This is a genomic window from Pseudomonas sp. WS 5532, from assembly GCF_012985445.1.
GTDB lineage: Bacteria > Pseudomonadota > Gammaproteobacteria > Pseudomonadales > Pseudomonadaceae > Aquipseudomonas > Aquipseudomonas edaphica.
The window spans coordinates 1-57,671 of record NZ_JAAQWK010000030.1 but is presented as its reverse complement, the minus strand read 5'-3'; the positions used below and the strand labels follow the sequence as shown (position 1 = coordinate 57,671).

Annotated in this window: 47 protein-coding genes and 4 tRNA genes (1 of these 51 running past the window's edge); 28 read left to right on the top strand and 23 right to left on the bottom strand. The window is 60.6% G+C overall.

The features are described 5' to 3' along the window. A protein-coding gene (locus HBO23_RS31070) for an NADPH-dependent 2,4-dienoyl-CoA reductase (protein WP_170040759.1) crosses the window boundary here: on the bottom strand, positions 1–1,768 show its 5' portion. It extends 272 nt beyond the left edge of the window; only the first 1,768 of its 2,040 coding nucleotides appear in the window; it begins with the start codon at positions 1,766–1,768; its stop codon lies off the left edge, out of view. Between the two features lie 212 nt (positions 1,769–1,980). On the opposite strand from HBO23_RS31070, the gene HBO23_RS31065 reads away from it, so the two are divergent. Beyond that, positions 1,981–3,111, top strand: coding sequence for a carbon-nitrogen hydrolase family protein (locus tag HBO23_RS31065; protein ID WP_017136477.1), 1,131 nt, complete (start codon positions 1,981–1,983; stop codon positions 3,109–3,111). Positions 3,112–3,115: 4 nt separating this feature from the next. After that, the gene (locus HBO23_RS31060) at positions 3,116–4,150 is read left to right on the top strand and encodes an AraC family transcriptional regulator (protein ID WP_170040758.1); all 1,035 of its coding nucleotides are present in this window, start codon (positions 3,116–3,118) and stop codon (positions 4,148–4,150) included. 8 nt (positions 4,151–4,158) lie between these two features. Here HBO23_RS31060 and HBO23_RS34025 read toward each other — a convergent pair whose 3' ends face one another. Further along, on the bottom strand, positions 4,159–4,293 hold the full coding sequence (locus HBO23_RS34025) for a hypothetical protein (RefSeq protein ID WP_017136475.1): 135 nt from the start codon (positions 4,291–4,293) through the stop codon (positions 4,159–4,161). Positions 4,294–4,481: 188 nt separating this feature from the next. On the opposite strand from HBO23_RS34025, the gene HBO23_RS31055 reads away from it, so the two are divergent. Continuing rightward, on the top strand, positions 4,482–5,483 hold the full coding sequence (locus HBO23_RS31055; RefSeq protein WP_170040757.1) for a pyruvate dehydrogenase: 1,002 nt from the start codon (positions 4,482–4,484) through the stop codon (positions 5,481–5,483). A 68-nt stretch (positions 5,484–5,551) separates the two neighbouring features. Here the strand turns inward: HBO23_RS31055 and HBO23_RS31050 are convergent, their stop codons facing one another. Beyond that, positions 5,552–6,022, bottom strand: a complete 471-nt coding sequence (locus HBO23_RS31050; protein WP_058420905.1) for a MarR family transcriptional regulator — start codon at positions 6,020–6,022, stop codon at positions 5,552–5,554. A gap of 145 nt (positions 6,023–6,167) precedes the next feature. Here HBO23_RS31050 and aceE point away from each other — a divergent pair, with 145 nt between their 5' ends. After that, on the top strand, positions 6,168–8,828 hold the full coding sequence (gene aceE / locus HBO23_RS31045) for a pyruvate dehydrogenase (acetyl-transferring), homodimeric type (RefSeq protein ID WP_170040756.1): 2,661 nt from the start codon (positions 6,168–6,170) through the stop codon (positions 8,826–8,828). A gap of 1 nt (position 8,829) precedes the next feature. Here the strand turns inward: aceE and HBO23_RS31040 are convergent, their stop codons facing one another. Together HBO23_RS31040 and HBO23_RS31035 are read right to left on the bottom strand one after the other, a co-directional pair. Next, positions 8,830–9,708 carry a DUF2242 domain-containing protein gene (locus tag HBO23_RS31040; protein ID WP_170040755.1) on the bottom strand — a complete coding sequence of 293 codons (879 nt, stop codon included), beginning with the start codon at positions 9,706–9,708 and terminating at the stop codon, positions 8,830–8,832. A gap of 92 nt (positions 9,709–9,800) precedes the next feature. After that, positions 9,801–10,697, bottom strand: coding sequence for a LysR family transcriptional regulator (locus tag HBO23_RS31035; protein ID WP_099550022.1), 897 nt, complete (start codon positions 10,695–10,697; stop codon positions 9,801–9,803). A gap of 117 nt (positions 10,698–10,814) precedes the next feature. On the opposite strand from HBO23_RS31035, the gene HBO23_RS31030 reads away from it, so the two are divergent. From HBO23_RS31030 to nhaA, 3 genes are all read left to right on the top strand, one after another. Further along, positions 10,815–12,002, top strand: a complete 1,188-nt coding sequence (locus tag HBO23_RS31030) for an MFS transporter (RefSeq protein ID WP_170040754.1) — start codon at positions 10,815–10,817, stop codon at positions 12,000–12,002. 49 nt (positions 12,003–12,051) lie between these two features. Further along, entirely contained in the window at positions 12,052–13,353 is a 1,302-nt protein-coding gene (locus HBO23_RS31025) for a chloride channel protein (protein ID WP_026013645.1), read from the top strand. A gap of 122 nt (positions 13,354–13,475) precedes the next feature. Next, entirely contained in the window at positions 13,476–14,804 is a 1,329-nt protein-coding gene (gene nhaA, locus HBO23_RS31020) for a Na+/H+ antiporter NhaA (protein WP_017136467.1), read from the top strand. Between the two features lie 163 nt (positions 14,805–14,967). On the opposite strand, the gene HBO23_RS31015 is transcribed toward nhaA, so the two are convergent. From HBO23_RS31015 to tig, 6 genes are all read right to left on the bottom strand, one after another. Further along, the gene (locus HBO23_RS31015) at positions 14,968–16,842 is read right to left on the bottom strand and encodes a SurA N-terminal domain-containing protein (RefSeq protein WP_017136466.1); all 1,875 of its coding nucleotides are present in this window, start codon (positions 16,840–16,842) and stop codon (positions 14,968–14,970) included. Between the two features lie 232 nt (positions 16,843–17,074). Further along, positions 17,075–17,347, bottom strand: a complete 273-nt coding sequence (locus tag HBO23_RS31010) for an HU family DNA-binding protein (protein WP_003174819.1) — start codon at positions 17,345–17,347, stop codon at positions 17,075–17,077. A gap of 148 nt (positions 17,348–17,495) precedes the next feature. After that, on the bottom strand, positions 17,496–19,892 hold the full coding sequence (gene lon, locus HBO23_RS31005; protein WP_017136465.1) for an endopeptidase La: 2,397 nt from the start codon (positions 19,890–19,892) through the stop codon (positions 17,496–17,498). A gap of 199 nt (positions 19,893–20,091) precedes the next feature. Further along, positions 20,092–21,375 (bottom strand): ATP-dependent Clp protease ATP-binding subunit ClpX, encoded by a 1,284-nt coding sequence (clpX, locus tag HBO23_RS31000; RefSeq protein ID WP_169988167.1) that lies wholly within the window; start codon positions 21,373–21,375, stop codon positions 20,092–20,094. A gap of 112 nt (positions 21,376–21,487) precedes the next feature. Continuing rightward, positions 21,488–22,123: an ATP-dependent Clp endopeptidase proteolytic subunit ClpP gene (gene clpP, locus HBO23_RS30995; RefSeq protein WP_003174822.1), complete on the bottom strand. Its 636-nt coding sequence runs from the start codon at positions 22,121–22,123 to the stop codon at positions 21,488–21,490. 91 nt (positions 22,124–22,214) lie between these two features. Then, on the bottom strand, positions 22,215–23,525 hold the full coding sequence (gene tig / locus HBO23_RS30990; RefSeq protein ID WP_017136463.1) for a trigger factor: 1,311 nt from the start codon (positions 23,523–23,525) through the stop codon (positions 22,215–22,217). Between the two features lie 226 nt (positions 23,526–23,751). On the opposite strand from tig, the gene HBO23_RS30985 reads away from it, so the two are divergent. Further along, on the top strand, positions 23,752–24,012 hold the full coding sequence (locus tag HBO23_RS30985; protein WP_032865532.1) for a hypothetical protein: 261 nt from the start codon (positions 23,752–23,754) through the stop codon (positions 24,010–24,012). 2 nt (positions 24,013–24,014) lie between these two features. On the opposite strand, the gene HBO23_RS30980 is transcribed toward HBO23_RS30985, so the two are convergent. The 5 genes from HBO23_RS30980 to HBO23_RS30960 all read right to left on the bottom strand — a co-directional run bounded on the left by HBO23_RS30980 (position 24,015) and on the right by HBO23_RS30960 (position 25,255). Further along, positions 24,015–24,608: an RNA polymerase sigma factor gene (locus HBO23_RS30980; protein ID WP_099550018.1), complete on the bottom strand. Its 594-nt coding sequence runs from the start codon at positions 24,606–24,608 to the stop codon at positions 24,015–24,017. 169 nt (positions 24,609–24,777) lie between these two features. Further along, positions 24,778–24,853, bottom strand: a tRNA-His gene (locus HBO23_RS30975). A 76-nt stretch (positions 24,854–24,929) separates the two neighbouring features. Further along, positions 24,930–25,014 (bottom strand) — tRNA-Leu (locus HBO23_RS30970). A 56-nt stretch (positions 25,015–25,070) separates the two neighbouring features. Beyond that, a tRNA-His gene (locus HBO23_RS30965) sits at positions 25,071–25,146 on the bottom strand. A 32-nt stretch (positions 25,147–25,178) separates the two neighbouring features. Next, a tRNA-Arg gene (locus HBO23_RS30960) sits at positions 25,179–25,255 on the bottom strand. 276 nt (positions 25,256–25,531) lie between these two features. Between HBO23_RS30960 and folD the strand changes: the two genes are divergently transcribed. Next, positions 25,532–26,386, top strand: coding sequence for a bifunctional methylenetetrahydrofolate dehydrogenase/methenyltetrahydrofolate cyclohydrolase FolD (gene folD / locus HBO23_RS30955; RefSeq protein WP_017136461.1), 855 nt, complete (start codon positions 25,532–25,534; stop codon positions 26,384–26,386). A 208-nt stretch (positions 26,387–26,594) separates the two neighbouring features. Next, positions 26,595–27,518, top strand: a complete 924-nt coding sequence (gene pbpG / locus HBO23_RS30950) for a D-alanyl-D-alanine endopeptidase (protein ID WP_017136460.1) — start codon at positions 26,595–26,597, stop codon at positions 27,516–27,518. A 111-nt stretch (positions 27,519–27,629) separates the two neighbouring features. On the opposite strand, the gene HBO23_RS30945 is transcribed toward pbpG, so the two are convergent. After that, positions 27,630–28,292 (bottom strand): peptidase C39 family protein, encoded by a 663-nt coding sequence (locus HBO23_RS30945; RefSeq protein WP_017136459.1) that lies wholly within the window; start codon positions 28,290–28,292, stop codon positions 27,630–27,632. Between the two features lie 197 nt (positions 28,293–28,489). On the opposite strand from HBO23_RS30945, the gene HBO23_RS30940 reads away from it, so the two are divergent. Further along, the gene (locus tag HBO23_RS30940) at positions 28,490–28,651 is read left to right on the top strand and encodes a hypothetical protein (protein ID WP_017136458.1); all 162 of its coding nucleotides are present in this window, start codon (positions 28,490–28,492) and stop codon (positions 28,649–28,651) included. Here the strand turns inward: HBO23_RS30940 and HBO23_RS30935 are convergent. Continuing rightward, positions 28,648–29,058, bottom strand: a complete 411-nt coding sequence (locus tag HBO23_RS30935; RefSeq protein ID WP_017136457.1) for a hypothetical protein — start codon at positions 29,056–29,058, stop codon at positions 28,648–28,650. The two genes, HBO23_RS30940 and HBO23_RS30935, sit on opposite strands and share 4 nt — an antisense overlap. Before the next feature lie 225 nt (positions 29,059–29,283). Here HBO23_RS30935 and HBO23_RS30930 point away from each other — a divergent pair, with 225 nt between their 5' ends. Genes HBO23_RS30930 through HBO23_RS30920 form a run of 3 tightly spaced genes read left to right on the top strand, consistent with a single transcriptional unit; the run spans position 29,284 to position 35,063 of the window. After that, complete coding sequence (locus HBO23_RS30930; protein ID WP_170040753.1) at positions 29,284–32,505, top strand: efflux RND transporter permease subunit; 3,222 nt, start codon at positions 29,284–29,286, stop codon at positions 32,503–32,505. Next, entirely contained in the window at positions 32,495–33,661 is a 1,167-nt protein-coding gene (locus HBO23_RS30925) for an efflux RND transporter periplasmic adaptor subunit (protein ID WP_170040752.1), read from the top strand. The genes HBO23_RS30930 and HBO23_RS30925 overlap by 11 nt, the downstream gene beginning before the upstream one ends. Further along, complete coding sequence (locus HBO23_RS30920; protein WP_170040751.1) at positions 33,645–35,063, top strand: efflux transporter outer membrane subunit; 1,419 nt, start codon at positions 33,645–33,647, stop codon at positions 35,061–35,063. Before HBO23_RS30925 ends, HBO23_RS30920 begins: the two co-directional genes overlap by 17 nt. 516 nt (positions 35,064–35,579) lie before the next feature. Here the strand turns inward: HBO23_RS30920 and HBO23_RS30915 are convergent. Next, entirely contained in the window at positions 35,580–36,863 is a 1,284-nt protein-coding gene (locus HBO23_RS30915) for a Zn-dependent hydrolase (RefSeq protein WP_170040750.1), read from the bottom strand. Positions 36,864–37,051: 188 nt separating this feature from the next. Continuing rightward, positions 37,052–38,539: an NCS1 family nucleobase:cation symporter-1 gene (locus tag HBO23_RS30910; protein ID WP_170040749.1), complete on the bottom strand. Its 1,488-nt coding sequence runs from the start codon at positions 38,537–38,539 to the stop codon at positions 37,052–37,054. A gap of 593 nt (positions 38,540–39,132) precedes the next feature. Here HBO23_RS30910 and hydA point away from each other — a divergent pair. The 3 genes from hydA (at position 39,133) to preA (ending at position 43,359) form a co-directional block, all read left to right on the top strand. Beyond that, on the top strand, positions 39,133–40,572 hold the full coding sequence (hydA, locus tag HBO23_RS30905; protein ID WP_170040748.1) for a dihydropyrimidinase: 1,440 nt from the start codon (positions 39,133–39,135) through the stop codon (positions 40,570–40,572). Positions 40,573–40,717: 145 nt separating this feature from the next. Then, positions 40,718–42,085, top strand: coding sequence for an NAD(P)-dependent oxidoreductase (locus tag HBO23_RS30900; RefSeq protein WP_099550009.1), 1,368 nt, complete (start codon positions 40,718–40,720; stop codon positions 42,083–42,085). Then, complete coding sequence (preA, locus tag HBO23_RS30895) at positions 42,085–43,359, top strand: NAD-dependent dihydropyrimidine dehydrogenase subunit PreA (protein WP_017136449.1); 1,275 nt, start codon at positions 42,085–42,087, stop codon at positions 43,357–43,359. Before HBO23_RS30900 ends, preA begins: the two co-directional genes overlap by 1 nt. Before the next feature lie 123 nt (positions 43,360–43,482). Here preA and HBO23_RS30890 read toward each other — a convergent pair whose 3' ends face one another. Next, a complete protein-coding gene (locus HBO23_RS30890; RefSeq protein ID WP_017136448.1) occupies positions 43,483–44,103 on the bottom strand; it encodes a TetR/AcrR family transcriptional regulator in 621 nt (206 codons plus the stop codon). A gap of 188 nt (positions 44,104–44,291) precedes the next feature. Here HBO23_RS30890 and HBO23_RS34080 point away from each other — a divergent pair, with 188 nt between their 5' ends. From HBO23_RS34080 to HBO23_RS30835, 11 genes are all read left to right on the top strand, one after another. Further along, positions 44,292–45,155, top strand: a complete 864-nt coding sequence (locus tag HBO23_RS34080) for a GGDEF domain-containing protein (protein WP_017136447.1) — start codon at positions 44,292–44,294, stop codon at positions 45,153–45,155. A 75-nt stretch (positions 45,156–45,230) separates the two neighbouring features. After that, positions 45,231–45,698 carry a GNAT family N-acetyltransferase gene (locus HBO23_RS30880; RefSeq protein ID WP_017136446.1) on the top strand — a complete coding sequence of 156 codons (468 nt, stop codon included), beginning with the start codon at positions 45,231–45,233 and terminating at the stop codon, positions 45,696–45,698. Beyond that, a complete protein-coding gene (gene copC / locus HBO23_RS30875) occupies positions 45,692–46,057 on the top strand; it encodes a copper homeostasis periplasmic binding protein CopC (protein WP_017136445.1) in 366 nt (121 codons plus the stop codon). Before HBO23_RS30880 ends, copC begins: the two co-directional genes overlap by 7 nt. A 3-nt stretch (positions 46,058–46,060) precedes the next feature. Further along, complete coding sequence (copD, locus tag HBO23_RS30870; RefSeq protein WP_017136444.1) at positions 46,061–46,918, top strand: copper homeostasis membrane protein CopD; 858 nt, start codon at positions 46,061–46,063, stop codon at positions 46,916–46,918. 243 nt (positions 46,919–47,161) lie between these two features. Next, positions 47,162–48,424, top strand: coding sequence for an OprD family porin (locus HBO23_RS30865; RefSeq protein WP_170040747.1), 1,263 nt, complete (start codon positions 47,162–47,164; stop codon positions 48,422–48,424). Positions 48,425–48,566: 142 nt separating this feature from the next. After that, positions 48,567–49,385: an NAD(P)-dependent oxidoreductase gene (locus HBO23_RS30860; protein ID WP_170040746.1), complete on the top strand. Its 819-nt coding sequence runs from the start codon at positions 48,567–48,569 to the stop codon at positions 49,383–49,385. A gap of 30 nt (positions 49,386–49,415) precedes the next feature. Then, complete coding sequence (locus HBO23_RS30855; protein WP_170040745.1) at positions 49,416–50,291, top strand: SMP-30/gluconolactonase/LRE family protein; 876 nt, start codon at positions 49,416–49,418, stop codon at positions 50,289–50,291. Between the two features lie 51 nt (positions 50,292–50,342). Continuing rightward, positions 50,343–51,305, top strand: coding sequence for a TRAP transporter substrate-binding protein (locus tag HBO23_RS30850; RefSeq protein ID WP_170040744.1), 963 nt, complete (start codon positions 50,343–50,345; stop codon positions 51,303–51,305). Between the two features lie 64 nt (positions 51,306–51,369). Continuing rightward, on the top strand, positions 51,370–51,897 hold the full coding sequence (locus HBO23_RS30845; RefSeq protein ID WP_017136439.1) for a TRAP transporter small permease: 528 nt from the start codon (positions 51,370–51,372) through the stop codon (positions 51,895–51,897). Then, positions 51,897–53,177: a TRAP transporter large permease gene (locus HBO23_RS30840; RefSeq protein ID WP_170040743.1), complete on the top strand. Its 1,281-nt coding sequence runs from the start codon at positions 51,897–51,899 to the stop codon at positions 53,175–53,177. The genes HBO23_RS30845 and HBO23_RS30840 overlap by 1 nt, the downstream gene beginning before the upstream one ends. Next, the gene (locus HBO23_RS30835; RefSeq protein WP_099550002.1) at positions 53,177–54,034 is read left to right on the top strand and encodes an aldose 1-epimerase; all 858 of its coding nucleotides are present in this window, start codon (positions 53,177–53,179) and stop codon (positions 54,032–54,034) included. The genes HBO23_RS30840 and HBO23_RS30835 overlap by 1 nt, the downstream gene beginning before the upstream one ends. Positions 54,035–54,155: 121 nt before the next feature. Here the strand turns inward: HBO23_RS30835 and HBO23_RS30830 are convergent, their stop codons facing one another. Continuing rightward, a complete protein-coding gene (locus HBO23_RS30830) occupies positions 54,156–55,304 on the bottom strand; it encodes an HlyD family secretion protein (protein WP_017136436.1) in 1,149 nt (382 codons plus the stop codon). Then, positions 55,301–56,947, bottom strand: a complete 1,647-nt coding sequence (locus HBO23_RS30825) for an MFS transporter (protein ID WP_017136435.1) — start codon at positions 56,945–56,947, stop codon at positions 55,301–55,303. The genes HBO23_RS30830 and HBO23_RS30825 overlap by 4 nt, the downstream gene beginning before the upstream one ends. Positions 56,948–57,671 lie beyond the last annotated feature (724 nt).

Sequence of the window (57,671 nt, the reverse complement as noted above, 5' to 3'; positions counted from 1 at the left end):
TCAAGCCAGTGCGGTGGATCCAGCCGGTGGTCTTGCCCAGGCCGTCGCCGACCTTGGAGGTCTTGCGTTGCAGCAGGAACACTTCACGTGCCGGTGCGTGGGGTTGCGGCTTGATGCCGGCCACACCGCCACGGGCTTGCAGTTGGGTGTCGATGCCCCACTCTTTCCAGAACGCCTCGCGGTCCAGGCTGGTGGACACGCCCTCGTGCACGAGGAACTCGCAGACGTCGAAGCCGATGCCGCCGGCGCCGATCACCGCCACGCGCTTGCCCACCCGCTTGCGCTCCAGAATCACATCCAGGTAGCTCAGCACCTTGGCGTTGTCGACGCCCGGAATCGCCGGCGTGCGCGGCGCAATGCCGGTGGCCAGGATGATCTCGTCGTAACCGCCCGCCGCCAGTTGCGCCACATCCACACGGGTGTTGAGGCACAGCTCGACGTGGGTGGTCTGCAATTTGCGCTTGAAGTAGCGCAGGGTTTCGAAGAACTCTTCTTTGCCCGGCACGCGCTTGGCGATATTGAACTGGCCGCCGATCTCGCTGGCCGAATCGAACAGGGTCACCTGGTGGCCGCGCTCAGCCGCCACGGTGGCCGCCGCCAGCCCCGCAGGCCCGGCACCGACCACCGCAATTTTCTTGATCTGCTTGACCGGCAGGTAGTTCAGCTCGGTCTCGTAGCAGGCACGCGGGTTGACCAGGCAGGTGGTCAGCTTGCCGCCAAAGGTGTGATCCAGGCAGGCCTGGTTGCAGCCGATGCAGGTGTTGATTTCATCCGCGCGGCCGGCAGCGGCCTTGTTGACGAACTCCGGGTCGGCCAGGAACGGGCGCGCCATCGAGACCATGTCCGCATCGCCTTCAGCCAGAATCTGCTCGGCTATTTCCGGGGTGTTGATGCGGTTGGTGGTGATCAACGGAATCTGCACCGCGCCACGCAGCTTGGCGGTGACCTTGCTGAACGCACCACGTGGCACCTTGGTGGCGATGGTGGGGATACGCGCTTCGTGCCAGCCGATACCGGTGTTGATAATGCTCGCACCCGCGCCTTCGATGGCCTTGGCCAGTTGCACGATCTCTTCCCAGGTGCTGCCGCCTTCCACCAGGTCGAGCATCGACAGGCGGAAGATAATGATGAAGTTCGGACCTACTGCTTCGCGTACCCGGCGCACGATGTCCACGGCCAGGCGCATGCGGTTTTCGTAGCTGCCACCCCAACGGTCGGTGCGATGGTTGGTGTGGGCGGCGAGGAACTGGTTAATGAAGTAGCCTTCGGACCCCATGATTTCCACGCCGTCGTACTCGGCCACCTGGGCCAGCAGCGAGCAGGTGACGAAATCCTGGATCTGCTTCTCGATGCCCTCCTCGTCCAGCTCCTTGGGCTTGAACGGGTTGATCGGCGCCTGGATCGCGCTCGGCGCCACCTGCTTGGGGCTGTAGGCATAACGACCGGCGTGGAGGATCTGCATGCAGATCTTGCCGCCCGCTGCGTGCACGGCCTGGGTCACAATCTTGTGCTTTTGCGCTTCTTCGTCGGTGGTCAGTTTGGCGGCACCGGCATATACGCCGCCTTCATCGTTCGGGCCGATGCCGCCGGTGACCATCAGGCCAACGCCGCCACGGGCGCGCTCGGCAAAATAGGCGGCCATGCGTTCGAAGCCGCCGGGCTTTTCTTCCAGGCCGGTGTGCATCGAGCCCATCAGGGTGCGGTTGCGCAAGGTGGTAAAACCCAGGTCCAACGGGGCCAGCAGGTGCGGGTAGGCAGCAGCGGTCATGGTACAGCTCCACAACGGATCATCACGGGACGTGGCAGGCTCGAACGGCTTGCCATCGGTTTATGTCCCACAGACTAAGAGGCGATGGACGACCGCTCAATGACCGTAACTGACAAGTTATTGATCCAAATGCACAGTGCCCCTTGGCAAGCCGGTGCATCAGCCCTACCCTAGTCGGCGAACCCTGCACACGGTCTGTTGTCTGTTGCCCCATGCGTAAACTTCTAGCGTTCACCGTCTCCATGGCCCTGGTTGCCGCCATCGCCGCGTATCTGGTCTGGACCCAGGAGCGCCCCGTGGCGCATTACCTGTCGGACCTGCGTATCACCCTGGCCGTCAATGAAGGCGAGCCCGCCGACCGTGGCAACCTGCTGGGCATCCAACCCGAGCTGTTCCCTGCTGATTACCAGAGCCTGGAACGCTTGCACCTGAAACTCTCGGCCTACCTGCAAAAGGCCCGCGACCAAGGTTTGATCAACGCCAAGACCGTCGTCGTGCTGCCGGAACATATCGGCACCTGGCTGATGCTCAGCGGCGAAAAGAATGAGCTGTACCAGGCCACTCACCTCAAGGACGCCATGAATTGGCTGTCCGCCAGCAACCCGTTGCAGTTTGCCCGCGCCTGGATCAGCGCCAAAGGCGATAACCGCATGGACGACGCCTACCTGCGTATGAAGGCACCGGCCATGGCACGCGACTATCAAGTGCTGTTCGGCGGCCTGGCCAAAGAATTCGGCGTGACCCTGGTGGCCGGCTCCATCGCGCTGCCCAACCCCAGTGTCAGCCAGGGCCAACTGCACATTGGCCATGGCGCGCTGTACAACGCCAGCGTGGTGTTTGCGGCCGATGGCCTGCCCATCGGCGAGCCACAGCGCCAGCTTTACCCGATTTACGATGAGCGCGGGTTTATCGCCCCGGGTGACGAAAATATCGTCAGCGTGGTCGACACCCCGGCCGGGCGCCTGGGCATCCTGATCGGCAGCGACAGCTGGTACCCGGACAATTACCGCAAGCTCAACGAGCAAGGTGCGCAACTGGTGGCCGTGCCGGCCTTCGTCACCGGCCGCGACACCTGGGACCGCCCATGGCGCGGCTTTAAAAGCGTGTCCACGCCGCCGGAAATCAGCCTCAAGCCCGAAGAACTCAGCGAAGGCGAAGCCTGGCGCCGCCTCACCCTGATCAGCCAGCAGCCCATCAGCCAGGCCAGCGCCGGCATGAGTGTGTTCCTGCGTGGGCAGTTCTGGGACTTGGGCACCGCCGGACACAGCTTCCTCAGCAACGACGGGCACGTCACGGCGGGCAACGACGCCCGTGGCGCGCGCCTGCTGAATATCTGGCTGTAACGCCGTGAAGCCGGTGCGCCTTGGGGACTTGTCGGTGGGCTTTGTTCAGTCCTTGGCCGACGCCGTCCACAGCCACGACCTGGACCCGCAGCCGCTGCTGCTGCAATACGGCCTGGACCCGGCGCGCCTTGCCGAAGCCGGGGCGCGCCTGTCGATCCCGCGCTATATGCGCCTGGGCCACGCCGCCATCCAACTGACCGGCGACCCCGGCCTGGGCTTGCGCATGGGTCAATTGAGCCGTCTGAGCCAGGCGGGATTGGCCGGCGTCACCGCCGCACAGGCGCCGAACGTACGCGAAGCAGCGCGCGCACTGACGCGGTTTGAAGCGCTGTACGGCTCCAACTATCGTGGCCAGTCGAGCTTTCATGAGGACGCCGAAGGCGCTTGGCTGCGCTTCTATTCCATCAGCCCATACAACGCCTACAACCGCTTTGTGGTGGACTCGATCATCGCCGGCTGGCTGCAGCAATTGTCGAGCCTGGCCCAACAACCGGTGCAGGCCCAGCGCATCGACATCGAGTTTGAAGCCCCTGAGTACAGCGACCAGTACCGCGTGCTGGGTGACAGCCCCGTGCATTTCGGTGCCGAGGCCAACCAACTGCGCCTCAACCAGCCAACCCTGAGTCTGCGTAACCCGCAGCATTGCCCCAGCACCTGGCATCTGTTGTTGAAGTTATGTGAACAGGAGTTGGAGCAGCTCACCCGCACCCGCAGCCTGCGCGAGCGCATCACAAGGTTGCTTGGGCCGATGCTCAATGGTGGCCGGGAACCCGACCTGGAAGAAGTGGCGGCACGCTTGAAGCTGCCTACCTGGACGCTGCGCCGCAAACTGGCCGACGAAGGCACGCAGTTTCGCGCAATTCTCAACGATACCCGCCGCGATCTGGCCATGACCTACATTCGCGACACGGAACTGGCGTTCGGCGAGATCGCCTACTTGCTCGGTTTTGCCTCAGCCCAAGCCTTTCAACGGGCATTCAGGCGGTGGAACAACCAGACCCCAGGGGAATTTCGCCGCAGTCAGCGGCATTCCGCCTGAAGTCGGTGTTACAGCTCGGTGGCGTCATCGGCCGGATCCAGCGGATCCAGTTCAAACGCGTGGTACTCCAGCAGTTCTTCCTGGTATTCGTCCATGGCGGACTCCTTCTTGGTTAAAAGCGCTTGCAGATAAATGACCTGCAAGCCCAGCCTAAAGTGCCGTGATGACGAAAAAATGTCGGCGCCATGACGTTCCTGCACTTCAAGATAAAACGTAGCAGGGTTGGATCGATTTAGCGCCGGAATCTTGAGGTGCTATTGCAATCATTGCATTTGCAATCAATAACAGATTTCCATTAGGGTACGAGACTTCGTAGCAAGGAGCCTCGACCATGCCTGTCTCTACCGCCCAAGCCGCGCAGCGCTGTATCGATGCGCTGAGCAGTGCCGCCCCGCCGCCCGGCTCGCCGCTGTACACGGTCATGAACATGGCCAATACCCTGGAATTCAGCCGACAGGCCTGGGTGATTCGTGGCCAGTCACGCAGCCGCCGTGTGGGCAACTGGCCCAGTTGGTTTGCGCGCAATACCGGCGAAAAACCCATGCTGTACCTGCACCGTGCAGCATCGTCGGCGCAGTTATGTGGGCTGTCGCAGGCCGCCACGCAGCGCGGCATCCTCTGCAACGACGTCGAGAACCAGCCCTCTGCCTGGCCCAGGGGCGCGCAACCGTCGCTGCCGTTGTGGCTGGCGACCAACCCGCACTGCACTCCGTATGACCCGGCGTCCGGCGAAGAAGCCCGGGCGATTGTGCTGGCCGGGATTCGCGCGCTGTATGTCGACGGCAAGCCGGGGTTTTATTACCTCGCGCTGCATGATCAACAGCGCACAGCGAGGCTGGATAAGCAGGATCGTGAAAACGCGCTCAAGGGCATGTACTCGCTCCAGCGTACTCACACTGGGGAGGTGCGCTTGCTGGGTGCAGGCCGAGCGCTCGAGGACGTGACCCACGCGGCGCAATTGCTTGAACAGGATTGGGGCGTGACGGCGCAGGTATGGAGCTGCCCAAGCTACACGCGGCTGGCCCGTGAGGCAGCGGCGGCCGAGCGCTGGAATCGCCTGCACCCGATGGCTGCCCGGCAAAGCTGCCATCTGCATGAGTGCCTGGCCGGGAGCAGCGCGCCGGTGATTGCCGTGACCGGCTATCCGCAGGCGATTGTCGATCAGTTGGCGGCGTATGTGCAGGCGCGGTTTGTCGGGTTGGGTGCGGGGTCGGTGCAGGTTTCTGCGCCCAGTCGGTATTGGATTGTGGTGTGTGCGCTGCGGGCGTTGGCCGATGAAGGCCGTATTGGTGTTGAGCAGGTCGAAACGGCGATGCGTCGGTATCCACTGTGATGCATGGGCACGCGGTCAAACATGTGGGAGCTGGCTTGCCTGCTCCCACATTGGATCTTCGTCAGCTATTAGATCTTGCGTCGACTGCGGGTTTGCACGCCCGCCTCCACCGCCAACCCCGCAGTGCGCTCCAAGGTATCGGCAAACAGCTGGCGCTGCTCAGGCTCGATTTGCGACAGGAACAGCTCATCCACCGTGCTTTCGTAGATTTTCCACATCTTTTTACGCAACACCCGGCCGGCCTCAGTGATCGAGGCAAACGCTGCGCGGCCATCGCCGTCGGAGCGTGAACGCACTACCAGGCCGTCCTTTTCCAGGCGGTCTACCAGGCGTGTGAGGTTGTAGCGCTCAATCGCCAGCACATCGGCCAATTCGTGCATGCGCCGTGTGCCGTCGGGGCCGCTTTCCAGGCCCCATAACGCGTCATACCAGGCATAGGGCGGCAGGTCTGCTGCAGCCAGGCGGCGTTCGATTTCTCGGATGACCGTCCTGTGGGCCCTGACAAAACGGAACCATACATCTGGCTCTTTCGACGACATGCAACACCATCCGGGGAGTTTCAAGAAGGTTGCAATAGTAGCTCATCCCGCGCTAGATTCAGTCATGTAGTTGCAATTGCAATTACATTTGCGCAACTCCCACAAGGAGCCCGCTGCTTGAAATCCGCCTACCCTGGAGCCTCACATGACCCCCAATAACGCAGTAAGACTGGACGACGATCCACAGGAAACCCGCGAGTGGCTGGAGTCCATCGAATCGGTGCTGTCCACCGAAGGCCGCCCGCGTGCCCACTACCTGATTGATCAGTTGCTGGATTTCGACGTTGCGCGCCATGGTGACTTCTACGGGCGGGTGACCACGCCTTACGTCAACACCATCGCGGTTGACCGCCAATTGCCCTACCCCGGCAACCTGGCCATCGAGCGGCGCACCAATGCGTTTATTCGCTGGAATGCCATGGCGATGGTGCTGCGTGCGGGTAAACACTCGGGTGTTGGTGGGCATATTGCGACCTACGCGTCGGCCGCCGTCCTGTACGACGTAGGCTTCGACCACTTCTTCCGTGGCCGAACCGATACCTTCGACGGCGACCTGGTGTACATCCAGGGCCACTCCTCCCCGGGCATTTACGGCCGCGCCTACCTCGAAGGCCGCATCAGCGAAGCGCAGCTGGACAACTTCCGCCGCGAGGCCGGTGGCGAGGGCTTGTCCTCTTACCCGCACCCACGGCTGATGCCGGACTTCTGGCAGTTCCCGACAGTATCGATGGGCCTGGGCCCGATTACCGCCGCCTACCAGGCGCGCTTTATGCGCTACCTGGAGTTCCGTGACCTCAAGCAACACCAAGGCCGCAAGGTGTGGGCGTTTCTGGGCGACGGCGAAATGGACCAGCCGGAATCCCTGGCGGCCATCTCCCTGGCCGGCCGCGAGAAGCTCGACAACCTGATCTTTGTGGTCAACTGCAACCTGCAGCGCCTGGATGGCCCGGTGCGTGGCAATGCCAAGGTGATCCAGGAGTTCGAAAGCCTGTACCGCGCCGCCGGCTGGAATGTGATCAAGGTGATCTGGGGCGGCGGCTGGGATGCGCTGCTGGAAAAGGACCAGAGCGGCCTGTTGCGACAACGCATGATGGAGTGCGTGGACGGCGACTACCAGAACTACAAATCCCAGAACGGCGCCTATGTGCGTGAACATTTCTTCGGCAAATACCCGCAATTACTGGCGCTGGTTGCCGACATGTCCGACGACGATATCTGGAAACTCTCACGCGGTGGCCACGACCCGGACAAGGTCTACAATGCCTACGCCGCTGCCGTGCGCCACAAGGGCCAACCGACGGTGATCCTGGCCAAAACCGTCAAGGGCTTTGGCATGGGCGAAGCGGGCGAAGGCCAGAACATCAATCACCAGTTGAAGAAGATGGGCGCTGATGCAGTAAAAGCCTTTCGCGACCGCTTCGGCCTGGAAGTGGCCGATGACCAGCTCGACGAAATCCCTTACCTCAAGCCCGCCGCCGACAGCGAAGAAGCCCGCTACTTCGCTGCCCGTCGCCAGGCGTTGGGCGGCTATGTGCCAGCACGACACACTGCAGTCGAGGCCTTGCAGATTCCCGAACTGAGCGCCTTTGCCACCCAACTCAAAGACACCGGCGAGCGTGCCATCTCCACCACCATGGCGTTTGTGCGCATCCTCGGCACGCTGCTGAAAGACCCGCACCTGGGCAAGCTGATCGTACCCATCGTGCCGGACGAGTCGCGCACCTTCGGCATGGAGAGCCTGTTCCGCCAGATCGGCATTCATTCCGCCGTCGGCCAGCTCTACACCCCACAAGACGCCGGGCAATTGAGCTACTACAAAGAGAGCAAAGACGGACAGATCATGCAGGAAGGCCTGAATGAATCCGGGGCTATTTCTTCGTGGATTGCGGCGAGTACGTCCTACAGCAATCACGGCTTGATGACCGTGCCGTTCTACATTTTCTATTCGATGTTCGGTTTCCAGCGCGTCGGCGACCTGGCCTGGGCCGCCGGCGATGCCCGCGCTCGCGGCTTTCTGCTGGGCGCCACGGCCGGCCGCACCACGCTGATGGGCGAAGGCTTGCAGCATGACGACGGCCACAGCCACATCCTGGCGTCGGTGATCCCCTGCTGCGTCGCCTATGACCCGACCTTTGCCTACGAGCTGGCTGTGATCATTCGCGAAGGCATGCGGCGCATGTACGTCGAACAAGAGGACATTTACTACTACATCACCCTGCTCAACGAGAACTACCCGCACCCGGCCATGCCCGAAGGCGTGGAGGACGGGATTCTCAAAGGCTTGTATCCGCTGAGCACGTCCCCCCAGGCGCAGGTGCAATTGATGGGCAGCGGCTCGATCCTGCGCGAAGTAATTGGCGCAGCGCAACTGCTCGACAAGGACTTTGGCGTAGCCAGTAATGTCTGGAGCGCCACCAGCCTGACCGAATTGCGCCGCGACGGGCACGCCGTGGAGCGCTGGAACCTGTTGCATCCGCAGGACGAACCGCGTGCGAGCTACGTGGAAACCAGCCTGGCCGGACACAGCGGGCCGGTGGTGGTGGCGACGGACCATATGAAGTTATTCGCCGACCAGATCCGCCCGTTTGTACACGGCCGCCGTTTTGTGGCGCTGGGCACCGATGGCTTTGGGCAATCGGACACCCGCGAAACCCTGCGCGAGTTCTTTGAGGTGGACCGCCACTTCATCGTGCTGGCGGCGCTGAAGGCGCTGGCCGATGACGGCGTGATCGGGCGTGACAAGGTGAGCGAGGCCATCAGCCGCTACGGGATAAACGTCGACAAGACGAACCCCGTAGCCGTCTGAGTTACCGCCCAGGCGTTGGCAGCGGTGGAATCGCCTCTGTCGGCGCCGGCAGGTTCGGGTTGGTCGGCGATGGGGCTGGTTCCGCAGCCGGTGCAGGTGTTGGCGCAGTGGTCGGCGCCGGCTCGGCCTGTGGCGCAATCGGTGCCGCCTCCGGCGGCGGTGCCAGCGGTTCCGACACGGCGGGCGCTACCGGAGCGTCTTTGGGCGCGTCTATCTTATCGGCGGGCGCTACCTTATCGGCAGGCGCTACCTTATCGGCAGGCGCAGGCTTATCGGCAGGCGCAGCCGCTTTCGGCTCCGGCATGCCCAGCTCAGCCTTGGGCTTCTCTGGAATATGCTCGGCCGCCTTCACGTCCTGGGGCAGGAACACATCCACCAGCGAGAAGTAGCGATCGTAAAACTTCGGTGCCGTCACTGTCTCGCTGGCCACCTTGACCATCGAATCATCGGTTGAGCCGATCGGCATCGACACCGAGCCCAACACACCCACGCCGAGGCTGGCGGAGTTGTTGACCTTCTTCAGCGCGTAGCGGTCCTGCAAGGCATTGGCAAACATGGTCGAATGCTTGGCGCCTTTGCCATCATCGGCACATACCACGTTGAAGCTGATTTGCAGATGGGTTTCGCCGGTTTGCTGGAAACTCTTGTTACCCACCACCAGCTTGGGGTCGCTGCTGGTGATGATGTAACCCTGGCTCAACAGCGCACGTCGCGCCGCTTCACAGGCCGCCACATCGCTGACCGGGTAATCACGGGAGAACGTACCGGAGTCGTCGAAATTCTCATGTTCATAAATAGCGGTCTTGGGTGACGAGCAGCCCGCAGCGCCCGCCAGCACGAGCGCCAACCCGAGGCTACGCAAGTGAAATGATGTCGACATCGAAAATCCTGAGGAAAACAGTCAGGGCGCTATTGTGCAACAGAACGCAGGGTTGGCGCGCACATTCCTGTCGGTAAAACGTCACAGCGTTATTACACCGCCTGCGCAGGGAAAAGCCCGGCAGACATATGGTCGATAAACACCCGCAGCTTGGCCGAGGCAAAGCGACTCGAGGGCCACAGCATCCAGAAACTGCCACGGTGGACCAGGTGCTCATCCAGCACCCGTTGCAGACGCCCCTGGCGCACCGCCTCCTTGACCATGAAGTCCGGCAGGCAGGCGATGCCCAAACCTTCGTGCACCACATAGTTGAGGGACTCGATGGTGGTGCTGATCAGCGGCGCACGTAACACCGGCTCCGCCACGCCGGGCACATGGCGCAGTGGCCAGGGTTCCAGCTTGCCGGTGGCGCAGAATTTGTGGCGCAGGCAGGCATGGTCGCTCAAGTCCTGCGGGTGTTGCGGGGTGCCGTATTGCGCCAGGTAGCCTGGCGAGGCCACCAACACCAGTTGGTAATGCCCCAGATGACGTGCCATCAGCCGCGAATCTTCCGGCTTGCCGGTACGAATCACCGCATCAAAACCTTCCTCGATCACGTCCACCATGCGGTCAGAAAAATCCACATCCAGCTCGATGTCCGGGTAGGCGCGCATAAAATCGCTGAGCACCGGCATCAACAGCCCACGCACCTGCGGCAAGCTGATGCGCAGCGTGCCTCGGGGCGTGGCGCCGGCCTCAGTCAGCTCCTGCTCGGCCGCCTCCACCTCGGCCAGAATCCGCCGCGAGCGCTCGAGGAACAACGCGCCTTCGCCGGTCAGGGTGACGCTGCGTGTGCTGCGATGAAACAGCCGCACGCCCAGGCGTTCTTCCATGCGCGCGATGCTTTTGCCCACCGCCGAAGATGACACCCCCAAAACGCGGCCAGCTGCGGTGAAGCTGCGGGTTTCCGCAACCTGCACGAACACCGAAAGGCCGCTCAGACTGTCCATTGCCCTACCCTTTTTTATTGCGGACGTTGACGTCCGATAAGTTCGGAACCTTAGCCTGTTTTTCCGCAACCCGCAGCCCCCTACTCTGCCTCCTGACCTTTTGCATGGAGACGCAACATGAGCGACTGCCCTTCGATTACCGGCCCGGCCGCCACGGCCGTAAAGGACGCACTGCCTCTCGCCGGCTTACTGGCGTTGGCGTGCGCAGGGTTTATCACGATTCTCACCGAGGCCATGCCGGCCGGGCTGCTGCCTCAGATGGGCGAAGGGCTGCAGGTTTCACAGGCGTTAGTCGGCCAACTGGTGACCCTGTATGCCCTTGGCTCGTTACTCGCGGCCATCCCCCTCACCCTACTGACCCGAGGCTGGCGGCGGCGCCCTTTGCTGCTGATTGCCATCGGCGGCTTTGCCTTGGTCAACAGCGTGACGGCACTGTCCACCCATTACGGGCTGACCCTGGCCGCGCGCTTTTTTGCCGGGGTGTTCGCCGGGTTGCTCTGGGCACTGCTGGCCGGGTACGCCAGCCGAATGGTGGCCCCGCACCTGCAAGGCCGGGCGATTGCGGTCGCCATGCTCGGCGCACCGCTGGCCTTGTCACTGGGTGTACCTGCCGGCACGTTCCTCGGCGCTGCGGTGGGCTGGCGCCTGAGCTTTGCAATCATGACCGGGCTGACGCTGTTGCTGTTGGTGTGGGCGCGCTGGCAACTGCCGGACTTCGCCGGCCAGCCGGAACAAAAGCGCCTGGGCTTGCGCCAGGTACTGAGCCTGCCAGGTATTCGTCCAGTGTTGTGGGTGACCTTTACCTACGTGCTGGCGCACAACATTCTCTACACCTACATCGCGCCGTTACTGGTGCCTGCCGGAATAGCCGCCGACATCGACCGGATACTGCTGGTATTCGGCTTGGCGGCCCTGTTGAGCATCTGGCTGACGGGCATGCTGATTGATCAACACTTGCGGCGCCTGCTGATCATCAGTTGCGTGATGTTCGCCGTATCGGCCCTGGCACTGGGCGTGTGGATGACCTCCACCCGTGCGGTGTATGCCAGCGTGGCGCTGTGGGGCCTGGCCTTTGGTGGCTTGCCGGCGCTGTTGCAAACGGCACTGGCCAAGTCTGCCGGCGACTCGGCTGACGCAGCGCAGTCAATGCTGGTGACGGTGTGGAACCTGGGAATTGCCGGCGGCGGGCTAGCAGGCGGTATGTTGCTACAAACATCGGGGGTGGCGTTGTTCCCGTGGGCGGTTGCCGGGTTGGTGCTTTTGGCATTGGCCGCGACACGGCGCATCGCGAGGACAAGCGCTTGATATACGGTTAATCTTGAAACACCCTGAAACTTATTCGGAATTCACCTGGGTGATCAAACCGTTCATTTCACTGCGCCGCCGCTTTACCTCACTGCGTTGGCGCACCCGGATCACCCTGTGGGCCGGCGCCACCATCGCCGGGCTGATGGTGGTGATGTTTGCGCGCCTGGCTGACGTGGCGCTCACTCAGTTCGCCGAGCAATCCAGCGCCCATCCGTGGCTGCCCTTCCTCTACACACCGCTGGTGGGCATGCTGGTGGTGTGGCTGACCACACGTTTTTTTGCCGGAGCCCAAGGCAGTGGCATTCCCCAGGTCATCGCCGCTACTCGCCTGGCCAACAAAGGACAGGACGTCAGCAAGCTGGTGTCCTTGCGCATCGCATTGGCCAAGATAGGCCTCGGAACACTGGCGTTGACCGGCGGTTTCTCTGCCGGGCGCGAAGGGCCGTCCGTGCAAGTGGCGGCATCGATCATGCATTTCTTCCATCGCTACCTGCCCAATGCACGCATCATCCGCAGCGAAGACTTGATCCTGGCCGGCGGCGCCGCCGGTATTGCCGCCGCGTTCAATACGCCGCTGGCCGGCGTCGCCTTCGCAGTAGAAGAGTTGGGGCGCAAGCTAGAAACCCGCACCAGCGGGGTATTGCTCAGCACCATTATTTTGTCGGGGATGGTCGCCATCGCCCTGCAGGGCAATTACAACTATTTTGGCCACCTGGACGTTGAAGGGATCAAGCTCGACATCATTGTTCCGGTATTGGCGGCAGGCATCGGCTGTGGCGTGCTCGGCGGGCTGTTCAGTCGCATGCTGCTGTGGCCCCAGCGCTACCACAGGTTTGTGGTCTGGGAATGGCGGCGCGCCCACCCGGTTTGGTTCGCCGGGGCGTGTGGGCTGGTGGTCGCAATCCTGGGCTGGCTCAGCGGCGGGATGTCCTTCGGCAGCGGCTACGGGATTACTTCGCAGATCATTGCCGCCGATGTCGGCCTGCCGTGGCATGCGCCTGTCACGCGTTTTCTGGCGACGGTCGTGACGTATTTTTCCGGAATTCCGGGCGGCATTTTTGCCCCGTCGCTGGCCGTCGGCGCGGCCGTGGGCGCCAACGCAGCCGAGTTTTTCGCGCTGGCAGCGCAACCGATCATTGCGCTGTGCATGGTGGGCTTCCTGGCTGCCGTGACGCAATCGCCGATCACCTCGGCGATCATCGTAATGGAGATGATCGACAGCCACGGGATGGTGATCAGCCTGATGGCGGTGGCGCTGATTGCCAAAGCCGTCAGTTCGCGGATGGGGCCGGAGTTGTACCAGCAATTGGCGCGCGGGTTTCTGCACCCACCGACAAAAAGCCCTTAACCCTGACAACATTGTTTACAACTTATTCATCAACTTCCTATCATCACCCTGGGTGCGTGACTGCATAGGGCACAACGCAGGTTAAAGCAAAGCATTGGTCGGGCCGCCAATGGAGACTTGTCGTGCCCAAAAAACACCCTGCCATCCCTCGCCCCCAGGCATTGACCGAGGGCGCACTGTCGGCCCTTGAGCGATTTTCACGCATCGAAGCCGTCAGCGGCATCGTCCTGTTGCTGGCGGCCATTGCAGCGTTGATCTGGGCCAACAGCCCGGCCGCCGCGTCCTACGAACACTTCTGGAACACCCCGATTACCCTCGGGCTGGGCGATTTCAGTGTGTCGCGCTCCCTGCACTTTCTGGTCAATGACGGCCTGATGACCATTTTCTTCCTGGTGGTAGGTGCGGAGATACGTCAGGAAATAAAGGACGGCGCACTCGCCAACCTGAAACTCGCGACCCTGCCGCTGGGCGCCGCACTGGGTGGCGTAGTGATGCCGGCCATTATCTACACCGCGCTCAACCATGGCACCGCCGCCGCGAGTGGCTGGGCCGTGCCCACCGCCACCGACATTGCCTTTGCCGTCGGCGTGCTGGCGCTGTTGGGCAAATCCATCCCCAGCGGTGTACGCGTCCTGCTGCTGGCACTGGCCATCATCGACGACATCGTGGCGATCCTGATCATTGCGGTGTTTTTCACTGCAAGCCTCGACTACATGGGTCTGGTGGTTGCCGCAGGTGGGCTAGCCTTGGTGTTGGTGTTCCAACGAATGGGCATCAGCAAGGCGGCGATCTATCTGCTGCCGGGGGCGATTGTCTGGTTCGGCCTGCTCAAGACCGGCGTGCACCCGACCCTCGCCGGGGTGATCCTGGGCCTGATGACGCCGGTCAGTTCCAAACCGACCACCGAACGCCCACTGGACACCATCGGCCGCACCTTCAACGAGCTGATGGATCGCCTCTCGCGACCGGCCGAAGACGCGCACCAGGTCGCCAAGCCGCTCAAGCAACTGCGCGAAGCCCAGCGCGAACTGATGCCGCCGGTGCAGCGCGTGCAGTCGGCGTTGCATCCGTGGGTCGCATTCGGTGTGATGCCGTTGTTCGCCCTGGCCAATGCCGGTGTCAGTTTGCAAGGCTTGAACCTTGAGCATCCGCTGCCCCATGGCGTGTTCATGGGCGTGATCTTCGCCCTGGTGATCGGCAAGCCGTTGGGCGTGATGCTGGCGAGCATCACGCTGGTCAAACTCAATATCTGCAAGCTGCCTGACGGTGTCACCTGGAGCGGTGTCGGCCTGGTCGGCCTGCTGGCGGGGATTGGTTTTACCATGTCGATCTTTATCTCGTCCCTGGCCTTCTCCGACCCGGAACTGTTGGCTGCGGCCAAACTGAGTGTGTTGACGGCCTCGACCGTGGCGGCGGTGATTGGGTTGAGCTGGGGCAAACTGAAGTTCTGAGCCCGTCTGCGCGTCCCGCTTTCTGCATTTGCGTACGGGTGACGCAGAGCGTCACGGGATGCATTACCACGCAGAGCGTGGGAACGATCAGTTCTGAGCCGATCATTGCGCAAAAAAAAGCCCCCGGTCCTTTCAGACCGGGGGCTTTCTATTCAAACCAACATCAGAATTTCTTGATGTCAGCCTTGGTTTCCAACTGCTTGCGGTAGGCAGCAAAGTCCTGTTGGCCAATACGCGAGGCGAGGAAGCGGCGGTATTGCGCCTTTTCTTCGTCGGTAGGGGCTGCAGCTTCGTTGACGCCGTTCAAGCGCACGATCACCAGGCTACCGTCAGCCAGGGTCACGGTGGTGAAGGTCGGCTTGTCTTTGGCCGCAGGCTTAGGCATGCGGAACAGGGCTTGCAGCACGGCCGGCTCGATCGCTTCAGCGTTACGGGTCGCCGCTTCAGTCACCTTCCAGGCCTGGCCGTCGATCGGCTGGTTCAACGGGGTCTTGCCGTCACGCAGGCTGGCGATCAACTCGTCGGCATGGGTTTTGGCAGCCGCGATGGCGCGCTCTTTGGTCATCTGGGTGCGGATCGCAGCCGACACGCTTTCCAGCGGCAGTTGCGCAGGCTTCAGATGCTCCTTGGCACGCAGCACGATGATGGTTTCCGGGTCCAGCTCGATAGCGCTGCTGTTGGCACCTTCATCCAGCACTTCCGGGCTGAACGCTGCGGTAACCACGGCACGGTTGGCCGCAACACCTTCGCCACCTTCACGGCCAAACGGCGCGGACGTGTGCACGGTCAGCTTCAGGTCGGACGCCGGCTGAGCCAGGTCGGAGGCTTCGAATGCCGCGTCTTCCAATTGCTTGGTCGCTTCGACATAACGCTGCTCGACCTGCTGGGTCTTGAGCTCGCGGGTCAGCTTGTCTTTCAGGCTGGCAAACGATGGCACTTCAGGTGCTTCAACGCCCAACAGCTTGATCAAGTGCCAACCGAAAGTGGTGCGCACCGGCGCCGACACCTGGTCCTTGTTCAAGGCATACAGGGCGGTTTCGAAGTCCGGGTCGTAGACGCCAGGGCCGGCAAAGCCCAAGTCACCGCCATTGTTGGCCGAACCTGGATCCTGGGAGAACTCCTTGGCCAGGGCGTCGAACTTCTCACCCTTGGCCAGGCGTGCCTGGATGTCTTCGATCTTGGCCTTGGCTTGCGCGTCGGTGGTCTTGTCGTTGACTTCGATCAGAATGTGCGCGGCACGACGCTGTTCAGCGAGGTTGGCGGTTTCTTTCTGATAGGCAGCCTGCAGCTCTTCGTCCTTGACGGTGACCTGGTCGAAGAAGGAAGACTTCTTCAGTTCCAGGTAATCGATGACCACTTGGTCCGGGGTCATGAACTCTTTGGCGTGCTTGTCGTAGTAAGCCTTGACCTCATCGTCGGTGAGCTTCACCGCCGCAGGGTCAGTCTTGATGTTGACGGTGGCAAAATCGCGGGTCTGTTTTTCCAGACGGGCGAAAGCCAGCACTTCGGCGTCGGTGACGAAACCGCTGCCGGCGATGCCTGCGCGAACCTGGCCGATCAGCATTTCCTGGGTCAGCATCTGACGGAATTGCATACGGGTGTAGCCCAGCTGACGGATCACCTGGTCAAAGCGTTCGGCACTGAACTTGCCGTCCACCTGGAATTCCGGCGTCTGCAGGATCACTTGGTCCAGCGCAGCTTCAGAGAAGCCGAACTTGGAATCAGCGGCGCCTTGCAGCAACAGCTTGCGATCGATCAGGCCCTTCAGAGCCGCTTCGCGCAGGAGTTTTTCGTCCAGCAGCGAAGCATCGAAATCCTTGCCCAGCTGTTGCATCAGCTGGCGACGTTGCATGTCAACGGCCTGGCCCAGTTCGGTCTGGGTGATTTCTTCACCGTTGACCTTGGCTACGTCCTGCTTGTTGTTACCCGAAGCCTGGAAAATGGCCTCGATACCGGTGAACGCCATCAATGCGACGATGATCCCGATAATGGTCTTGGCAATCCAGCCTTGTGAATTGTCCCTGATATTTTGCAGCATGCGTCCCCCAGAAACGGTTGATCTTCAAAAATTAGGCAACCGTGGAGCGTGGGTAGAGTCCGGATAGAAGAAAGGCGCATCCGAGGATGCGCCTTCTCGTAACTGGCGGAGCGGACGGGGTTTTGAACCAACACCCCAGGCCCTGGCGACCCGATGGATACGTGGGTCAGCTGCCGCTCCGCTGCCAGGCCAGACCTGCGTCTGACCCGGGTAGGCAAGGCTTGAACGAAGCTTAGTTAACCGCTTCTTTCAGGGCTTTACCGGCTTTGAAACCTGGTTTTTTGGCAGCAGCGATTTGCAGTGCTTTGCCAGTCTGTGGGTTACGGCCAGTGCGAGCTGGGCGGTCAGTCACAGAGAAAGTACCGAAGCCTACCAGTACCACGGAGTCGCCGGCCTTCAGAGCGCCAGTGACGGATTCGATTACTGCGTCCAGCGCACGGCCAGCAGCGGCTTTCGGGATATCAGCGGATGCGGCGATAGCATCAATCAGTTCCGACTTGTTCACTCTAAGTCCCCTTATATATCTATTGAGTATGATTCTAAGTTTTTTGGTGAAAGCAAAAACCAGTGCTGAATGGCCTACAGACACTTAAGAGCCGCTTTATAACAAGGGCTCTAAAAAGCTGTCAAGGAAGCCCCCAGGCTCATTCGCATTAATGCGTGCTAATTCTTTCCTTGGAATCGGACTCGCGTTTTTCGTCCTTCGCGACAATCTCCGGAGCCACATCCGGCAAGGGCTCCGGCGCGTATTGCAACGCAATTTGCAGGACCTCGTCAATCCATTTAACCGGTTTAATCTGAAGATCCTGCTTGATATTGTCAGGAATTTCCTTCAAGTCGCGAACATTCTCTTCCGGAATGATCACGGTCTTGATACCGCCTCGGTGTGCAGCGAGCAATTTCTCTTTCAGACCACCGATGGCCAATACCTGACCCCGCAGGGTAATTTCCCCGGTCATCGCCACATCGGCACGCACAGGAATGCCAGTCAGTGCCGACACCAATGCCGTGCACATGCCTACACCGGCGCTAGGGCCGTCTTTGGGGGTCGCCCCTTCCGGCATGTGGATGTGGGTGTCGTGCTTCTCGTGGAAGTCCAGGGGGATCCCCAGGCTCTTGGCGCGGCTGCGCACCACGGTCTGCGCGGCGGTGATCGATTCGACCATCACATCACCCAGCGAGCCCGTCTTGATAAGCTGGCCTTTGCCCGGGATCACCGCCGCTTCGATGGTCAGCAGTTCGCCGCCCACCTGGGTCCACGCCAGGCCCGTCACCTGCCCTACCTGATCCTGCTGCTCAGCCAGGCCGTAACGGAATTTCTTCACGCCCAGGAAGTGCTCCAGGGAATCGGCAACCACCTTCACCGAGAAGCGTTTTTCCAGCGAGTGCTCCTTGACCGCTTTGCGGCAGATCTTCGCAATCTGACGCTCAAGGCCACGCACACCGGCTTCGCGGGTGTAGTAACGCACGATGTCGCGGATCGCTTCGACGTCAAATTCGATCTCGCCCTTTTTCAGGCCATTGGCCGAAATCTGCTTGGGCGCGAGGTATTTGACGGCGATGTTGATCTTCTCGTCTTCGGTGTAACCCGGCAGACGAATCACCTCCATCCGGTCCAGCAGGGCTGGCGGGATGTTCATGGAGTTGGAGGTGCACAGGAACATTACGTCGGACAAGTCGTAGTCGACTTCCAGGTAATGGTCGTTGAAATTGTGGTTCTGCTCGGGGTCGAGCACTTCGAGCAACGCCGAGGCCGGATCGCCACGCATGTCGCTGCCCATTTTGTCGATTTCATCGAGCAGGAACAGCGGGTTGCGCACACCCACCTTCGTCATCTTTTGAATCAATCTTCCTGGCATCGAACCGATGTACGTACGGCGATGGCCACGAATTTCCGCTTCATCACGCACACCGCCAAGGGCCATGCGCACAAATTTACGGTTGGTGGCACTGGCAATCGACTCGGCCAGGGAAGTTTTACCTACACCCGGAGGGCCGACCAGGCACAACACCGGGCCACGAATTTTCTTCACGCGCTTTTGCACGGCGAGGTATTCGAGGATGCGTTCTTTGACTTCTTCGAGGCCGTAGTGGTCGGCGTCAAGGATCTCTTCGGCACGGGCCAGGTCCAGGCGCACTTTGGTCTGAGCTTTCCACGGCACCTGCACCAGCCAGTCGATGTAGGAACGCACCACGGTGGCTTCGGCCGACATTGGCGACATTTGCTTGAGCTTGTTCAGCTCAGCCATGGCCTTGGTCAGGGCGTCTTTAGGCAGGCCGGCGGCGTCGATGCGCTTTTTCAGCTCTTCGACTTCGTTGTGGCCTTCTTCGCTGTCGCCGAGTTCTTTCTGAATGGCCTTCATCTGCTCATTCAGGTAGTACTCGCGCTGGCTGCGCTCCATTTGTTTCTTCACGCGACCACGGATGCGCTTCTCAACCTGCAGCAGGTCGATTTCACCATCCAGCAGCGCCAGCACGTGTTCAACACGGGCCGGCAGGTCGATGATTTCGAGGATGTCCTGCTTCTGCTCGATCTTGAGCGCCATGTGCGCGGCCATGGTGTCGACCAGGCGGCTTGGCTCATCGATGCTGTTGAGGGACGACAGCACTTCAGCCGGGACTTTCTTGCCCAGTTGCACATACTGCTCGAACTGCGAGAGCAGGCTGCGCACAAACACTTCGGATTCGCGCTCAGGGGCTTCGACTTCGTCGATCAGCGCCACTTCGGCGCGCAGGTGACCGTCCACCTCCATGAAGCGCTCGACCGCACCACGCTGCTCGCCTTCGACCAGCACCTTGACGGTGCCATCGGGCAACTTGAGCAATTGCAGAACAGTCGCAACGGTACCGACCCGATACAGGGCATCTTCGCCTGGATCATCATCAGCAGGATTCTTCTGGGCCAACAGCAGGATCTGCTTGTCGCCCGTCATCGCAGCCTCGAGGGCTTCGATAGACTTCTCGCGCCCCACGAACAGCGGGATAACCATGTGCGGATAGACGACGACATCACGCAACGGCAGGAGAGGCAATTCAATGGTTGTCTTCATGATTTCGCCTCTATGACAGTTGAAAAATTAGCTTGAAACCAAGATGGGGGCTGTACGCAAAAAAAACAAGCTCAATGCCAGCAGTTAAACGCATGAATAAACGCGAATTTAACCGCAAAACACAAACCGCCCCGAAAAACCGCCACATAAAAAGAAAGGGCCTCGAAAGGCCCTTGCTTGTACTGCGACGGCTTGACGCTTACGCGTCAGGTGCAACCTTGGCAGCCGGCTCACTGTTTTCGTAGATATACAGTGGCTTGGATTTGCCTTCGATAACGCTTTCGTCGATCACCACCTTGCTCACCTCGGATTGCGAGGGGATTTCGTACATGGTGTCGAGCAACACGCCTTCGAGGATCGAACGCAGGCCACGTGCACCGGTCTTGCGCTCCAGTGCCCGCTTGGCCACTGATTTGAGCGCGTCGGTACGGAACTCGAGGTCTACACCTTCCATCTCGAACAGCTTGGCGTATTGCTTGGTCAGGGCGTTTTTCGGCTCGGTGAGGATCTGAATCAGAGCAGCCTCATCCAGCTCGTCCAACGTGGCCAGGACCGGCAGACGGCCAACGAATTCCGGGATCAGACCGAACTTGACCAGATCGTCAGGCTCGACTTCACGCAGGGACTCGCCCACCTTCTTGCCTTCTTCCTTGCTGCGCACTTCTGCACCGAAGCCGATGCCGCCACGGGTGGAACGTTGCTGAATAACCTTTTCCAGCCCCGAGAAAGCACCGCCACAGATGAACAGGATGTTGCGCGTATCAACCTGAAGGAATTCCTGCTGCGGGTGCTTGCGGCCGCCTTGTGGCGGTACGGAAGCAACCGTGCCTTCGATCAGTTTCAACAGGGCTTGCTGCACGCCTTCACCGGAAACGTCCCGAGTGATCGACGGGTTGTCGGACTTGCGCGAAATCTTGTCGATTTCGTCGATGTAGACAATACCCATCTGGGCCTTCTCTACGTCGTAGTCGCACTTTTGCAGCAGCTTCTGAATGATGTTCTCGACATCTTCACCCACGTAGCCAGCCTCGGTGAGGGTGGTGGCGTCGGCGATGGTGAATGGAACGTTCAGCAGACGAGCGAGGGTTTCTGCAAGCAGGGTTTTACCCGAGCCTGTAGGACCGATCAGCAAGATGTTGCTCTTGCCGAGTTCGACTTCGTCGCCTTTCTTGTCACGCTGGTTCAAGCGCTTGTAGTGGTTGTACACCGCTACCGCCAAAACCTTTTTTGCACGCTCTTGACCAATCACATACTGATCAAGGATGCCGCTGATTTCTTTAGGCGAAGGCAATTTATGCGCGCTGCTCTCGGCCTGGGCTTCCTGCACCTCCTCGCGGATGATGTCATTGCACAGGTCGACGCACTCGTCGCAGATAAACACCGAGGGGCCGGCAATCAATTTGCGTACTTCATGCTGGCTTTTGCCGCAGAAGGAGCAATAGAGCAGCTTGCCGTTGTCCTCGCCGTTGCGGGTGTCAGTCATTCGTTCGATCCAAATCCGATAGGCTTGCAACACAAGATGAAGGCTTATGCGGGCTTTTTCAAGCCCGCCGGTGGTCGGACATGCCGACCAGCCTTATTTTGAGGTGCTTATATTAAGCGGGGCGCTTTTCGATCACTGCGTCGATCAACCCGTATTCACGAGCAGCTTCAGCGCTCATGAAATTGTCGCGGTTGGTATCACGCTCGATTTCTTCCAGGGTGTGCCCGCTGTGTTTGGCCATCAGCGTGTTCAGACGCTCACGAATAAACAGGATTTCCTTGGCGTGGATTTCGATGTCCGATGCCTGGCCCTGGAAACCGCCCAACGGCTGGTGAATCATCACGCGCGAGTTCGGCAGGCAGTAACGCTTGCCCTCGGCACCTGCGGTCAGCAGGAAAGCGCCCATGCTGCAGGCCTGGCCGATGCACGTGGTCGACACGTTTGGCTTGATGAACTGCATGGTGTCGTAGATCGACATGCCTGCAGTAACCGAGCCGCCCGGGGAGTTGATGTAAAGATGGATGTCCTTGTCCGGGTTTTCCGCTTCAAGGAACAGCAGTTGCGCGCAGATCAGGTTGGCCATGTAGTCCTCTACCGGGCCGACCAGAAAAATCACTCGCTCCTTGAGCAGGCGCGAGTAGATGTCATAGGCGCGTTCGCCACGAGCAGATTGCTCGACAACCATCGGGACCAAGCCGCCAGCGGCCTGGATATCAGAGTTCTGCTGAATATAGGAATTACGGAACATGCTCTGCAGTTACTCCCAAATAGTCATGTCTTGAAAACGCATAAGCCAGCGCGAGGCTGGCTTATGGTTATATTTCGAACGAGTTGGACAATCAGTCGGCTTGTGCTGCTTCCGCCGGTTTGACTGCTTCTTCGTAAGAGACCGCTTTGTCGGTCACCTTAGCCTTCTGCAGAACAGTATCCACAACTTGTTCTTCCAGCACAACCGAACGTACTTCGTTCAGTTGCTGGTCGTTCTTGTAGTACCAAGCCACGACCTGCTCAGGCTCCTGGTAGGCCGAAGCCATTTCCTGGATCATTTCGCGAACGCGATCTTCGTCAGGCTTGAGGTCGAATTGCTTGACCACTTCAGCCACGACCAGACCCAGCACAACGCGGCGCTTGGCTTGCTCTTCGAACAGCTCGGCCGGCAGCTGGTCAGGCTTGATGTTGCCACCGAACTGCTGAACCGCTTGAACGCGCAGGCGATCCACTTCGTTGGACAGCAGGGCCTTGGGCACTTCGATCGGGTTGGCGGCCAGCAGACCATCCATCACCTGGTTCTTGACCTTGGACTTGATGGCCTGACGCAGCTCACGCTCCATGTTCTTGCGAACTTCGGTACGGAAGCCGTCGATGCCGGTTTCCTTGATACCGAACTGGGCGAAGAATTCTTCGTTCAGCTCAGGCAGCTTAGGCTCGGAAACACTGTTGACGGTCACGGTGAACTCGGCGGCTTTGCCGGCCAGGTCCAGGTTCTGGTAGTCAGCAGGGAAAGTCAGGTTCAGAACGCGCTCTTCACCGGCCTTGGCGCCAACCAGGCCGTCTTCGAAGCCCGGGATCATGCGGTTGGAACCCAGCACCAGCTGGGTGCCCTTGGCGGAGCCGCCAGCGAATGCTTCGCCGTCAACCTTGCCAACGAAATCGATGTTCAGCTGGTCTTCGTTCTGGGCGGCACGGTCGGCCACTTCAAAACGGGTGTTCTGCTTGCGCAGGATTTCCAGCATGTTGTCCAGGTCGGCATCTGCCACGTCAGCGCTCAGGCGCTCAACGGCGATGTCTTCGAAACCGGCAACGGTGAATTCCGGGAACACTTCGAATACGGCAACGTATTCCAGGTCTTTACCGGCTTCCAGGGACTTAGGCTCGATCGAAGGCGAACCCGCTGGGTTCAGCTTGTGCTCGACAACGGCTTCGTAGAAGGAAGCCTGGATCACGTCACCAACAGCTTCCTGACGCGCATCGGCACCAAAACGACGCTTGATTTCACTCATTGGCACTTTGCCTGGACGGAAACCAGCGATCTTGGCCTTTTGGGCAGTCTGCTGCAGACGCTTGTTGACCGCAGTCTCAATACGCTCTGCCGGCACGGTGATGCTCAGGCGGCGCTCGATGGCAGTAGTATTTTCAACAGAAACTTGCATGGATATTCCTCGTTGCACAGACGTTAGCCGGCCGTTTCCGACCCCAGAATCAAGGGCATGCATTCTAGTGGGTCAAACTCAAGAAGTCACCCTACTGAAAACGGGTGGAAAAACAGCAGGCCATTTATAGGTTCAAGTGCACGCATGCACCTCATCCCGTTAGCAAATACAGCGCATCTCGCCAGGGCTCTAGCGCCAGCCCTTCTATATATATAGAAGAGGCTGGATGCACACCCCGGCGAGCGACCCTGCAAGCAAGGTCGAAGGGTGTGGCAGCAGCATCGAGAAACACAAATACGATGAAACGCCCTACCCTGGAAACTCAAAACACTCAAACAAAAACGGCACAGCCCTTTTTCAGGTACTGCGCCGTTATTCGCTATTAAATAGCTGTACCGACCCTTATATAGCCGCGGATCAGTTCTACACGCTCAAAACCGGCAACGATTCTAACGCCAAGGCATTGAGAATGCTTGTTTTTTCTTGACGTCAATCAACGCCACAGGCCTGATGCCGGTCGATGGCGGCAAAAACCCGACTGCGCGCCCGGTGCAGCAGCACCCGCGCATTGCACAGACTGACGCCCAGCAACTCGGCAATCTCCTCAAGCTCAAGCCCTACCCGCTCACGCAGCACAAGCGCAGCGCTCTGAAGCGTCGACAGTTCCTGCAACGCGCGCTCGATACAGGCGCGCAGTTCGTCTTCACTGACCAGCGCCTCGGGCGTATCTTCATGCCAGCCCGCCGGTGCCGACAGCCACTGGCCACTGGCGGCGCAAAAGCGCTCCTGACCCTGCGAGTCATCGAAAAACACTTCGCGCCGACTCCGACCATAGCGGCCCTTGGCTTTATTGGCCGTAATCGTCAGCACCCAGGTCTTGAGGCTGGAGCGCCCCTGAAAACCACTCAGCCCGCGCACAATCGCCAACCAGGCATCCTGCACCACATCATCGACATGCCGATGCCCGGCGATCGCCGAAGCCACCGCACGCATGGCGCCCTGATGAGTTTTGACCAGGTCGCAATAGGCCGATTGCTCCCCCAACAGCAGGCGCCCGAGCAAATGCGCCTCGCCAACCGCCATTCCCTGACTTTGATCCTGCTGTTGTGCCAACATTTTTCAGACCCTCCACGTAGCAGCGGATGAGGATCCAGGCCCATCCACGGCCATCCTCGTCAGTACATACGCGGCAGGGCATTTTTTGGATGCAAAAAAAAAGCGCCAGATCATTGATCTGGCGCTTTTTAAAATATGGGGTGGACGAAGGGGATCGAACCCTCGACAACGGGAGTCACAATCCCGTGCTCTACCAACTGAGCTACGCCCACCATATTGCTTCAACAAGGAACTCGAACACCTTCCTTGTCTGGCCTCACCCTGCCTGATGGCTGGGTGACGCTTAATTGGTGCGGATGAAGAGACTCGAACTCTTACGCCTCGCGGCGCTGGAACCTAAATCCAGTGTGTCTACCAATTCCACCACATCCGCGCTTGAAACTCTTAAAGCAAAGGCGCCAGATGATTAATCTGGCGCCTTTCTAAATATGGGGTGGACGAAGGGGATCGAACCCTCGACAACGGGAGTCACAATCCCGTGCTCTACCAACTGAGCTACGCCCACCATATAGCGCTACTTGTGCCAAAGCTGCCTAATGGCGCACCCGGCAGGACTCGAACCTGCGACCATCCGCTTAGAAGGCGGATGCTCTATCCAGCTGAGCTACGGGCGCCTTATTAATCTGTACTCGTTGAAGATTACAAACTAAGTGCTTCCAGCCTTGCAGAACAGCTCTATCTGCTCGACCTTCTTAACCAGTGCTAGGCTGTGCCCGACAAGTGCGACGAATAGTATAGACGGCCTTGATACCCGTCAAATCTTTTTTGAAAAAAACTGATTTTATTTAAGGGGTTAGGGCAATTTGCAGACCAAGCGCCTTTGCCCTCACGTCATGGCGTGCGAGAATGCGCGCACTTTTCTTCCCCCTCTCGATGGTTAATCACGCGTAATGACTGCACAACTTATCGACGGCAAATCAATCGCCGCCAGCCTGCGCCAGCAGATCGCCAAACGAGTCACCGAGCGCCGCCTGCAAGGTCTGCGCACGCCTGGCCTCGCGGTGATCCTGGTCGGCAGCGATCCTGCCTCTCAGGTTTATGTCTCGCACAAGCGTAAAGACTGTGAAGAGGTCGGCTTTATTTCCAAGGCCTACGACTTGCCTTCCGAGACCACCCAGCAGGCGCTTACCGACCTGATCGACGGCCTCAACGACGACCCGGCCATTGACGGTATCCTGCTGCAACTGCCACTGCCCGAGCACCTGGACGCCTCCAAACTGTTGGAGCGCATCCGCCCGGACAAAGACGTCGACGGCTTCCACCCCTATAACGTCGGCCGCCTGGCCCAACGCATCCCGCTGCTGCGCCCCTGCACCCCGAAGGGCATCATGACCCTGCTGGAGAGCACCGGCGTCGATCTGTACGGTCTGGATGCCGTAGTCGTTGGTGCCTCCAACATTGTTGGCCGCCCTATGGCCATGGAGCTGCTGCTGGCCGGCTGCACCGTGACTGTCACCCACCGTTTCACCAAAGACCTCGCCGGCCATGTTGGCCGTGCCGACCTGGTGGTGGTTGCCGCGGGCAAGCCGGGCCTGGTCAAGGGCGAGTGGATCAAGGAAGGCGCGATCGTGATCGATGTGGGCATCAACCGTCAGGACGACGGCAAGCTGGTCGGCGACGTGGTGTACGAAACCGCCCTGCCCCGTGCCGGCTGGATCACCCCGGTACCCGGCGGTGTCGGCCCGATGACCCGTGCGTGCCTGCTGGAAAACACCCTGTATGCCGCAGAAAGCCTGCACGGCTAATAACCTGCCGTACTGAAAAAGCCCTGCCTTATCGCAGGGCTTTTTATTGAATGGCTAAAAACCCTTTTTTCTTAGTTTTTAAGCACTTTCGTCTGGATCTAGAAGAACATTCGACAGTTCTTCGTCCATACTCCTAAAATGTAACGGCATTTATCAAAAAACCGTTCTCGAACGGCATTTTCCTTACTTTTTTAGCGAGTTCACCCGCGTGAAAATTCGTCTCTCTCTTGTCAGCCTATTTTTTGCATTTACAGGCACCTTCGCGCACGCCAGCGAAACCACCCTCGCCCCGCGTGATACTTCAAAACTGCAGATTGCTTCCGGCAGCGCCATCCTGGTCGACCTGCAGACCAACAAAGTCATCTATTCCAGCAACCCCGACGTGGTGGTGCCAATTGCCTCCGTCAGCAAGCTGATGACCGGCCTGATCGTGCTCGAAGCCAAACAGAACATGGATGAGTACATCGACATCAACATCAAGGACACGCCAGAAATGAAAGGCGTGTTCTCCCGGGTGAAAATCGGCAGCGAAATGCCGCGCAAGGAAATGCTGCTGATCGCCCTGATGTCCTCGGAAAACCGCGCCGCCGCCAGCCTGGCCCACCACTACCCGGGCGGCTACCCGGCGTTTATTGCAGCGATGAACGCCAAGGCCAAGGCACTGGGCATGACCAGCACGCACTACGTGGAGCCCACCGGCCTGTCGATTCACAACGTGTCCACCGCCCGCGACCTGAGCAAGCTGCTGGCCGCCGCGCGTAAATACCCGATGCTGAGCCAACTGAGCACCACCAAGGAAAAGACCGTGGCGTTCCGCAAGCCCAACTACACCTTGGGCTTCTCCAACACCGATCACCTGATCAACCGCGCCAACTGGGATATCAAGCTGACCAAGACCGGCTTCACCAACCAGGCCGGCCACTGCCTGGTGCTGGTGACCAGCATGGGCAACCGCCCGGTGTCGCTGGTGATCCTTGATGCGTTCGGCAAGTTCACCCACTTTGCCGATGCCACGCGTATCCGCAACTGGGTCGAAACGGGGCGCGGCGGTTCGGTGCCGGACGTGGCCTTGCGCTACAAGGCCGACAAGAACCTGAAGAATCGCCCGAACGCCGCTGAAGTACGCCGCTGAATAATGTGGGAGCTGGCTTGCCTGCGATAGCATCAACGCGGTGCAACAGATAAACCGAGTTGCCTGCATCGCAGGCAAGCCAGCTCCCACAGGCTATAGCCTTCAGCGTTTTTACTTTCTTTCCGCCAATACCTTGAGCGCCTGCGCAGCCGCCTGCTCCTGCCCGGCCTGCGCCGTGGCATTGGCAGAATCGCGCCAGCGCTGCACATCCACATTCGCCGGCAACTGGCTCGGGCGCTGGGTCAAAATCGCCCAGTGCCCCGCGCTCTTCCACGCCGACTCAAAATTACTGAAGCTCATCAACAGCCGTCGGTCCATGCCCGAGCGCAGCAGCACGGTGCTTTTCTGCTGATTGAACCCCACCACCACGACATAACGCGTGCCCGACCACATGCTCGGGTTGATCCGCGCCATCACCGGGTAACCCGCCGCCACTTGCGCCAGCACGGCCGTCAGCTGGCTGTCCAGCGGGTACACCATCAGCCCGTATTCACGCGCCAGCACCTGCATATTGCGCTCAAGGTTCGCCTCGCCACCCGGTAAGTGCAGCGGTTTGTCCAGCAAGCCGGGTGTCATGACAATGCCTTGTTGCGACAGCATGCTGGCTAAAGCTGAAGGACCGCTCTGATAGGCCTCGCTGCGATACGCCGGCACACCCGTGAGTTCAACGCGCTCCGGCAACCCCGCCAGTTTCGACGGGTGCCCGGAACACGCCGCCAGCCCGAGGGCGCACGCCAGCAGCAAGGAGGTTTTAACGTTCGAGCGTAAGCGCAATTTTTTACTCTCTTGATCAACGGCCGGTAAGGGCCCAGATCATAGCCCAATCGCGTTTAGGGAGTAGCGACAGGCTGCTGATATAGCCAACAAGTTGGACCGATTCGACCATTGGTCAATAGCACGCAACCGTCAGCTGGCTAGACTGTCCATTGAGAAGACTGTGTGTGCCCCCAGCGGGGCGAAAGGAGGCCAGAATGAGCCTTGCAACAACGATTTTCCTGTTGGTCTGCGGTTGGCTGTCAGTAGCCGCCGCCATGCTGTGGGGCGTGATGCGCGTAACGCGTCGGCATCACCACCCCCATGTCACACCGGCTGCACCCGCCAAGCCGCACAAGGCCGCGGTGCATCACGCCTAGCCAGGCATGCAACTGAAGTCTTGAGTCGCGGCCACTTCCTTGCCGCGACCGTCCTTGAGCACGGCACGCACGGTAGTGCCCAGGCTGGATTCCACCAGCGTGTAGTGCTCACCCGCCTTGAAGTTCTTGTACTCGACCCGGCCCTGGCAGTCTTGCTGGTTGTCGTCGCCCGGCTCTTCTTCAAACAGTGTCACATCCAAACGATGGCCCCCCGGCGTCACTTCAAAATAGCGACCGTCATCCACGCGGTGGCCGTCGACGCGCTCGGCCATCAGGTCATTTGGCGCTTCTTCCTTCAGACCAATCCATGCCTCGCTCGGGTCAGCTTTAGGGATGGGGCCGGCGCAGGCTGACAACAACAAAACAACACCAAGCGCGGGGATCAACAACAGAGGTTTGAATGACATGGCAGGGCTCCAAAGGGCATCAGTAAAAACGTTGAAGGCGATTCAAATGTATCGCCGCCGATGGGTTACAAGCTTGGAGAGCTGCCCTATGTAGAACAAATGAATACATATGAAACGATCTTCAGCCGTTAACTAAATGTTCCTTCACCTGGCTGAAAGGTACGTGTTAGGTGGGTCGGGCAAGACTGCCGGGGTTTGCAATCCTGCTCCCTCGGAGGTTCACGCATGCTCGGGCTGGTAAAGACCGCACTGCAAAAGCCCTACACGTTTATCGTGTTGGCCATATTCATCTGCATCATCGGGCCGATGGCGGCCCTGCGAACCCCCACGGATGTTTTTCCCGATATCGGCATCCCCGTCGTCGCTGTGGTTTGGCAGTACAACGGCCTGTCGCCGGACGCCATGGCCGGTCGGGTGATCTACACCTACGAACGCTCCTTGAGCACCACTGTCAACGACATCGAACACATCGAATCGCAATCGCTGCCCGGCATGGGCATCGTCAAAATCTTCTTCCAACCGGGTGTGGATATCCGCACCGCCAACGCCCAAGTCACGGCCGTGTCACAGACCGTGCTCAAGCAGATGCCACCGGGCATCACGCCGCCGCTGATCCTCAACTACAGCGCCTCCACGGTGCCGATCCTGCAACTGGCGTTTTCCAGCCCCAGCCTCTCGGAAGCCAAGATCCGCGACCTGGTACAGAACAATATCCGCCTGCCCTTGAGCGCCCTGCCCGGCCTGGCCATGCCCACGCCAATGGGTGGCAAGCAACGCCAGATCACCCTCGACCTCGACCCGCAGGCGCTGGCCGCCAAAGGCTTGTCGGCACAGGACGTGGGCAACGCCCTGGCGCTGCAAAACCAGATCATTCCAGTGGGTACCGCCAAACTCGGCCCCAACGAATACACGATCCTGCTCAACAACAGCCCCAAGGCGATTGATGAGCTCAACGACCTGCCGATCAAGACGGTCGACGGCGCAATCATCACCATCGGCCAAGTGGCCCACGTGCGTGACGGCTCGCCGCCGCAGACCAACATCGTGCGCGTCGACGGCCATCGCGCGGTGCTGATGCCAGCGTTGAAAAACGGCAGTATCTCTACTCTGTCGATCATCGACGGCATCCGCCAGATGCTGCCGCGCATCAACGAAACCCTGCCACCGTCGCTGAAGACCTCACTGCTGGGCGACGCCTCGGTGTTCGTCAAACAATCGGTGGGCAGCGTGGCCCAGGAAGGCATCATCGCGGCGCTGCTGACCAGTGCGATGATCCTGCTGTTCCTTGGCAGCTGGCGTTCCACCTTGATCATCGCCGCTTCGATTCCGTTGGCGGTGTTGTCGGCCATTGCATTGCTGGCGGCCACCGGGCAAACCCTCAACGTGATGACCCTCGGCGGGCTCGCGTTGGCGGTGGGGATTCTGGTGGATGACGCCACGGTGACCATCGAAAACATCAACTGGCACCTGGAACAAGGCAAGGCGGTGAAGACCGCGATCCTCGACGGCGCCGCGCAGATCGTCGGCCCGGCGTTTGTGTCGCTGCTGTGTATCTGCATCGTGTTTGTGCCGATGTTCCTGCTGCAAGGCATCGCCGGTTACCTGTTCCGGCCGATGGCGCTGGCGGTGATTTTCGCCATGGCCAGCTCGTTCATTCTTTCGCGGACCCTGGTGCCGACCCTGGCGATGTTTCTGCTCAAGCCGCACGCGCCGGAGCAAGGGCCTGGGCATCACCCAGAAGATGAGTTCATCAACCATCACGAAGGTGAACAGCACAAGAAACCGCGCAACCGTGTGCTGCAATCGGTGCTGAACTTCCAGCAGGGTTTCGAACGCCATTTCTCGAATATCCGTGACACCTACCACGGCCTGCTGACCCTGGCGCTGGGCGCACGCAAGCGCTTTATCGTCGGTTTCCTGGCCTGCGTGCTGGCCTCGTTCCTGCTGTTGCCGAGCCTGGGCCAGGACTTCTTCCCGGCCACCGACGCCGGAGCGCTTGCCCTGCATGTGCGCCTGCCATTGGGTACGCGTATTGAAGAAAGCGCGGCGGCGTTCGACCGCATTGAAGCGCGGATTCGCGAAGTGATCCCGGCCGAGCAACTCGACACCATCGTCGACAACATCGGCATCCCGCTCAGCGGCATCGACATGGCCTACAGCAGCAGCGGCACCATCGGCCCGCAGGACGGCGACATCCAGGTCAGCTTGAAAAAGGACCACGCGCCGACCGCCGACTACGTGAAAAAACTGCGTGAAGCCTTGCCGCAAAGCTTCCCCGGCAGCCACTTTGCGTTCCTCCCTGCCGACATCAGCAGCCAGATTCTCAACTTCGGTGCCCCGGCGCCGCTGGACGTGAAAATCTCCGGGCGCAGCGATGCGGAAAACCGCGCCTACGCCATCGAACTGGAGCGCCGCCTGCAACATATTCCGGGCATTGCCGACCTGCGCATCCAGCAGTCCACCGGCTACCCGTCGTTGCAAGTGAACGTCGACCGTATGCGTGCCAATGGCCTGGGCATCACCGAGCGTGACGTGACCAACAGCATGGTTGCCTCGCTCGCCGGCAGCTCACAGGTGGCGCCGACGTTCTGGCTTAACCCGGCCAACGGCGTGTCGTACTCCATCGTCGCCGCCACCCCGCAATACCGCCTCGACAGCTTGCCGTCACTGGAAGCCTTGCCGGTGACCGGTGCCGATGGGCAATCGCAAATCCTCGGCGGCGTGGCGAGCATCTCTCGCGTGCAAAGCCCGGCGGTGGTGACCCACTACAACATCGAGCCGACCCTGGACCTGTACGCCAACGTGCAAGGCCGCGACCTCGGCGGCGTGGCCCGTGACGTGCAAAAAGTGCTGGATGACACCGCCTCCATGCGCCCCAAAGGCGCGGTGATCAGCCTGCACGGGCAGATCGATGCGCTGCATGAAGCGTTCAGCGGGTTGAGCTTCGGCTTGCTCGGCGCCGTGGTGCTGATCTACCTGCTGATCGTGGTCAACTTCCAGTCGTGGGCTGACCCGTTTGTGATCATCACTGCACTGCCGGCGGCACTGGCGGGGATTGTGTGGATGCTGTTCCTCAGCGGCACCTCGCTGTCGGTGCCGGCACTCACCGGCGCCATCCTCTGTATGGGCGTGGCCACCGCCAACTCAATCCTTGTGGTGAGCTTCTGCCGTGAACGCCTGGCCGAACATGGCGACGCGCTGAAGGCGGCCATGGAAGCCGGTTACACGCGCTTCCGCCCGGTGTGCATGACCGCCCTGGCGATGATCATCGGCATGTTGCCGCTGGCGATTTCCGAGGAGCAGAACGCCCCGCTCGGTCGCGCCGTTATCGGTGGCTTGATCTTCGCCACCATCGCCACTTTGTTGTTTGTACCCGTGGTCTTCAGCCTGGTCCACGGTCGTCACCCTACTCGCGCAGTTGCTGGAGAAACTTCACATGTCGTCTGATCACAAACCCTCGCGCAAGCGTCTGATGCTCCTGGGTGTCGGCGGCCTCACCTTGGCCGCCCTGTTGGTCGCCAACGGCCTGCACGCCCGCACCACCCACGAAGAGGCGGTTACGGCCTGGACCGAAACCGCCGCCATCCCTCAGGTGATGGTGTTCCAGCCCAAGCAGAACGCGGCCGGCGATACCCTGCGCCTGCCCGCGCACCTCGACGCCTGGAGCAAGGCGCCGATCCATGCGCGGGTGAGCGGTTACTTGAAGGACTGGAAAGTCGACATCGGCAGCCAGGTCAAAGCCGGGCAAATCCTCGCTGAAATCGACAGCCCGGACCTCGACCAGCAACTGGCGCAAACCCACGCGCGCCTGCTCCAGGAACAGGCCAACGCACGCCTGGCCGCAACCACCGCCACACGCTGGCAGAACCTGCTCGCCAGCCATTCGGTGTCGCGTCAGGAGGCGGATGAAAAAACCTCCAACGCCGCTGCCGCCAAAGCCAACGCCGAGGCCGCCGCTGCCGACTATGCGCGGCTGTCGGCGCTGGAAAGCTACAAGACCATCCGCGCTCCGTTCGCCGGCACCATCACCGCGCGCAACACCGATATCGGCCAGTTGATCAAGGCCGACACCGACAGCGACCCGGAACTGTTCAACATCGCCGACACTCACCAACTGCGTCTGTATGTGCCGGTGCCGCAGAACTACGCGTCGGTGATCCACCCTGGGCTTGAGGCCGAGCTGACCGTACCCGAGCACCCTGGCGAGCACTTCAAGGCGCGCCTGATCGGCGACTCCACCGCCATCGACCGCCGTTCCGGCACCCTGCTTGCGCAGTTCGTCGCCGACAACCCCAACGGCGAGTTGCTGCCCGGTGACTACGCCGAAACCACGCTGCCAATCCCGGCCGACACCCACGGCGTGAGCATCCCGGCCAGCGCCTTGATCTTCCGCGCCCAAGGCACCCAAGTGGCGGTGCTGGACGCGCAGAACCATGTGCACCTGCAAGACATCCACATCGGCCTGGACCTGGGCGAGCGCCTGGTGATCGACCAAGGCCTCAAACCCGCCGACCGCGTGGTCGACAACCCGCCCGACGCCCTGCGCGAAGGCGACCCGGTAGAGCTTGCCCAAGCCGGAGGTGCGCATGCGCGCAAGGTTTAACCCCCTAGCGGCGTTGGTACTATTGGCCTTGCAGGGTTGCTCGATGGCGCCCACCTACAAGGTGCCCGCCGTTGACCTGCCGGCCGGCTACCGCGAACAGACCAGCGATGGCCCGTGGCACAGCGCACAACCGTCCGACCAACTGGCACCCGAATGGTGGAAGCTCTACAACGATTCGCACCTCAATGACCTGCAACAGCAACTGCTCAAGGCCAACCCGGACCTGGCGGCGGCACTGGCGCACTTTGATGCGTCCCAGGCGTATGCCAGCCAATTGCATGCCGGGCTGTTCCCGCAAATCACCGCCAGCGCGCAGCCATTGCGCCAGCGGCAATCGGATTCGCGGCCGCTGCGTGGCGATACGCAGCCATCGGTGTACAACAGCAATACCGCAGCGTTTTCGCTGAGCTACGACCTGGACCTGTGGGGCAAGATCCGCAACCAGGTCGCAGCGGGCGATGCGCAGGCACAAGCCTCCGGGGATGACCTGGCAGTGGCGCGCCTGAGCCTGCAGCATCAATTGGCGACCCTGTATGTGCAGCTCAATGGGCTGGATGCACAGAGTCGGATCCTCAATAGCTCGCTGGAGGATTTCAGCCAGGCGCTGCAACTGACCCGCAGCCGATACGAAGGCCAGATTGCTTCCGAACTCGACCTGACCCGTGCGCAAAACCAACTGGCCGAAGCCAAAGCCCAGCTGGATGAAGTGCGCGGGCAACGCAACCTTACCGAGCACGCCATTGGTGAATTGGTGGGTGTGGCAGCCAGCAACTTCACGTTGCCGCCAAGCCGGCAATTGATTGCCCTGCCGGGCATCCCATCGCAACTGCCGAGCCACCTGCTGCAACGTCGTCCGGACATTGCGGCGGCGGAACGGCGGGTGTTCGCGGCCAATGCCAATATTGGCGTGGCCAAGGCGGCGTGGTATCCGGATTTCAGTCTCACCGGGTTAATCGGTGGGCAGACCCAAGGGGTTGGCAACCTGCTGTCTGCCGGCAACCGCTACTGGGCGCTGGGGCCGTTGGTGAATCTGCCGATCTTTGATGGTGGGCGGCTGAGCGCCAATGAACGGCAGGCCAAGGCCGAGTTTGAAGAGGCGTCGGCGCAGTACCGTAGCCATGTGCTCAAAGCGGTGCGTGAGGTGGAAGATAACCTGGCGCAATTGCGGGACCTGCAGCAGGAAGCCCAGGATGAGCAAGCGGCAGCGGATGCGGCGCAGCATACGCAGGCATTGGCGATGAACAGCTATCAGGCCGGGGCCGTGAGCTATCTGGATGTGGTGACCGCGCAAACGGCAGCGTTGCAGGCGCAGCGGACCTTGCAGGCGGTGCAAACGCGGCAATTGCAGGCGAGTGTAGGGTTAGTCACGGCCCTCGGCGGTGGCTGGCAACCCGGCGCCTGACACTCCCCTGTAGATCGTCCCCACGCTCCGCGTGGGCATGCAGCCGGTGACGCTCCGCGTCACGACTTTAAGGGCGGACGCAGAGCGTCCAGAGCGGCATTCCCACGCAGAGCGTGGGAACGATCTGCAACTCTGCGTCTGTTTTTTGGGGCTGCTGCGCAGCCCAACGCAGGGCAAGCCTGCTCGCCACAACAGCCCGCTTGCCACAGACTTTGTATTCAACAGAAGTTGCTTAGAGACTCCCTGTAGATCGTCCCCACGCTCCGCGTGGGCATGCAGCCGGTGACGCTCCGCGTCACGACTTTAAGGGTGGACGCAGAGCGTCCAGAGCGGCATTCCCACGCAGAGCGTGGGAACGATCTGCAAAGCACAGCTGGGACTAAAGGTGGGAGCTGGCTTGCCTGCGATGAGCATAGGTATCTACCCACCTTTTTAAAGCTGCCACAACAGCCCGCTTGCCACAGACTTTGTATTCAACAGAAGTTGCTTAGATACCTGTACTGCGATAGCCCCCTATCAGGCAGCAAGCTTCCCACTGGCAATCGCCGCCGACGCGGCCAGCATCGCCCGCAGCAAGACGGCACACCCTGCCGCCAAATCATCCGGCGCGGCATTCTCGATTTCGTTATGGCTGATACCTCCTTCACATGGCACGAAGATCATCCCCGCCGGGCCCAGCTCAGCGACAAAGATCGCGTCGTGCCCTGCCCCGCTGACGATATCCATGTTCGACAAGCCCAACCCGTTCGCCGCATCGCGCACCGCGTCCACGCAGCCTTTGTCGAAGTACAACGGCGGGAAGTCAGCAGTGGGTTCCAGCTCGAACGTCAGCCCATGCTTGGCACAGGTCTCATCGATCACCTTGCGCACCTGCGCAATCATCGAATCCAGCCGCGCCGGTTCCAGGTGGCGGAAGTCCAGGGTCATGCGCACTTCACCGGGGATCACGTTGCGTGAGCCTGGGTAGGCTTGCAGGCAACCGACAGTGCCGCACGCATGGGGTTGATGCCCCAACGCCGCGGCATTCACCGCCGCCACCACGGCGGCCGCGCCCACAAGCGCATCCTTGCGCAGGTGCATCGGCGTCGGCCCTGCATGCGCCTCAACACCGCGCAGTTTCAGGTCGAACCACTTCTGCCCCAATGCCCCCAGCACCACGCCGATGGTTTTCTTCTCGTCCTCCAGAATCGGGCCTTGCTCGATATGCGCTTCGAAATACGCGCCCACCTTGTGTCCACTGACAGCACGCGTGCCCGCATAGCCAATCGCATTCAACGCATCGCCCACGCTGACGCCATCCACATCAACCTTGGCCAAGGTATCGGCCAAAGTGAATTTCTCGGCAAACACGCCCGAGCCCATCATGCACGGCGGGAAGCGTGAGCCTTCTTCGTTGGTCCACACCACCACTTCCAGCGGCGCTTCGGTTTCGATCTTGAGGTCATTGAGGGTGCGCAGCACTTCCACGCCCGCCAGCACGCCGAAGCAGCCGTCGAACTTGCCGCCCGTAGGCTGGGTGTCGATATGGCTGCCGGTCATCACCGGTGGAAGGTTGGGATTGCGGCCTGGGCGCCGGGCGAAAATATTGCCGATGCCATCGACGGTCACGGTGCAACCCGCGTCTTCACACCACTGCACAAACAGGTCGCGGGCCTTGCGGTCGAGATCGGTAAGGGCCAGGCGACAAACACCGCCCTTGGGCGTGGCGCCAAGTTTGGCCAGGTCCATCAGCGACTGCCACAGGCGGTCGCGGTTGATGTGCTGATGGGTCGATTGCAGAACGTCCAGGGCAGCGTTCATGGGGATCTCCTCAGGCTGTGTTTCTTATGATTTAACTCGATCCAATGTGAACCGAGCTTGTGTGGGAGCTGGCTTGTGTGGGAGCTGGCTTGCCTGCGATACAGGCGACTCGGTATTCCCGCCGAACCGTGGTGATGCAATCGCAGCGGTGCGACGACTCGACAAGCCAGCTCCCACATTAGCTGTATTTACACAGGTGATTTGGCGGCGACCGGTCTGATGCCACGCTTGGCATTCAGGCCGTAATACAGCACCCCACCCAACGCCGAGCCGGTGAACCAGCCGTAGCTGTAAAACCAACTGAACGCATCACTGCCCAGCGACAGCAAGGTCAGCACCACCGGCACGCCGAAGGCCACAAAGCCGCTCCAGTTCCATGCCGGGTACACGTCGTCGCGGTACAAACCGGCCAGGTCCAGTTGCTGTTTGCGCGTAATGAAATAGTCCACCACCATAATCCCGGCAATCGGGCCGAGCAGGCTGGAATAGCCCAGCAACCAGTTGGAATACACGGTTTCCAGGCTCACATCCGAGACAATCAGCCCGAGTTTTTTCAGCAGTTCGTGGGCCATCAATGCCAGCCCGACCAGGCCGGTGAGGATCACCGCCGTGGTGCGGTTGATCAGCTTGGGCGCGATGTTCTGGAAGTCGTTGGTGGGCGAGACGATGTTCGCGGCGGTGTTGGTGGACAAGGTGGCGATGATGATCAGCGCCATGGCGATGGCGACCCACACCGGACTCTGGATATGCCCGATCAAGGTGACGGGGTCGGAAACGCTCACACCCACCAGTTTCACCGAGGCAGCCGTCATGATCACGCCAAGGGCAGCGAACAGGAACATGGTCAGCGGCAGGCCGAAAATCTGCCCGAGAATCTGGTCCTTCTGGCTGTTGGCGTAGCGGCTGAAGTCGGGAATGTTCAGCGACAAGGTGGCCCAGAAGCCGACCATGGCTGTCAGCCCGGCCATGAAGTAACCGGTGAGGCTTGCGCCTTCGGGGCGCTTGGGTGGAATCGCCATCAGTTCACTCAGCGACACATTCGGCATCGCCCACACCAGCAAGCCTATTCCCACCGCCACCAGCAGCGGCGCCGACAAGGTTTCCAGGCGCTTGATCGACTCGGCGCCGCGCAGCACCACCCACAGGTTCAGGGTCCAGAAAATCATGAAGCCGATCACTTCACCGGTGCCACCAAGGGACTTCCAACCTTCGAAAATCGAGCCCAGGAACAGGTGAATCGCCAGCCCGCCGAACATCGTCTGGATGCCAAACCAGCCACAGGCCACCAGCGCGCGAATCAGGCACGGCACGTTGGAGCCGAGGATGCCGAAGGACGAACGCAACAGCACCGGAAACGGAATGCCGTACTTGGTACCCGGGAAGGCGTTAAGGGTCAGCGGGATCAGCACCACGATGTTGGCGAGCAAAATCGCGATCAGCGCCTCGCCCACCGACAGCCCGAAATAGGCGGTGAGCACCCCGCCCAGGGTGTAGGTCGGCACGCAGATCGACATACCGACCCACAGCGCAGTGATGTGCCACTTGTTCCAGGTGCGTTCATGCACCTTGGTCGGTGCCATGTCGTGGTTGTAGCGCGGGCTGTCGAGGACGTCGGGGCCGGCGTCGAGTTCATACAGGCCGTTGCGTTCAATGACTTGCGATCTGTTCTGTTGCATGGCCGCTCCACGGTTTTTTTTAAAATTATTGTTGCTCATCCAGCGCGTGGCGCCGGATGGCCGGAGTACCTCGTAAACAACATGACATCACGGGCTCGGCCAGCCGCCACTGCACTCAAAATCCGTGCCGACAACCGCATCTGAACCCGCACCGCTTATATAACTCGCTGATGTTTATCAGCTTTCCGATTGTGCCCTGGGTACTTGTCGCCTTACTCAGGCTAAATAACGCGAAAGTTGCCCGAACTGTCAGGACTCAATCTGGTGCAACACAATTATTTTTATTTACCCACGCCGTCAAGCGGCATGTCTCAAGCGCCTGATTTGCAATAAGAAATGTTGCTCAATTCAAGAACCTGTCAAGTGCGTCAAAATGGTGAAGGGGCGCTACATTTTGGTGATTTTTAGTTTTTATCCTTATAAATCAATAAATTAATAACGATATATGCTTATAAAAAATCTTCTTGCCCATTCGAAAAACTCGGGCTAGTTTCTATTCCTGTCACCGATGACAGGATTAAACCCTGCATCGGCAAGCAGCATTACAACACTTAGAACTGGCACAAGCCGGTCAAGCCTGTGAGGAACTCGACATGTCGCTGTTGATCCGTGGCGCCACCGTTATTACCCATGATGAAAGTTACCGCGCCGATGTGTTATGCGCAGGCGGTCTAATTCGCGCTATTGGCACTAATCTGGAGGTGCCCGCCGGCACTGAAACACTCGATGGCAGCGGCCAATACTTGATGCCCGGTGGCATCGACCCGCATACGCACATGCAACTGCCCTTCATGGGCACTGTGGCCAGTGAAGACTTTTTCAGTGGCACGGCGGCGGGTCTGGCAGGTGGCACCACCTCGATCATCGACTTCGTGATTCCCAACCCGCAGCAATCGCTGATGGAGGCTTTTCACCAGTGGCGCGGCTGGGCGGAAAAATCCGCCTCCGACTACGGTTTTCACGTGGCGATCACCTGGTGGAGCGAGCAGGTGCGCGAGGAGATGGCCGAGTTGGTCAGCCACCATGGCATCAACAGCTTCAAGCACTTCATGGCCTACAAGAACGCAATCATGGCGGCGGATGACACCTTGGTCGCCAGCTTCGAACGCTGCCTGGAACTGGGCGCGGTGCCGACGGTGCACGCAGAGAACGGTGAGCTGGTGTATCACCTGCAACGCAAGTTGATGGCCCAGGGCATTACCGGGCCGGAAGCGCATCCACTGTCGCGTCCGTCCCAGGTGGAAGGTGAGGCCGCCAGCCGCGCCATTCGCATCGCCGAGACCATCGGCACGCCGTTGTACCTGGTGCATGTGTCGACCCAGGAGGCACTGGATGAAATCACCTACGCCCGTGGCAAAGGCCAGCCGGTCTACGGCGAAGTGCTCGCCGGGCACTTGCTGCTGGATGACAGCGTGTACCAGCACCCCGACTGGCAAACCGCCGCAGGCTATGTGATGAGCCCGCCGTTCCGCCCTCGAGGGCATCAGGAAGCACTCTGGCACGGCTTGCAGTCCGGCAACCTGCACACCACCGCCACCGACCACTGCTGCTTCTGCGCCGAGCAAAAAGCTGCCGGCCGTGATGACTTCAGCAAGATCCCCAACGGCACCGCCGGTATCGAAGACCGCATGGCACTGCTGTGGCACGAGGGCGTGAACACCGGGCGGTTGTCGATGCAGGAGTTCGTCGCGCTGACGTCGACCAACACCGCGAAGATCTTCAATCTCTACCCGCGCAAAGGCGCGATCCGCGTGGGTGCCGATGCAGACCTGGTGCTGTGGGACCCCGAGGGCACGCGCACGATTTCGGCCAAGACCCACCATCAGAAAGTCGACTTCAACATCTTCGAAGGCAAGACCGTGCGCGGCGTGCCGAGCCACACCATCAGCCAGGGCAAGCTGGTATGGGCCGATGGTGATTTGCGCGCCGAGCGCGGTGCCGGGCGGTATGTGGAACGGCCGGCGTACCCGGCAGTGTTTGAGCAGTTGAGCAAGCGGGCAGAGCATTCCAGGCCCACTGCTGTAAAGCGCTGAGACCGCTATCGCAGGCAAGCCAGCTCCCACATGTTGATGTGCGAACACATTCAAATGTGGGAGCTGGCTTGCCTGCGATGAGGCCGGTACAGGCAACAAAAATGCCCGCCAGAGGCAATCCCAAAAAAACCGTGAGGCCAAAACCGTGATCCAGACCCTGACCCACCTCCCCCATCCCCATGAAGATGGGCCGACACTCGCCAGCCACTTCACCGACCTGGCGCCGCCCCTCAACGCCCGCCAGGCGCAGCTGGAAGCCTCGCGATGCCTGTATTGCTACGACGCGCCTTGCGTGAATGCGTGCCCCAGCGAAATCGACATCCCGTCGTTCATCCGCAATATCCACACCGAGAACGTGCAGGGCGCCGCGCAGAAAATCCTCTCGGCCAATATCCTCGGCGGCAGCTGCGCCCGCGTGTGCCCCACCGAGATTCTGTGCCAGCAAGCCTGCGTGCGTAATAACGCCGAAGAATGCGCGCCGGTGCTGATCGGCCTGTTGCAGCGCTACGCCATCGACAACGCGCACTTTCGCGAACACCCGTTCCAGCGCGCTGCACCGACCGGCAAACGCATCGCCGTGGTCGGCGCCGGGCCTGCGGGCCTGGCCTGCGCACACCGCGCGGCCCTGCATGGCCATGACGTGGTGATTTTCGAAGCACGGGAAAAAGCTGGCGGCCTGAACGAATACGGGATCGCCAAATACAAGCTGGTGGATGATTTTGCCCAAAAGGAGCTGGATTTCCTGTTGCAGATCGGCGGCATCGAGATCCGTCACGGCCAGCGCCTGGGTAGCAACCTGACGTTGAGCGAACTGCATCAGCAATTCGATTCGGTATTCTTGGGCCTCGGCCTTGCCGCCAGCAAACAGCTGGGCTTGCCCCATGAAGATGCGCCCGGCCTGCTCGCCGCCACCGACTATATCCGCGAACTGCGCCAGGCCGATGACTTGAGCCAACTGCCGCTGGCCGACCGCTGCATCGTGCTCGGCGCCGGCAATACCGCCATCGACATGGCCGTGCAAATGGCCCGCCTGGGCGCCCGCGATGTCAACCTGGTGTACCGCCGTGGCTTGGCCGACATGGGCGCCACTCACCATGAACAAGAGATTGCCAAGGCCAATCAGGTACGGCTGCTGACCTGGGCTCAACCGGATGAAGTGTTGCTGGATGATCAAGGCCGTGTGCGCGGCATGCGTTTTTTGCGCACGCACATGGAGAACGGTCGCCTGCTCCCCACTGGCGAGACCTTTGAACTGGCCTGCGACGCGATCTTCAAAGCCATCGGCCAGGGTTTTGACAACGAGGCGCTGCACGACCCGTTGGCTCAGCAACTGCACCGCGTGGGCGAACGCATCTTCGTCGACGAGCAGCTGCAAACCAGCATTCCAGGCGTCTATGCCGGTGGCGATTGCGTCAGCCTCGGCCAGGACCTCACCGTGCAGGCGGTGCAACACGGCAAGCTGGCCGCCGAAGCCATGCACGCCCAACTCATGCTGAACGTGGAGGCTGCGTAATGGCCGATCTCTCGATTGTATTTGCCGGTATCAAAGCCCCCAACCCGTTCTGGCTGGCCTCCGCGCCGCCCACCGACAAGGCCTACAACGTGGTCCGCGCCTTCGAAGCCGGCTGGGGCGGCGTGGTGTGGAAAACCCTCGGTGAAGACCCGGCGGCGGTCAACGTATCTTCCCGTTACTCGGCGCACTATGGCGCCAACCGCGAGGTACTGGGCATCAACAATATCGAGTTGATCACCGACCGCTCCCTGGAGATCAACCTCAAGGAAATCACCCAGGTGAAAAAGGATTGGCCCGACCGCGCATTGATCGTGTCGCTGATGGTGCCGTGCGTTGAAGAGTCCTGGAAGAACATCCTGCCGCTGGTGGAGGCCACCGGTTGCGATGGCATCGAGCTGAACTTCGGCTGCCCCCACGGCATGCCCGAGCGCGGCATGGGCGCAGCGGTCGGCCAGGTGCCGGAGTATGTGGAACAGGTGACGCGCTGGTGCAAGACCTACTGCTCGCTGCCGGTGATCGTCAAGCTCACGCCGAACATCACCGACATCCGCGTGGCGGCACGCGCGGCGTATCGCGGCGGCGCGGATGCGGTGTCGCTGATCAACACCATCAACTCCATCACCAGTGTGGACCTGGAGCGCATGGTCGCCCTGCCGGTGGTCGGCACGCAAAGTACCCATGGCGGTTATTGCGGCTCGGCGGTCAAGCCGATTGCGTTGAACATGGTCGCCGAAATCGCCCGCGACCCGCAGACCCAAGGGCTGCCGATCTGCGGCATCGGCGGCATTGGCAACTGGCGCGACGCGGCGGAATTTGTCGCCCTGGGCTGCGGCGCGGTGCAGGTGTGCACGGCGGCGATGCTGCATGGGTTTCGGATTGTGGAAGAGATGAAGGACGGGCTGTCGCGGTGGATGGACAGCCAGGGTTACGCCAGCCTGCAGGCGTTTTCCGGGCGGGCGGTGGGCAATACCACGGATTGGAAGTACCTGGATATCAACTATCAGGTAATTGCCAAGATCGATCAGGAGGCGTGTATCGGCTGCGGGCGTTGCCATATTGCCTGCGAGGACACCTCGCACCAGGCGATTGCCAGCTTGAAGCAGGCGGACGGCACGCACAAATACGAGGTGATTGATGATGAGTGTGTTGGCTGCAATTTGTGCCAGATCACTTGCCCGGTGGCCGATTGCATCGAGATGGTGCCGATAGAAACGGGCAAGCCGTTTTTGAACTGGACGCAGGATCCGCGTAACCCTTACCGCGAGGCTGTGTAAGTTACCTTTTGAAATGATCGTTCCCACGCTCCGCGTGGGAATGCAGCCAGGGACGCTCCGCGTCCCAAGAGCGGACGCAGAGCGTCCAGTGAGGCATTCCCACGCAGAGCGTGGGAACGATCATCAAGGCTCCAAGCCAATCCCACGCAAAATCACACTGGTCACCGTCTGGATTGCCTTCTCGAACTGCCTGTCCGACAACGGCTGGTGATCATTCAAGATCTTCACCTGGTGATCAAAGTCCGCATAGTGCTGGGTCGAGGCCCAAATCATATACAGCAGGCTCGACGGCTCCACCGGCAGGATGCGCTTGTCTTCCACCCACTGACGAATTTTCGCCTCCTTCATCTTGGCCCAGTCGTACAGGCTTTCGTCCAGCGCCTCACCGAGGGTCGGCGCGCCGTGGATGATTTCATTCGCCCAGACTTTCGAACCATGCGGCCGCGTGCGTGAGCGCTGCATCTTGGCGCGGATGTAACTGCTGAGCACCACGCGCGGGTCATCGAAGGTTTCAAAGCTCAGGGCGTCCTGCTTCCACAGGTCCAGCAGGTCGAACAGCACGGCGCTGTACAGCTCGCTTTTGGTGCTGAAGTAGTAATGCAGGTTGGAGCGCGGCAGTTGCACTTCTTCGGCAATATCGGCCATGGCGGTGCTGCCATAGCCCTTCTCGGCAAAGACTTTCTCTGCCGCCAGCAGGATTTTCTCGACGTTGCTGCGCCGGATACCGATCTTGTGATTGCCCATGGATGATGGAGCCCCAGTCACTTTTAAATACAATTCATTTTCAACCATCACATCATGAACCGCCTCATTAGGCTACACGCCATTGATCGCCAGATCGGCGCCAGCGCTTCAAAGCCCGCAGTATTCCAAGGCGTCAGCCTGCGTGATCGAGCTATGATCGGCGCATCTGAACCGGACACCCCTGACCTATGGCCGTTGACCTGCACGCCCTCTACCCGAAATTGATCCACTTGATGCTGGACACGGTCTTCGTGGTCGACAGTGACAACCTGATCGTGTTTGTCAGCGATGCCTGCGAAGCCCTGCTCGGTTACCGCGCCGATGAACTGACCGGCACGCCCATTACCGACTACATGCACCCCGAAGACCTGGCGCGCACGCGGGCTTCGATTGTGCGGGTCATGAATGGCCGGCCCCATGTGGATTTTCGCAACCGTTATCTGCGCAAGGATGGCAGCGTGGTGCACATCCTGTGGGCAGCGTTCTGGTCCGAAGAAGTCGGCGCGCGCATCGGCGTGGCGCGCGACGTGACGGCGCTCACCCAGGCCGAGGAGGAACTGCGCTTCCTCGCCCACCATGACCCGCTGACGGCGCTCACCAACCGCTCGTTGTTCAACGATGGCCTGGCGTCGGCCCTGCACACCGCACAGCGTCATAACACCCGGCTGGCGTTGCTGTTTCTGGACGTCAATGACTTCAAGGGCATCAACGATGTGCATGGCCACGCGGTGGGCGATCGCGTGCTCTGCGTGATTGCACGGCGGCTGGAACGCTGCGTGCGTGACAGCGACCTGGTGGCGCGCATGGGCGGCGACGAATTCACGGTGTTGCTGACCGATGTGCAGTCACACGAAACGGTTAGCGCCAAAGTCGCGCAAATTCTCGCGGCCATGGCCGAGCCGCTGGGCGCTGAGTTTGGCCCGGTCAAGATGCCGTCGTGCAGTGTGGGCGTGGCGTTTTATCCGGCCGACGGTGCAGACGCCGATACCCTGCTCAGCCACGCAGACAGCGATATGTACAGGATAAAAAGGCTGCGGTTGGCCGCCGAGTGATGAAACTTCCTACCCGAACCTTTCCCGCCAAAAACGGATTGGTTAGGATCGCGGTCCACTTGAAGGATCATTGCAATGACTATTCGACCTCGCGTGGCCGCCGACGACCCGGTGCTGGGCGCACTGTGGGAGCGCTCGGTGCGAGCCACCCATGACTTCCTCCCCGAGGACGACATCCAGCGTTTGCTGCCGCTGGTGCGCGACGCCTACCTGCCAATGCCGGCCCTCGACGTGTGGGTGTATGAAGACCACCACGGTATCGCCGGTTTTATCGGCACTGGCGGGCATAACGTCGAAATGCTGTTTATCGACCCCGAGCGCCGCGGCCAGGGCGTCGGCCGCCAATTGCTCGACCACGCCCGCGCCCGTCATGACACGCTGACCGTGGACGTCAACGAACAAAACCCGCAGGCCGTGGGTTTCTATCTGCATTATGGTTTTATCCAGGTCGCGCGCTCGCCGCTGGATGGCGAAGGCAAACCCTTTCCCTTGTTGCACATGGCATTACCGACTCACTCACTTGAAGGTACTGAACAATGCTGATCAAGAAAGCCCTCACCACTGTCACCCTGCTCGCTTCCCTGCTGGGCGCCTCTGCGGCATTTGCCCACGCCCATCTCAAAAGTTCGACACCGGCGGCAGACAGCACGGTTGCTGCGCCCGCCGACCTGCGCCTGACCTTCAGCGAAGGCGTCGAGGCCACCTTCACCAAAGTGTCCCTGAGCAAAGACGGCACCGAACTCGCCATCAAAGGCCTGGAAACCCCGGACGCCGACAAGAAAACCCTGGTGGTCACACCCGCCGCGCCGCTGGCCGCCGGCAACTACAAAGTGGTGTGGAACGCCGTCTCGGTCGACACCCACAAGAGCAACGGTGAGTACACCTTCAAGGTCGGCCAATAACCCATGGCAACCCTGCTGGTGCTGTGCCGCTTCGTGCATTTCATCGTCGTGCTGTTGATGTTCGGGGCCTGTGCCTTCAGGCCCTGGCTGCTGGGCAACGAAGTGCAACCGGTACTCGACCGACAACTGCTGCGCATCACCCGCGCCCTGGCCTGGCTGGGGTTGTTCTCCGGCGTGGCCTGGCTGCTGTTGATCACCGCCAGCATGGCGGGCAGCTGGGACGCGGCGCTGCAACCGGCCACCGTACAGTTGGTGCTGGGCAAAACCTTTTTCGGCCAGGTGTGGGTCTGGCATCTGTTGCTGAACCTGCTGCTGGTAGTGGTGTTGCTCAAACCCTGGCCGGCCTTGCGCCTGCCGTTGACCGCACTGCTGCTGGCGACGCTGGCACCGGTCGGCCATGGCGCCATGCTCAATGGGCTGAGCGGCCAATTGCTGATCCTCAATCAAGTGGTGCACCTGGTGTGCGTCGGCGCCTGGCTGGGCGGGTTGTTGCTGCTGGTGCTGATTCTGCGGCTGTCGCCAAAGCCTGCGCTGGAGCCGATCCTCAAGCGCTTCAGCGGCTTAGGTTATGGCCTGGTTGCCGGTTTGCTGGTTACGGGTTTGATCAATGTTCGCGTGCTGACCGGGCAGCTGTGGCCCACGCCGCTGTTTAACGGGTTTGCGCTGATTCTGTTGATCAAGGTGCTGCTGGTGCTGGGTATGTTGGCGCTGGCGCTCTTGAACCGGTTGCGTATCGAGCGCTGTGAGGAGCGAGTGGGCAGTTTGAAAGCCAGTGTGATGCTCGAATGGTTGCTGGGTATTGCAGCAGTAGCCGCGGTGTCCCTGCTGGGCACCTTGCCACCGATGGTGATGGCCGGCTGAAGATCTCTGTGGGAGCTGGCTTGCCTGCGATGCAGACACCGCGGCCCCACAGTTACACCGCGTCGATGCCATCGCAGGCAAGCCAGCTCCCACATGGACCGTGCCCGCTTTTCATCGATGCGCACTTGGTCATCGTATAACTTCTGCTTGACAGCCCCCGAAAACCCCGCAAATATCCCTCGCAATGTTGTACGACAACGTATAACAAATAATAAAAACAACAAAATGGAAGGGAGCTTCACTGTGCCTCAATTCGCCCGCAATTCCTCCTCGCGTCTCGGTCTTATCAGCCTCAGCAGCCTGGCACTCGCCCTGCCCCTCAGCGCCCAGGCAGAAGGCTTTATCGACGATGCCAAAGCCACGCTCAACCTGCGCAATGCCTACTTCAATCGCAATTTCACCAACCCCACGTACCCACAGGCCAAGGCCGAAGAATGGACGCAGAACTTCATTCTCGACGCCAAATCCGGCTTTACCCAAGGCACCGTGGGCTTCGGGATTGACGTACTCGGCCTGTATTCTCAGAAGCTCGATGGCGGTAAAGGCACCGGCGGCACCCAACTGTTGCCGCTCGACAGAGATGGCCGCCCTGCCGACAATTTCGGACGCCTGGGCGTGGCACTGAAAACCCGGCTGTCCAAAACCGAACTGAAAGTTGGCGAATGGATGCCCGTGCTGCCGATCCTGCGCTCGGACGACGGCCGCTCCTTGCCGCAGACCTTTCGTGGCGGCCAGGTAACCTCCAATGAAATCACCGGGCTGACGCTCTACGGCGGGCAATTTCGCGGCAATAGCCCACGCAACGATGGGAGCATGGAAGACATGTTCATGAACGGCAAAGCCGCGTTCACCTCGGACCGTTTCAACTTCGGCGGCGGCGAATACACCTTCAACGACAAACGCACCCAGGTCGGCGTGTGGTACGCCGAACTCACCGACATCTACCAGCAGCAATACCTGAACCTGACCCACAGCCAGCCGGTCGGCGACTGGACGTTTGGCGCCAACCTGGGGTTCTTCAATGGCAAGGAGGACGGCAGCGCCCTGGCCGGCAACCTCGATAACAAAACCTATTCCGCCCTGCTCTCGGCCAAATACAAAGGCAACGCCTTCTATGTCGGCCTGCAAAAACTCACCGGCGACAGCGTGTGGATGAGGGTCAACGGCACCAGCGGCGGCACCCTGGCCAACGATAGCTACAACGCCAGCTACGACAATGCCAAGGAAAAATCCTGGCAGATACGCCATGACTTCAACTTCGTGGTGCTCGGCATTCCGGGGCTGACCATGATGAATCGGTATATCAGCGGCAATAACGTACACACTGGCGCCATCACCGACGGCAAGGAATGGGGCCGCGAGTCGGAGCTGGCCTACACGGTGCAGAGCGGCACACTGAAGGATTTGAATGTGCGCTGGCGCAACTCGACCATGCGTCGGGATTTCAGCAACAACGAGTTTGATGAGAATCGGATCTTTGTCAGCTACCCGATCTCGTTGCTGTAACGCGCTCCCTGCAGGCACTGACATGTGTAGCAGCCCGCTTGTGTGGGAGCTGGCTTGCCTGTAAGGGCGTTGACAACCCAGGGAGTCCAAAACGATACTTCCACCAAGTCATACGACAACCTACAACAACAATGGAATTCCCATGACCACCACCACGCCTGTCCCCTTCAACCGCCTGCTGCTCACCGGCGCCGCCGGCGGCCTGGGCAAAGTCTTGCGCGAACGCATGCGCCCTTATGCCCAGGTATTGCGCCTGTCGGACATCGCCAACATGGCCCCGGCGGCCGGTGAGTTCGAAGAAGTGCAACCCTGTGACCTGGCCGACAAACAGGCTGTGCACCAACTGGTGGAAGGCGTCGATGCCATCCTGCACTTCGGCGGTGTGTCGGTGGAGCGCTCTTTCGAAGAAGTGCTGGGCGCCAACATCAGCGGTGTTTTCCATATCTACGAAGCCGCCCGCCGTCATGGCGTGAAACGCGTGATCTTCGCCAGTTCCAACCATGTGATCGGCTTTTACAAGCAAGACGAACAGATCGACGCCCACTCCCCGCGCCGCCCGGACAGCTACTACGGCCTGTCCAAATCCTATGGCGAAGACATGGCCAGCTTCTACTTCGACCGCTACGGCATCGAGACCGTGAGTATCCGCATCGGCTCCTCGTTCCCGGAACCCCAGAACCGCCGGATGATGCACACCTGGCTGAGTTTCGATGACCTGACCCAACTGCTCGAGCGCGCGCTGTACACGCCGAATGTCGGCCACACCGTGGTCTACGGCATGTCGGATAACCTCGACACCTGGTGGGACAACCGTTACGCCGCGCACCTGGGTTTTGTGCCCAAGGACAGCTCCGAGGTGTACCGCACCAAGGTCGAAGCCCAGCCGCCAGTGGCCGCCGATGACCCGGCCGCGGTCTACCAGGGCGGCGCGTTCTGCGCCGCGGGGCCGTTTGGTGACTGAACGCACATCAACCCAAGGGAATGAGTTGCCATGACCGCTGAACTGATCGTCGACGCCCGCAATGCCGTGGGCGAATGCCCGGTGTGGGTGCCGCAGGAAAACGCGCTGTACTGGGTGGACATCCCCAACGGCGGCCTGCAACGCTGGGACGCCGCCACCGGCCACGTCGCCGCCTGGAAAGCCCCGCAGATGCTCGCCTGTATTGCCCGCACCGACGCGGGCAATTGGGTCGCGGGCATGGAAAGCGGGTTTTTCCAACTCACCCCACATAACGACGGCAGCCTCGACACCACGCCTCTGGCGAGCATCGAGCACCCACGCCCGGACATGCGCCTCAACGATGGCCGCTGCGATCGCCAGGGCCGTTTCTGGGCTGGCAGCATGGTGCTGAACATGGGCCTGAATGCGGCCGAAGGCACCCTGTACCGCTATGCGTCAGGCGCCGCGCCGCATGCGCAACTGAACGGGTTCATCACCCTCAATGGCCTGGCGTTCAGCCCGGACGGCCGCACGATGTACGCCTCGGATTCACACCCGCTGGTGCAGCAGGTCTGGGCGTTCGATTACGACATCGACACCGGCACGCCATCCAACCGCCGCGTATTTATCGACATGCATCAATTCCTCGGGCGCCCCGATGGCGCGGCAGTCGACGCCGAGGGTTGCTACTGGATCTGCGCCAACGACGCGGGGCTGGTTCACCGCTTCACCCCGGATGGCCGTCTGGACCGCTCCCTCAGCGTGCCGGTAAAAAAACCCACCATGTGCGCCTTCGGCGGCAGCCGGCTGGACACCTTGTTCGTCACCTCGATTCGTGATGACCACAGTGAGCAGTCGGTCGCCGGCGGCGTGTTTGCCCTCAACCCCGGCGTCAGCGGATTGCCGGAGCCCACGTTCACCCTCTAGCTGCATCGCTGTGCCTTGAATACAACAACAATAAGACAGGAGTGACACCCTATGGACTTCAAACGCACTTTGCTCGCCGCTGCATTCTTTACCCTCAGTACCGCCGCCCACGCGCTGGAAATCAAATTCGCCGACATCCATCCCGCCGGCTATCCCACCGTCGTCGCTGAACAGAACATGGGCAAGGCCCTGACTCAGGCAAGTAACGGCGAACTGACCTTCAAATACTTCCCGGGCGGTGTCCTGGGTTCCGAAAAAGAAGTGGTCGAACAGGCCCAGGTCGGTGCGGTGCAGATGACCCGCGTCAGCCTCGGCATCGTCGGGCCGGTGGTGCCGGACGTGAACGTGTTCAACTTGCCGTTCGTGTTCCGCGACCAGGCGCATATGCGCAAAATCATCGACGGCGAGATCGGCGATGAAATCCTCGCAAAGATCACCGACTCCGAGTTCGGCCTGGTGGCCCTGGCCTGGATGGACGGTGGCACGCGCAACCTCTACACCAAGAAGCCGGTGCGCAAGATCGAAGACCTCAAGGGCATGAAAATTCGTGTACAGGGCAACCCGATCTTCATCGAAGCCTTCAACGCGATGGGCGCCAACGGTATTGCCATGGACACCGGCGAAATCTTCAGTGCCTTGCAGACCGGCGTGATCGACGGCGCGGAAAACAACCCGCCGACCATGCTGGAGCACAACCACTTCCAAAACGCCAAGTTCTACACCCTCACCGAGCACCTGATCCTGCCCGAACCCATCGTGATGTCGAAGATCACCTGGAACAAACTCACGCCCGCCCAGCAAGACCTGGTGAAAAAAGCCGCCAAGGCCGCCCAGGCCGATGAGCGCGCGCTGTGGGACGCCAAGTCCGCCAGCAGCGAGGAAAAGCTCAAGAAGGCCGGCGTCGAGTTCATCACCGTCGACAAAAAACCCTTCTATGACGCCACCGCAGCGGTTCGCGCCAAGTACGGTGCGGCTTACGCCGACATCATCAAGCGCATCGACGCGGTCGAGTAATCACCCTTTCCTATAGTCAGGCCCGGCGCGGTCGGCATCGACGCGCCCGGTTACGGTGAACGCCATGAAGAATTTAGTGCTGCGCATCAACGACCGCATTTACATGACCTGCATCTGGGTCGCCGGCCTCTCGGTCCTCGGGGTCGCGCTGATCATTCCTTGGGGCATCTTCGCCCGCTACATCCTCGGCACCGGCGCAAGCTGGCCGGAGCCCACCGCCATCCTGCTGATGCTGGTGTTCACCTTTATCGGCGCCGCCGCGAGTTACCGTGCCGGCGCGCATATGTCGGTGGCCGTGGTCACCGACCGCCTGCCAGCGCGCCAACGGCAAATCGTCGGCGTTATCACGCAACTGCTGATGGCCACCATCTGCCTGTTCATGACCGTCTGGGGCAGCAAGCTGTGCCTGTCCACCTGGAACCAGTTCATGAGTGCGATCCCCACCCTGCGCGTGGGCATCACCTATATGCCAATCCCGATCGGCGGGCTGCTGACGCTGGTGTTCGTGCTGGAAAAACTCTTGCTCGGTGACCAGAGCCAGCGCCGCGTGGTGCGCTTTGATCTGGTTGAAGAAAACGAAGGGGCTGCCTGATGGACGCATTGATGCTGCTGGGCAGTTTTATCGCCTTGATCCTGATCGGCATGCCGGTGGCCTACGCCCTCGGGCTGTCGGCGCTGATCGGCGCGTGGTGGATCGACATCCCGTTCCAGGCCTTGATGATTCAGGTTGCGGGCGGGGTGAACAAGTTTTCGCTGATGGCGATTCCGTTCTTTGTACTGGCCGGGGCGATCATGGCCGAAGGCGGCATGTCGCGGCGACTGGTTGCATTTGCCGGGGTGCTGGTGGGGTTTGTGCGCGGCGGCCTGTCGTTGGTGAACATCGTGGCGTCGACGTTTTTTGGCGCGATTTCCGGCTCGTCGGTGGCCGATACCGCCTCGGTCGGTTCGGTGTTGATCCCGGAAATGGAGCGCCGTGGCTACCCGCGTGAGTTCTCTACCGCCGTCACTGTCAGCGGCTCGGTGCAAGCCTTGCTGACGCCGCCCAGCCATAACTCGGTGCTCTACTCCCTGGCGGCCGGCGGCACGGTCTCGATTGCCTCATTGTTCATGGCCGGCGTGTTGCCGGGGCTGCTGATGAGTGCATGCCTGATGGTGTTGTGCCTGATCTTCGCGAAAAAGCGCAACTACCCCAAGGGCGAGGTCATCCCGCTTAAACAAGCGCTGAAGATCTGCGCCGACGCGCTCTGGGGCTTGATGGCTATGGTGATCATCCTGGGTGGCATCCTCTCGGGCATTTTCACTGCCACCGAGTCGGCCGCGATTGCGGTGTTGTGGGCATTTTTCGTGACCATGTTCATCTATCGCGACTACAAATGGCGTGAGCTGCCCAAGCTGATGCACCGCACGGTGCGCACCATTTCCATTGTGATGATCCTGATCGCCTTCGCCGCCAGCTTCGGCTACATCATGACCCTGATGCAGATCCCGGCAAAAATCACCACGCTGTTCCTGACCCTGTCGGACAACCGCTACGTGATCCTGATGTGCATCAACGTGATGCTGCTGTTGCTCGGCACGGTGATGGACATGGCGCCGCTGATCTTGATCCTCACCCCGATTCTGCTGCCGGTGATCCTCGGTATTGGCGTGGACCCGGTGCACTTCGGCATGATCATGCTGGTGAACCTCGGGATCGGCCTGATCACTCCACCCGTGGGTGCGGTGCTGTTTGTGGGTGCGGCGGTGGGCAAGGTCAGTATCGAGAAAACCGTGACGGCGCTGCTGCCGTTTTATGCGGTACTGTTCCTGATATTGATGGCAGTGACTTACATTCCCGCGTTGTCCCTGTGGCTTCCCGGGCTGGTGCTCTGATGATTGAACTGGAAGACAGCCTGACCCATCTCACCCTCGCCCCGGCCGTAGGTGGCAGCCTCGTCAACTGGACGGTGCGCGCGACCGGGCAGCCGCTGTTGCGCCATAGCGACGAAGCTGCGCTGAACACCGGGCTGCCGGGCAAGCTGGCGTGTTACCCGCTGGCGCCGTGGTCCAATCGAGTTGCCCACGGCGGTTTCGACAACCCCGGCGGCTGGCTGGCACTCACGCCCAACAGCCCGCTCGACCCGCTGCCGATTCACGGTTCGGCCTGGCAACAGGCGTGGCAGGTGGTCAGCCAGACGGCGGATGAAGTGGTGCTGGAGGTGGTGTGCGACACGCCGTTTGCCTATCGCGCCGAGCAGCGGTTTCGCTTACGTGGCGGCGAACTGAGTATCGAGTTGCGCGTAACGCATCTGGCCGAAAAAGCCGCGTGGCATGGCTTGGGATTGCATCCGTATTTGCCACGAAGGCCCGGCACGCGGTTGCAGGCCAAGGCTTCGCAGGTGTGGATGAGTGATGCGTCCAAGCTGCCAACCGGGCTGGCGCCGGTGCCTGCCGAATGGGATTTCACTCAGCTCAAAGGGCTGCCGCAAGGCCTGGTGGACAATGGGTTTTGCCAGTGGGACGGGCGTTGCCGCATCGAACAGCCGGAGCTGGGCTATGCATTGGAGTGCCAGGCGAGCGGCGCCGATTACTTCCTGCTGTTCTGCCCGCCGGGGTTGGGGTTCTTTTGCATCGAGCCGGTGAGTCATCCGGTGAATGCGCATCACCTGCCGGGCAGGCCCGGCCTGAAGCTGCTGGAAAAAGGCCAGTCAACTCACCTCAATTTCACCCTGAAATACCAACCTTTATAACCCCAAAAAACCCTGTGGGAGCCGGGCTCGCCCGCGATGGCGGTGTGTCAGCCTGCACACCTGGACCTGATAAACCGCTATCGCAGGCAAGCCAGCTCCCACATTTTTGATCCGCATGGTGTCAAGGTGGGCTGTTTTTCAGGCGGCCCGCCGTGTCGATACTCACCACCACCGACAACCCCGGCCGCAGGCGCTCGCTCTCGGCCTGATCCGGGTCCACCGTAATCCGCACCGGCACCCGCTGCGCGATCTTCACAAAGTTGCCGGTGGCGTTATCCGCCTGCAACAGGCTGAACTCCGAGCCGGTCGCCGGGGAAATATGCTGCACCGTGCCGTGAAACTTGCGGTGGTTGAGCGCGTCCACGGTGAACGTCACCGGCTGGCCGACCTGCACATTGTCCATCTGGGTTTCTTTCATATTGGCGATCACCCACAACTGCGGCGGCACCAGCGCCATCAACTGCGCGCCGGAGTTGACGTAGGCACCCAGGCGCACACCGATCTGCCCCAGCTGGCCGTCACGCGGCGCAATGATGCGGGTGTTGGACAGGTCGATACGCGCCAGCTCCACGGCCGCATCGGCACTGGCCACCGCCGCTTCGAGGGAGCCGCGATTGACGATCACGGTTTGCAGGTCCTGACGGGCGATTTCCAGGTTGGCCTGGGCCTGAGCCACCGCCGCGACGGTCTGCGCATTCGCGGCGCGGGTCACGTCCAACTCGCGCTTGGACACTGAACCGTCGCTGATCAACTCTTCATTGCGGCGCAAGTCGGCGGTGCTTTTGCGCGCCTGGGCCTGGCTGTCCACCAGCGCGGCCTGGCGCAGTTTGATGGTGGCTTCGGCGCTGTTGCGCTGCTGCACCACATTGGCCAAGGAGGCTTTCTGCACTGCCAATTGCGCCAGCGCCTGGTCAAGACGCTGCTTGTAGATGCGGTCATCCAGGCGCACCAGCAGGTCGCCGGCCTTGACGTACTGGAAGTCCTGCACCGGCACTTCATACACGTAGCCACTCAATTGAGGGCCGATAATCGTCACTTGGCCGCGCACCAGGGCGTTCTCGGTGGTTTCCACCGCACTGCTGAAGGGTGGCAATTGCCAGGCATACAGCACGATCAACACACCGACGATGGCAATCGCGGCAAAACCCAGCGATGAGATGATGCGCACTCGCAGCGAGCGCGGCTCCGTGACGGTCGAGCCCGGTGGTGGCGTGCCTTCCGGAGTGGAGGCGATGGCGTTGGTCGTGGTCGTGGTGGTGGTTTCGGTCATGAAGTAACGCCGCTGGGTTGAACGGGAGGGGCTGCTGCTTTGGTGGTACTCATCAGCCACAGGCTGCGGGTGAAGATCCAGAGCATGGTGAGGATCGCGATGATCGCGATCAGCATGAATACGTCGTTGTAGGCCATCACATTCGCCTCACGCGTGGCCGCCGTGGCCAGGCTGCGAATGCCCATGAGGTTGCGCAGTTCCGGGTCGGCGATCACGCCGCCATAGGCCGAGCCGCCGCTCTGCACCCGTGCCGCCACGCGTGGGTCCAGCAGGGTCAGGTGTTCGACGATCATGCTGGAGTGGTATTTCTCGCGCACGATCTGGAACGTACCCAGCAACGCCGCGCCAATCAGGCCGCCGAGGTTCTGGCAGATGCCGAACATCACCGAGAAGCTCACCAGGTTGCGCGGGTTGGTCAAAACGTTTTTTGTGCCCAGCACCATGGTTGGCCCCAGGAAGAATGTGCCGCCAAAGCCTAGCAGGAACTGGCTGATATACAGGTTTTGCGGGCGGGTCAGGTTGCTGGAGAAACTGTCCATCACGGAGCCTGTGGCCATCAACGCCAGGGAGATGATCAACGGCATCAGCAGGTGCGCCGGGTTGATCGTCAGCGCGCTGACCACCAGCCCGGCAATCGCCCCGGCCAGCATCACCACGTAGAGGGTGTGCATCTGCTGGTAGCTCATGTTCAACATCTGCATAAAGCCCACCGCACCGGTGGACTGCTCGGACAGCACCATGCGAATCAGCACCACCGCCAGCGCCAGGCGAATCATCGCCCCGCTGCCGAGCCAACGCGTCATCAACATGGGGTTGGCGCGGTTATGCTCAATGGCCAGGCCGGCCATGATCAGCACCAGCGAACAGGCCGAGGCCACGCCGATCCAGGGCGCTTCCAGCCACCAGTCGATACGCCCCAACGACAGCACCGCGCAGAGCAACGCCACGCCGCTGGCAAGGATGGCAAAGGTGAGAAAGTCGAGTTTTTCAAAGGTTTTAAAACGGTCGCCGGGCGGCAGTTTGAGCATGAACACACAGCCCAGGCAGATCAGCGCCATGCCCAGCTCGAACAGGTACAGCCCGCGCCATTCGGCAATTTGCAGCAAGTCTTCGGAGAACAAGCGCGCCAGTGGCAGCGCCAACTGCGCAGTGCCCAAGCCCAGCACCAGAGCTTTGAGCCGCCACTTGGCCGGGAACGCCTGGATCATGTAGTACAAGCCCAACGAACTCAGCGCCGCACCGACCATACCGTGAGCTGCCCGTACTGCAATCGCCGAACTCAAGTCGTTGACGAACAAATGGCCGAAGGTCACCAGCGCATACAGCACCAGAAACACCTCGGTAAACGCCCGCAGGCCGAACTGCTGACGAAACTTCACCAGCAGCAGGTTCATGCACACGTTGGTCATGACGTAAGCAGCCGGCAGCCAGGCCATTTCTGCGGTGGTGGCGCCCAGTGCGCCTTGCAGGTATTGCAGGTTGGCGATCACCAGGGCATTGCCGAGCCCGCCGGTAATTGCCACCAGGATCCCGACCAACGCAAACAGCCAACGCTTGTGCGTAGGGTGCAGCGGCGTCGACGGCGAGCCGGGCAAGCTCGGCCGCTCGTGGGGTTGCCAAGTGTGGGGGGTGTATTTATCCATCGCATGACCTTGATGAGCCGACGTGCAAGGTCGGTAAATCCGTTACTCAGGGACCAGTAAACCTGAGAGGCGTTCATCTTGCCATGTCTCGTGCGGGCACGGTCAAAACTGTGGGGGCGGGCTTGCTCGCTCCCACAATTGACCGCATCCAACCTTAAGCGGATTTGCATGCACTGAAGAACTGCTTTTCTGTGGGAGCTGGCTTGCCTGCGATACAGACACCTCGGTGTGTCAGGTACACCGAGTTGATGCCATCGCAGGCAAGCCAGCTCCCACATTAGACCGAGTATGGCTCTGCTGTTGCTGTTGCTGTTGCTGTTGCTCCGGCCCTTACATCCTTTTCGCTGACGAAGTCAGCGGTCTTTTGATCTGCGCTTGTGATCGTGATCTTGATCTGAAATCGCCCCGTCAAACACGATGGCCGGAATTCGACAGGGATTTGGGGGGTAAACCGGCAGGGATGCCGGTTTAGCCGCGCTGGGCCAAGGATGGCCCATCGCGGCGGCCCCCCAAATCACTGGCGGATTGCGGGCATGCCGAGCCATAGCGAGGCACCGAGTGTTGGGGCGAAGACTTTTTGGTTACTTTTGTGTCTTTATGTACGGACCGGACACATGGTTGACACATGTGCGGGGACATGGTGGACACATTATTGACCATAATCAGGCTTACTAATGTCGATTGTTCGCAAAAAGTGATGGCAGAAATAGACGTCGAACAGACC

Excerpts from the sequence above, each read along its gene's own strand:
- HBO23_RS31065 (WP_017136477.1), top strand. The coding sequence starts at position 1,981 with ATGCGTAAACTTCTAGCGTTCACCGTCTCCATGGCCCTGGTTGCCGCC.
- HBO23_RS31055 (WP_170040757.1), top strand. The coding sequence starts at position 4,482 with ATGCCTGTCTCTACCGCCCAAGCCGCGCAGCGCTGTATCGATGCGCTG.
- HBO23_RS31050 (WP_058420905.1), bottom strand. The coding sequence starts at position 6,022 with ATGTCGTCGAAAGAGCCAGATGTATGGTTCCGTTTTGTCAGGGCCCAC.
- aceE (WP_170040756.1), top strand. The coding sequence starts at position 6,168 with ATGACCCCCAATAACGCAGTAAGACTGGACGACGATCCACAGGAAACC.
- HBO23_RS31040 (WP_170040755.1), bottom strand. The coding sequence starts at position 9,708 with ATGTCGACATCATTTCACTTGCGTAGCCTCGGGTTGGCGCTCGTGCTG.
- HBO23_RS31035 (WP_099550022.1), bottom strand. The coding sequence starts at position 10,697 with ATGGACAGTCTGAGCGGCCTTTCGGTGTTCGTGCAGGTTGCGGAAACC.
- HBO23_RS31030 (WP_170040754.1), top strand. The coding sequence starts at position 10,815 with ATGAGCGACTGCCCTTCGATTACCGGCCCGGCCGCCACGGCCGTAAAG.
- HBO23_RS31015 (WP_017136466.1), bottom strand. The coding sequence starts at position 16,842 with ATGCTGCAAAATATCAGGGACAATTCACAAGGCTGGATTGCCAAGACC.
- lon (WP_017136465.1), bottom strand. The coding sequence starts at position 19,892 with ATGAAGACAACCATTGAATTGCCTCTCCTGCCGTTGCGTGATGTCGTC.
- clpX (WP_169988167.1), bottom strand. The coding sequence starts at position 21,375 with ATGACTGACACCCGCAACGGCGAGGACAACGGCAAGCTGCTCTATTGC.
- clpP (WP_003174822.1), bottom strand. The coding sequence starts at position 22,123 with ATGTTCCGTAATTCCTATATTCAGCAGAACTCTGATATCCAGGCCGCT.
- tig (WP_017136463.1), bottom strand. The coding sequence starts at position 23,525 with ATGCAAGTTTCTGTTGAAAATACTACTGCCATCGAGCGCCGCCTGAGC.
- HBO23_RS30985 (WP_032865532.1), top strand. The coding sequence starts at position 23,752 with ATGCACACCCCGGCGAGCGACCCTGCAAGCAAGGTCGAAGGGTGTGGC.
- HBO23_RS30980 (WP_099550018.1), bottom strand. The coding sequence starts at position 24,608 with ATGGCGGTTGGCGAGGCGCATTTGCTCGGGCGCCTGCTGTTGGGGGAG.
- folD (WP_017136461.1), top strand. The coding sequence starts at position 25,532 with ATGACTGCACAACTTATCGACGGCAAATCAATCGCCGCCAGCCTGCGC.
- HBO23_RS30940 (WP_017136458.1), top strand. The coding sequence starts at position 28,490 with ATGAGCCTTGCAACAACGATTTTCCTGTTGGTCTGCGGTTGGCTGTCA.
- HBO23_RS30935 (WP_017136457.1), bottom strand. The coding sequence starts at position 29,058 with ATGTCATTCAAACCTCTGTTGTTGATCCCCGCGCTTGGTGTTGTTTTG.
- HBO23_RS30930 (WP_170040753.1), top strand. The coding sequence starts at position 29,284 with ATGCTCGGGCTGGTAAAGACCGCACTGCAAAAGCCCTACACGTTTATC.
- HBO23_RS30925 (WP_170040752.1), top strand. The coding sequence starts at position 32,495 with ATGTCGTCTGATCACAAACCCTCGCGCAAGCGTCTGATGCTCCTGGGT.
- HBO23_RS30920 (WP_170040751.1), top strand. The coding sequence starts at position 33,645 with ATGCGCGCAAGGTTTAACCCCCTAGCGGCGTTGGTACTATTGGCCTTG.
- HBO23_RS30915 (WP_170040750.1), bottom strand. The coding sequence starts at position 36,863 with ATGAACGCTGCCCTGGACGTTCTGCAATCGACCCATCAGCACATCAAC.
- HBO23_RS30910 (WP_170040749.1), bottom strand. The coding sequence starts at position 38,539 with ATGCAACAGAACAGATCGCAAGTCATTGAACGCAACGGCCTGTATGAA.
- hydA (WP_170040748.1), top strand. The coding sequence starts at position 39,133 with ATGTCGCTGTTGATCCGTGGCGCCACCGTTATTACCCATGATGAAAGT.
- preA (WP_017136449.1), top strand. The coding sequence starts at position 42,085 with ATGGCCGATCTCTCGATTGTATTTGCCGGTATCAAAGCCCCCAACCCG.
- HBO23_RS30890 (WP_017136448.1), bottom strand. The coding sequence starts at position 44,103 with ATGGGCAATCACAAGATCGGTATCCGGCGCAGCAACGTCGAGAAAATC.
- HBO23_RS34080 (WP_017136447.1), top strand. The coding sequence starts at position 44,292 with ATGGCCGTTGACCTGCACGCCCTCTACCCGAAATTGATCCACTTGATG.
- HBO23_RS30880 (WP_017136446.1), top strand. The coding sequence starts at position 45,231 with ATGACTATTCGACCTCGCGTGGCCGCCGACGACCCGGTGCTGGGCGCA.
- copC (WP_017136445.1), top strand. The coding sequence starts at position 45,692 with ATGCTGATCAAGAAAGCCCTCACCACTGTCACCCTGCTCGCTTCCCTG.
- copD (WP_017136444.1), top strand. The coding sequence starts at position 46,061 with ATGGCAACCCTGCTGGTGCTGTGCCGCTTCGTGCATTTCATCGTCGTG.
- HBO23_RS30860 (WP_170040746.1), top strand. The coding sequence starts at position 48,567 with ATGACCACCACCACGCCTGTCCCCTTCAACCGCCTGCTGCTCACCGGC.
- HBO23_RS30855 (WP_170040745.1), top strand. The coding sequence starts at position 49,416 with ATGACCGCTGAACTGATCGTCGACGCCCGCAATGCCGTGGGCGAATGC.
- HBO23_RS30850 (WP_170040744.1), top strand. The coding sequence starts at position 50,343 with ATGGACTTCAAACGCACTTTGCTCGCCGCTGCATTCTTTACCCTCAGT.
- HBO23_RS30845 (WP_017136439.1), top strand. The coding sequence starts at position 51,370 with ATGAAGAATTTAGTGCTGCGCATCAACGACCGCATTTACATGACCTGC.
- HBO23_RS30840 (WP_170040743.1), top strand. The coding sequence starts at position 51,897 with ATGGACGCATTGATGCTGCTGGGCAGTTTTATCGCCTTGATCCTGATC.
- HBO23_RS30835 (WP_099550002.1), top strand. The coding sequence starts at position 53,177 with ATGATTGAACTGGAAGACAGCCTGACCCATCTCACCCTCGCCCCGGCC.
- HBO23_RS30830 (WP_017136436.1), bottom strand. The coding sequence starts at position 55,304 with ATGACCGAAACCACCACCACGACCACGACCAACGCCATCGCCTCCACT.
- HBO23_RS30825 (WP_017136435.1), bottom strand. The coding sequence starts at position 56,947 with ATGGATAAATACACCCCCCACACTTGGCAACCCCACGAGCGGCCGAGC.